We start from the raw sequence: 57,671 nt of genomic DNA on the forward strand, positions 1-57,671 counted from the left end.
CTTCTTTTTATAGCGCACCCAAACGTTTGCTTCTTTCATCAGTTGCGATGTTTTCCTACGCCCAACAGGGTAATCAAGGGAATTCAATGCCTTTTGAATGCGTCTTTGTCCGTAGGTGTTATCGCTAAACTCGGCAATATCCTTAACCCACTGCAACATCTCTTGATGCTCTGTATCAACAGGTGACTGAGACTTCCGCTTTTGATAGCTGTAGTAATTATTGTTTTTCACACCCAACACGTGACACATTAATATCACAGGCCAGATCTTCTTATTTTGGGTAATAAACGCGTATTTCACTTCGTTTCTTTGGCAAAGAAGACCGTCGCTTTTTTTAATATTTCACGCTCTATTTCTAAGCGCTTTACTTGTGCCTTTAGCTTGCGGATCTCTTCCTGCTCAGGTGTCAGCTTGCCGTTGCCTCTAAATGCATGACCATCATCATTTTCTGCTTCTTTTATCCAGCGGCCGAGCAGTTGAGGAGTCACCTCTAAATTTCTAGCGGCTTCAGCAATACTGTAATTTTGCTCTCTTACCAGTGTAATGGCATCAAGCTTGAATTCTTTTGAATAGGATTTACGTGTTTTCATTTGAATCTCCAGTTAAATCAATTATGTCTTAACTGGGTTAGTCGTATCAATTAAACCACGTCACCTGAGCTTGCAGCAGACAAAGTACCATGAAGGAATGAGCTAGTTACACTGACCAGAGTGATTACAGTTTAGTAGTTTCAAAAGCTCACCAACCCACTCACTTCACAAGCTCAAATGAAATCATAAATAAGGATTGTTGGTTAGGGTAAACCTGACTAATAATCTGTTTCAATTCATCTAGCGGTAGGCTTTCTTGCTCAGCATGAAACTCATTAATGTCATCATAGGCCAATGGTTCCACTGACAGAATAGTAATATCGCACACCTTTTTATGGGTTTCTAAGGTAAACACTTCCACCTGAGTCCCTGGCACATAGTGATTTTCAGATTTATCTCGAATAGTAATTATTTTTTTACCTGAAGCCACCAGCGGCGTCAGGTATTCAAAAAAAGTGATGCTTGTAGGTATCATCTTTATCGCCTTAATTATGTTATTGAAATTGAATTAACACCTTGCGCACTCGCCTGGGCTTTGGGAGAAATAACGCTTAAATTCACGACTAAATTGTGTACTACTTTCATAGCCGACTTGGGTAGCGACATCTTTTACTTTCAGTTTTTGCGCCTGCAATAACTCTTTGGCTCGGGTTAGGCGGATTTTCTTTAAATACTGGATAGGTGACGATGCAGTTACTTCTTTAAAACAACGATGAAATGCCGATGGGCTCATGTTAACTAAGCCTGCAAGGGTATCTACCTCAACCGATTCACCATAATGTTTGTGTATATAGCTTAATGCTTTCTCAATCCGTGACAAGCGGGTATGACTTAAGGATAAAGCATATAAAGGTGCGGCATTTGGGCTCTCAAGTAATCGATATAGCAGTTCAAGCACCAATGCTTCTCCCATCACTTTAGCTTCTAACTGTGATTGTAATGCCTGCAGTAATCTAAACACACTGCAATCCATCTCTTCTGTGGTCGGCGCGACAAAATAACCTGATTGGCGTGACTCATTAAGGTTTTTAGGAATTTTATGATGCTCATCCATCAAGCGGATAATATGATTCAACTGCACTAAATCAATATCTACCATTAACACCAAAACAGGCTCTTCTGGGCTGGCAAAGGTTTCACATTCAACCGGTAATGGTACTGTCATCACTAAAGTATTTTCGCTGTCATAGTCAAAGGTTTGATTGTCTAAATAAAGCCGTTTCTTACCTTGCCCCACAAACAACATGCCTTGCGAGTAACACATGGGGCCGCGCGCGCCATACTGTGACCCCCTAAATACATGCACTCCTGCTAAATGGGTTTTATTCACGCCTTCTTTAGGAGCAAGTTGTGCCATTAACATTGCTGTATCTGTCATATTATAATTACTCGCCACTTAACCAACCCAATCTACTTTTCGACCCAAACACCTTACCTTAAAAGTAGAAAAGTGCACTAAAAAAACTATTAAAGCATACTTTAAAGTAATAAATGATAGTAATAGGCACTAAACTGATAGTTATGGGTCTGTTTATTTTGCTTTAAAAGCCTATCATTACCCCATCAAATTTATCACGCTAATAAGCCGTTAATCATTTTTGACTAACGCGGGCAATTTATTGAGTTCACGAACCGGCAGTCTTTTAACCGGTTCTAAAAATAAGGTAACACTAGATGCTAAATTTTAATTATCGTAACCCTACCCATATTGTTTTTGGTAAAGACCGTATTGCTGAACTAGATCAACTTGTTCCTGCTAATGCAAAGGTATTAATTACCTATGGTGGTGGCAGTGTGGTGCGCTTTGGTACCTTAGACAAAGTGAAGTCTGCACTAGGCAAGCGTACTGTGGTCGAATTTGGTGGCATTGAAGCCAACCCTAAGTACGATACATTAATGCAAGCCGTTGAAGTTGCACGTAAAGAAAATATCGATTTTATTCTTGCTGTAGGTGGCGGTTCTGTGATGGACGGCAGTAAGTTTATTGCCCTCGCGACTCAGTTTGAAGGCGACACTGCTAGCTTACTTAATCATGGCTTTAGTCCTGTACCTGTGGCGGCTGATAAAGTTATACCACTGGGCGTAATAGCCACATTGCCTGCAACAGGTTCTGAAATGAATGCGTTTGCAGTGGTGAGTTATAAAGGCGGTAAATTCCTGGTTAATCATCCAAATATTTACCCAACATTTGCGATGTTAGATCCAGAGCTGACTTTTAGCTTACCTAAAATTCAAGTGGCTAATGGCGTGGTAGATGCATTTGTGCATGTACTTGAACAATATGCAACTTATCCTGTCGATGCAAGAGTGCAAGACCGCACAGCAGAAGGCATCATGCGTACCTTAATTGAAATTGGCCCAATTACTGTGGCAGAACCTACCAATTATGAAGCGCGTGCTAACTTAATGTGGAGTGCCACTTCCGCTTTGAACGGTATGATTGGTGTTGGTGTACCATTTGATTGGACCACCCACATGATAGGCCATGAACTCACAGCCATATTCAATATTGATCATGCACAAACCCTAGCCGTAGTATTGCCGTCGGTTTGGCGTGTATTGAAAACTCAAAAACAGGCTAAGTTATTACAATATGCTGAACGTGTATGGGATATTACTGAAGGTGATGAAGATAGCCGTGTTGAACAGGCCATTGTCAAAACAGAAGCTTTCTTCCAGCAGGTTGGTTTAAAAACTCGCTTACGTGATCATGGTGTTGAAAAGGCACAAATTGATACTGTTATTAATGCGCTAGAAGCACATGGTATGACCGCCTTGTCTGAATCAGGTAAAGTCGATTTAGCTATGAGCCGTCAAATTCTAGACATGGCTTGGTAATTTGCATCCATAACTATTACCTAGATTAGCCAAAACGCTCGTCACTTATCGCTAGTGACGAGCGTTTTATTAAGCGATGACAGTAAGCGGTTAAATTACACAACGAACTTAAGAGACCAGTTCATAGCTTTGCTCTACATTCCTGCTCATTATTTATCCACAACATTCCCAGTACACCTATTTACCAATAAACAACTCGTCATACTAAGGACTTATAACGTATTATGCGCGCGTTATTTCCCAATAATCATTAAGGAACAATGATGAAAAAATTGTCGTTTATTACACTACCTTTATTAAGTTTACTCTCATTACCTGTCATGGCTGAAAATGATCATACAGGTTTCTATGTTGGTGGTGCCGTTAATAAAGTTGAGTTTAAAGTTGATGACTCTGAAAAAGAGACTGGATTAGGTATTTATGGCGGTTACAACTTTAACCATTGGTTTGGTTTAGAGGCTAACTTATTCACTTCAGGTAACTTAGGTGAAGATGAATTTGATGTCGTTGCAGGTGCATTTACAGTCACCCCAAAATTTACTTTACAATTTAATGATACATTTTCAGGCTACGCAAAAATAGGTTTAGCTTCAATGGCACTTGCCATCGATACTCCTGATGCTGATACTACATTTTCAGGTGTAGGTATAACATATGGTGTTGGCTTAAATGCATCTGTAACAGAAAGTTTAAACATTCGCTTAAGTTATGATGTCACCAGTGGCGATCTAGAATCCGACGACTATGGCTGGATCAATGACTTAGACAGTGAGATTAAACAGCTAGCATTAGGTTTGCATTATCAATTTTAATTCCAATACTTAACAAATCTGGTCTGATAAAAATGTCTTGTGGCACTCAGCAAGACATTTTATAAAAATATCGGTAGCTATGGTATTAACCACACCATGCCAGGCTTTATTTGGCTGCCGTTGTACAAGATCATTTAATCCTGTTTGAACCGCAATACACTCTTTAGACATTTCAGGGTGACTCTCAGCTAAATATCAATCACACCATGTTGTAGTAAAAAACAGTAAGTGCTCACCTTGTACCCAGGGATCTCGCAGCGTAGTTACTTGAGCAGCACTTGGCGCATCGGTTGTTGGTGCCGTCAATTCTTGACCATTGGCAAGCATATCAATAAATTTATCTAAGTTTGCGTCAGCTTCGTGACTGATATACACCACATCGCCACAATATTAACCTTGTCCTGATATTTCTCTTGTAGCGCTTCAAAATGCGGCATTTGCTCCATACAGCTGGCACCATGTCGCCCAAAACTTAAGGTATATTGGCTTTTCACCCGCCACACTGGCCAAGGTAACTGGCTGCTGTGCTGAATATTCTTTAAGTACAATCTCTTAATAAGCTTTATCGCCTGCAAACGCAGTAAAACTGCGTCATCATCAAACAGGTAAAAATAATTCTATATAACAGCATCTCGTTATCTGTAAGTTTATCAATAACAGGTACACCGACAATACTAATGGTGTGAAGTACAAATACTGAATATTAAAAGATATCATAGACATAAAGTAACGACTCATACATCTGGCGCTAAAATTTTAGCAACACTTGTACTGAGCTAGCGTTCAGTATTTCTTTCTCTATGTTAATGAAAAAACACCCCGATGCTGACAACATTGAGGTGTTTATAAGACTCACAAAAAAATACAAATTAATCTTTATACTTCAATGAACCATTTGCTTTGATTTCGTCATACCACAAGTTGTGATGCTGGATTGCCCAGCTTTCATCACAATAACCTGACACCATACACTCCATACCGCCTTCGCTGAGTACAGTCGCCATCCATATATGTACTATGGTAAAAGCGATTAGAATGGTGGCACTTACGCCATGCACGAGTAGTGCTGCAATAGATGCTTCACGGGGTAAATCAAGGTTAGGTAGCACTAACATTAAGCCGGAAATGCTGATCAATAAACCAAAAACAACTAAGGTCCAAAACCACATTTTTTCTCCCGCATTGGCAAATCCACTGTCTGGATGCTTGCCTTTGAACGGACCAAAATTAATGTAACCACCCACCACTAAAAACCATTTTAAATCATATAACTTAAAGGTTTGTAATGGCATCCACTTGATAATACATATCAACCAAGACACGATAAATACCGGACTTGACCAGTCATGAACAAACTTACTTGTAGCGATAATACCGGCCCACAAGCCTTCACCCACATATGGCGCAATAAAATGACGGCCAAGCATAATAAATACGCCTGTAAGCATTAAGGTTAAACATGCTATTGCCATCGTCCAATGCAACCAAAGGTCCGACTTTGTCCATCGCGCTACCATTTTTCCCGAAAAACCATGGGAGAGTTTTGATGGGCCATTAACAAAGTAAAAAATTAAAAACGCAGCAAATACCCCAAATATTGCCACCACTATCGCGGGTTTGAGGTAGGTGTTACGTATTACTTTTCCTTCATTACCGGTTTTGTTGATCAACACATTTGCTTCTAAGCCTTTATCCGTCGAATATCCCGACTCGCCTGCTTTCACTGCTCGCCAGAGATCTGCATCGCTGCTTTTGGCCGCTTGTTGCTTAGATGATTGATCATCTGCAGCATAAGCATTTGGTGTAGCCAAACTGATGCCTATCACCAACATTAGCAAGGCAACCAACATCTGCAGTGATTTGTTTAACGATGTGTTTAACATTGTCACTCCTCATTAGGCTGCAATAAAATGCAGCCCATCCGGTGGGTTTAGATCATCTCGCCTGTTTTGGGGTTGTAACCCCAAATAACATTCGGATTACCACGCTGCGCCATACGCTGACGATAAATGTCAGATACCACACCAGCATCACCCGCAAGCAGTGCTTTTGTTGCACATAGCTCAGCACACATTGGCAACTTACCTTCAGCAATACGGTTTGCACCATACTTTTGACGTTCAGCATCGGAATGTGTTTCTTCTGGGCCACCCGCACAGAAAGTACATTTGTCCATTTTACCGCGGCTACCAAATGCGGTCTTTTTAGGGAACTGCGGTGCACCAAATGGGCAAGCATAGAAGCAATAGCCGCAACCGATACAAGTATCTTTGTCGTGTAGCACTATGCCGTCTTCTGTGCGGTAGAAACAATCTGCCGGACACACTGCCATACAAGGTGCGTCAGTACAGTGCATACAGGCCACTGAAATTGACGCTTCACTCGGTAGACCATCATTAATTGTCACCACACGGCGACGTTGAATACCCCACTCTAAAGCAGAGTCGTTCTCGTTTTTACATGCTGTGACGCAACCGTTACACTCGATGCAGCGCTTGGTGTCACACAAAAATTTCATGACTGCCATAATGGCTTATCTCCTCATCAAGTTAGGCTTTGCTTATCTGGCATAAGCTGGATTTAGTTTCTTGCATCTGAGTCACAACGTCATAGCCATAAGTTAGAATAGTGTTTGCCGATTCACCGATCACATAAGGCACAGTGCCTTCTGGATAGTTTTTCGCTAGGCTTTCACCTTCAAACACACCAGCAAAGTGATAAGGCATGAAACATTCGCCTTCAATCACCCGAGGTGTCACCATTGCTTTAACAGTGATTTTCGCGCCCTCAGGCCCATGTACAAACACATTATCACCGTCACGAATACCACGATCAGCGGCATCAGCAGGGCTGATTTCGATGAACATTTCTTGTTGTAATTCAGCAAGCCATGGATTGGAACGGGTTTCTTCACCACCACCTTCATGCTCAACCAAACGACCAGAGGTCAAGGCTAATGGATAGTCCTTGGCAAAATCTTTGTCTTGAATGGTTTTATAAAGAGTAGGCAGACGCGCAACCATACGGTCATCATACGTTGGATATTTAGCCACCAAATCACGACGTGGGGTATATAAAGGTTCACGATGTAACGGAATATCATCAGGGAAGTTCCAAACAATACAACGCGCTTTCGCATTACCGTAAGGAATACAACCGTGTTTGATTGCCACACGTTGAATACCACCAGAAATATCCGTTTTCCAGTTTTGGCCTTCAGCGTGTACCTTTTCTTCAGCGGTTAAGTCATCCCACCAGCCAAGTTGTTTAAGCATGTCAGCGGTAAACTCTGGATAACCGTCTTCAATTTCTGCACCTTTAGAGAATGAACCTTCAGCAAGAATATTATTGCCTTCATGTTCAACACCATAACGAGCACGGAAGTTACCACCACCGTCTTTGACTTCACGACCCGTACGGTACAAAATTTGCGTACCAGGGTGTTTCATTTCTGGGGTTCCCCAACAAGGCCAAGGTAAACCGTAAGTTTCACCACGGGCTGGGCCGCCTGGCGCTTCTAATGAATTAACATCGAATGTGCCCCAATTTTTTTGATGCATTTTCAAACGCTCAGGGCTTTGGCCTGTATAACCAATAGTCCACATACCTTTGTTGAACTCTCGGGTTATATCTTCAATATTAGGTTCATCTTTATTCACTTCAATGTGCTTACAAAGTTGCTCTGCTATGCCCCACTTTTTAGCCAATTTATACATGATCACGTGATCAGGTAATGACTCAAACAAGGGCTCAATAACTTGGTCACGCCATTGTAGTGAACGGTTAGAGGCTGATACTGAGCCATAGGTTTCAAACTGTGTTGAAGCCGGCAATAGATATACACCATCTTGACGCTGGTGCATTACACCCGCCATAGTTGGGAACGGATCGACAACAACGACCGTGTCCATCTTGTTCAATGCTTCACGCACTTCGCGACCACGGGTTTCGGTGTTAACAGACTGTCCCCAGAAAAATGCCAAACGAATATTGTCTTTTTGGGCAATTTTGGTTTTATCTTCTAGCACACCATCGTGCCAACGCGAACAAGGAATACCAGCTGATGTTTGTGGGTCTTGACCTAAATATTGAGCTTGATCAAAGCGGGCTTTAATCCAGCTAGGCTCTAAGTCCCATACCTTTGCCCAGTGATCCCATGCGCCTGATGTTAAGCCGTAATAACCAGGTAAGTTATCAAATAGCAAACCAAAGTCTGTCGCGCCTTGTACGTTATCATGGCCACGGAAAATGTTGGTTCCGCCACCTTCAACACCCATGTTGCCTAGGGCTAATTGAAGAATACAATATGCACGTGTATTGGCGTTACCCACGTGATGCTGAGTCCCGCCCATACACCAGACTATGGTGCCAGGTTTCGTTTCTGCCATCATTTTAGCTACGCGATACATTTGTGCTTTAGGCACACCGACAACGTGTTCAACTTCTTCTGGCGGATACTTTTTCACTTCTTCTTTAATACGTTCCATGCCGTATACACGTTGTGAGATGAAGCTTTCATCTTGCCAACCGTTTTCGAAGATGTGCCATAACAAACCATAAATAAATGGAATATCGGTACCAGGGCGAATATGAACATATTCATCTGATTTAGCCGCTGTGCGAGTAAAGCGGGGGTCGACAACAATAATTTTTGCGCCGCGCTCTTTACCCACTAGAATGTGTTGCATCGCAACTGGATGTGCTTCGCATGGGTTTGAACCAATAAACATCATGCATTTTGAATTACGCATGTCGTTAAATGAGTTAGTTTGCGCACCGTAGCCCCAAGTGTTTGCAACACCGGCTACCGTGGTAGAGTGACAAATACGCGCAGAGTGGTCGATATTGTTGGTGCCCCACATTGCCGCGAATTTGCGATACAAATAAGATTGCTCGTTTGAAAACTTCGCGCTACCCATGAAGTAAACCGAATCGGGACCAGATTCAGCACGGATATCCAATGCTTTTTGGCCAACTTCATCAATGGCTTGTTCCCACGATAAACGCTTCCATTTTCCGCCCTCCAGCTTCATTGGATATTTAAGGCGTTTCTCACCATGGCCATGCTCACGTAAAGCTGCACCTTTGGCACAGTGCCCCCCCTGATTAAATGGATGATCGAACGCGGGTTCTTGACCCGTCCATACTCCATTTTGTACTTCAGCATAAATACCGCATCCCACTGAACAGTGAGAACAGATAGTACGGACTATTTCTGTCGGCGCATTATGCGGTACATCTTTGGCCTCAGCTTTACGCATCATGCCTGCACCTAACATCGACGCTGCTGCAATTCCACCTGTCGCCAAACTGGCTGACTTGAGGAACTGACGTCGGTTAAGTCCTAGGCCTGGCTTTTCAGCTTTTGCGACCGTGTCAGATTTACGGGTTAATCGCATTTCACCCTCTCCTATTGGTTATTTACTTAACGAGGCATAGTAGCTACGAATATGCTCTGTTTCTTTATAGTTATCACTCGATGGCTCGTCCGTTGCTTTGGGTGATGCCGCTGCTAATGCTGGCGCACTCACACTGGCAACTGCACCAGCCACACTACCTAACGCCAACGTTTTTAGCATTTGACGGCGACCCATGTCGGAAGCTTGCTTCTTCATAGTTTCTCCTTGTTTAAATCACCTTAAATGACTTAAGGCATAAATGACTAACATCATGGCTAATGCCACTTAGTCATTAGTTTACTTGCACGACTTCGTCAGTTACCGGTTCAAGTTCTTTACTGCCAGGGCAGTTCAGCGGTATGTCTAAACTCAGTTGGTCAAATTCGTTTACTTCTGTTTCAAAAAACGCTTTGGCTAATTGCGCTACGGCTATGTAGAACTTTGCGCTAGGCGTGCTTGCTAATGCTTCACAAAAGCGATTAATCCATGAACCTATATGACGTTGATAAAATGCCAATTGGCGATAGCCTGGCGCGTCTAAAATCAACACGCCCATTACTTCGCATAATGCCGCAACATGATCTTCAGGCTCTTTAACATTGTCTTGGCGCTCAAACCCCATTTGCATCAGGTCAGTACGCAGCAATGCTAATGGCTTATCCATTAATGAACCGGTCATAAACCAACTGCCATAAGGGATAATCTCACCGCTGCCGACACCTAAGAAAATACTAAAATACTCATGTTCTAATGTGTCTACGTCACTACTTTTAGCTACCGTTTTTAAGGCGTTCCATGCTTGATTCATCGCATTACCTTCCTCGGCGTCTACGTCTAAATCGGCCAAAAACTGTAATAACTCTGCATTAGGGTGACGACGTAACAATGCCGCTAATAGCTGATAAATATCGGCTCTTAATTGATCGTTTTCACTGATGTCTCTTTCTATTTGGGTCATAGCAGATCTCTTATCGCAATTGCTTTTCTGGATCTTGAAGGATGTCTTCAAACATGTCTTTTACACGGCAGTCGCCACACATTTTCAAACGTTCGATATTGGCACTAAATGCGCTGTGTGCGCCGACCATCTCAACCATTTTGCGCACCATTGATTGAGTAGCAAAAGCGCTACCACAAGTAATACATTCAAAGGGAGCTTCTTCTTTTAGGGTGATGAGTCCTTGACGACTGTCTTTATCAAAGTTCACTTGTGGCGCTAAACTAATGACATTTTCAGGACAAGCACTTTCACATAAACCACACTGGACGCAATCTTGCTCCACAAAACGCAATGCCGGTGTTTCACCGCCGTCCTTTAATGCTTGTGTTGGACAAATTGACACACACGACATACATAAAGTGCATTGTTCAACATTCACTTTTACTTGACCATAAGGCACATTGGGTAACGTGAGTTGAGTTAGAATCGCACCTGCCTGACTGTTAAGATGGTCAATTGCTTGGTACAACACATCCCGCTTGGCGTTGTGGCTATCAGCGTTGGCGACTAGGGTTATCGGCACAATGACAGGCCAAGTCGTGCTTATCGCTAACGGCTGTTCAAGCAAAGTAAGATCAGTGGCTGAAATAAGACGTAAACGCTGTGGTTGGCCCATTTCATCTAATATGCGGTTGGCTAAGCTAAGTTCACCCTGCAACATTTGGGTTAATGTTGGCGCGGTCGCGTCGGTATTCAAAATCAACACTTCACGCGCGCCGAGGGCTAATGCGGCGAACCAATGGTCAATACTGGCAACGGTAATCTCTTCCATTGCGATGGGTAGCACATCTCCTGGTAAAGTGTCGGTAACAAGCTCACTACCGATAATATTGTCATGGAATAAAATCACTGGTGCGACTTGTGTTTCTGCACGATAACGGCTAATTAACTTTTCAAGATAGCTATGCAGCGATTTCGGCGTAGGTAGGTCGTAGCTGATAGCACCGGTTGGGCATAAGTTGGTACAACTGCCTGCGCCGTGGCAAAGATAGGGATCGATTTCAATTTTTTGTTCAATACTGCTAATCGCATCGGCGGGACAAAAATTTAAACAGCGGTTACACCCATTAATGCCATTGCGATTATGCGCGCAAATATCAGCATTAACCTTAACGTAGCGGGGCTTATCAAACTCACCGACTAAATCTGGAATTTGTGTAATGGCTGCTGCTAATTTATGGGCATCAGAGCCTACATAGAAATAACCTGCTGGAAGTAATTCAAGGTTAATACAAGGGGCTGAACTTAAATCGACGATAATGTCAAAATGTGCCTGACGAATAGCCACAACACTCAATTCAACAATGCCACCAGCATCGGCCTCTACACTGACTTGAAACTGACCTAAAAAGCCTTTAATCGTTTTGAGTTTATTGTAAAAGCTCTCAACACCTTCTGCGGCATGAATGACCTTTTCAAGGTAGTCTTCATCTTGGCTGGTAATAGACTCATTAGCCAAAATGACTCGACTGACCATCATGGGAAGACTGTCAGCAGCAAGGCGAGCTAAATCTTCAGGGCCGATGAACAACACATGGCCTTGGGTGGAATAACTTACCGTAGGCGGGATCAAATTCTGCAGAATTTGGGTATTGGCCATCACTTGTTGCCGAGCTTGCTTAAGCTCGAACTGGGATTGTCTCATACTCATTGCGTTCCTAATTTTTATTATTAAGTGAGCTATTTTCTCACTAGCAATATCTGGTGATATTGATTGCTAATCGCTAATTATTAGCGCTTCCAAATTAGCTAACTTTTACCGCGTCACCGGTAAAAGGATGGAGTAGCTGCTCATCAGGCTGCGCGTCCATTGAAGCCAATGTTGGATTAGCATCAAGATTATCTAAATCGGTACTGCTTATATTGTCTGTTGCTACTGTTGTTTCTGAGCGAATCAAATTCTGCTCAAGGTCAGATGAATCGCTTAGTTCATCAGGCTGAGCTGTTGCAAGCATTTCATCCTCTGACACTTGTTCTTTCTCAATAACGTATTTAAATATTTTCTTTGCCAGCTCTGCTGACATTTCAGCCGATAATTTAGGTTGATTGGTATAATCTAAGGCGTATTCAAGCAAACCGTCGATGTGACTATATTGCGGCTGCTTCCAAAGCGCTTTTAATGCCGCGGCTTTGGTCGCTGGGTCAACGTTTTTAGCCATAAAGCGAGCAAAACTCCCGCCCACTTCAATCGAATCAGGATCGGGTAATGCTGGTGCTGAAAGTGCGTTAGGGTCATCAGCATCAAGGTTGGAGTCCGCTTGAATTAAGCCTGCTTCTATTTCTAACCTTGCTGAAACATCCTGAGGAGCTGCAATGCTGATATCATTGGCATTGCTCACTTGATGACTGACTTGAGTCGGTTCATTTTCAGCAATATCTGTCTGCTCTGCCTCTTTGGCAACGTGTTCACGGCGCTGATTCCAACGGCTTAACAAACCACTCATTGCATTTTTCCTGGGCGATTTGCACTTGGGCCATCGTTGTTACGACGATTAACATGCTTGCGACGATGGGCACTAATTTCCACTTCACCATGGCGGGTAATAAACGCTTCAATCCAACATGCTATGGCTGTCGGCATCAATACATTAAACATCGGCGTATCGGACTCTAAACAGCCAGCACCGACATTTTGGTCGGCAGAAATCATTGCCGGTACCCAAGTGCCATCGGCAAGTTCATCGCACACTATGTAGATCATCGCGTTGTCCATATCAAGATTGATACGGTAACTGCCACGTTGATCACGATGTAACTCAAGTAAGATTAGCTTGGCACCTGCAGGCGCTGGCTGAGTTGCTGGCACCATTTGGTCTATTTCCCAGCATATGGTGGTCCAACGACCAACTTGCTTTATCACTTTTTTTAACGAGACATACATTGGCCAAACGCTTTCGGTATGTTGCATACGGTGCTTCACCTTTGTGTTGCTTAACACTTAATAAATGCCTGTGGCACGCGAGAAATACTCTATAGTTATCCTATGTGGAGCAATAATAATGCCAATATGTTTTATGGGGATAAATTTGAGGAGGATCTCAAAATCCAATCAACAGATAGACAAATTGTCCTAGAGGTATTTTAAATGTAGGACATAAATACACGCTTTTACAGTTCGATTGAGTAAAACATGCGCAAGATCACGCAACGCTAAACATCTGCATACTGAAATGAGAAAAATTGATATTCTTATTTTTATTGTTGCTGCTAATAATGTATTTATGGTGGTATTTGATAAATGATTGCTGCCAATAACCTACAAGGTAAACCTTGCTTATGACCCAATCTACTGAGCACTTGTCAGCCCGTAAATCAGCTATCAAATTTATCAGAACCCAAACTGAAGTGCCGCTCACGTTACCCGTTGTGGCTTATAACGAACAAGGAGAGGCATTAGATAAATTTGTGGCCTGTGAGCGACCATTAACCGTTTATTTAAACTGGCAACCGATTGTGACGCTGATGACATTAGGAGCCAAACCTGAGTCACTCACTTTAGGCTATTTAAAAAACCAGGGATTTATTAGCGACATCCACTTACTCGAGTCAGTAATTGTGGATTGGGACGTCAATTCTGCCGCCGTTATTACCACAGAAAACATCGATGATTTAACCGAAAAACTATCTGAAAAAACGGTGACATCTGGCTGTGGTCAAGGCACGATTTATGGCGGTTTTTTACAAGGGTTAGATGAAATTCACTTATCGGCACCACAGTTAAAGCAGTCGGTTATTTACAGTTTATTGAATAACATCAACGCCTATAATGAAACTTACAAAAATGCCGGTGCTGTGCATGGTTGTGGCATCTGCCAAGATGATAAAATTCTCGCGTTTGTCGAAGATGTGGGACGCCATAATGCCGTTGATACCTTAGCGGGCGATATGTGGATGGAGCAACAAAGTGGTGATGATAAAATTTTCTATACCACTGGTAGGCTGACCTCAGAAATGATTATCAAAGTGGCCAAGATGGGCATCCCTATTTTGTTATCTCGAAGTGGTGTCACCCAGATGGGGTTAGAGTTAGCACAACAACTCGGAATAACCCTTATCGCCCGTGCCAAAGGCCGTCACTTTTTGGTTTACCATGGGGTAGAGAACATCGTTTTTGATATGAAGTAAGCGCTACAAATTTTAACAACGGCTAGTCACTGATTATTACGCTTTGCCCCTGAATTAGCCTGGCCATTATTATTGATAGATTTTATAAACGAAATTTAGCCCATTGTTCTCTTAATGCTGGGCTTAAAAAACTCCATACTAAAATACGGGTTTGTTTATTGCCTTGATGCATTTCAATGATATCGATTGTCTCTGCACCACACTTTTCAAGCAGTTTATAGCAAGGTTTTAGGTTGTCTGATTTAGATACTAATGAACTAAACCACAACACTTGATGTTTAAACTGGCAGCTTTCGGTAATCATATTGCGCAAAAACTGGATCTCGCCCCCTTCACACCATAATTCGGCTTTTTGACCACCAAAATTTAATGCTGACTTATTTTTTTGCGCACTAACAACGGAATGCTTTTTGGCACGATTGGCGGCTAAATTCGACAGCTTGCGTTGATTTCCCGCTATGGCATCATCTAAAGATTGATGGAATGGTGGATTACATAAAGTGATATCAATACGATCACTTGGGCTAATCACCCCTGTAAATATCGCCTTAGCATCAGTTTGTTGTACCAATTTAAGTTTTGAGTTGACCTCTGGATTATGGGCGCAAATCTCCACGACATTTCTTAATGATTTAGCATCGATATCAGATGCGGTAAATTGCCAACCATAACATTGAATACCCAACAAAGGGTAAATGCCATTAGCGCCAGTTCCAATATCAAGCGCGTGTATTTTCGCCCCTTTGGGCACCTTGCCCTTTACCGCTAATAAATCAGCAATATAATGCAAATAATCTACCCGTCCAGGAATAGGTGGGCACAGAAACCCCGCGGGGATATCCCATTTATCGATATGATAATGCAATTTAAGCAGTGCTGCATTTAAGGTTTTTACCGCCTCGGAACTGGCAAAGTCGATTGATAAATTGCCATAGGGGTTAGGGCGAACAAACTGGGACAATTTGGGTAATACAGCAACCAACGAGGTAAAGTCATAGCCCTGATTATGCAGATTACGGGGGTGAAGTGACTTACTATCGCGGGATTTACTAGCAGAAGATTTAGCAAGGCGATCTTGGCCCTGCATAGGCGATTTAACAGGCATTAATCGTACAGATATTTAGTAAACAATAAATTAACCACCAGCGAGCGACCTGTTTCCTTCTCTAATAGACGATTGACCATCTCATAGCATTCTCGGCGAATTTCATCGCGACCAGATAATGATTTAACCTTATCTTCCGCCTGATTCCCCAATATCTCTACAATGGCTGCCCGCAATAATGGATCGTGGCGCTCAATACTGACCAGATCTGTCGGGTTTTTTACCATCAGTTCAACACTAATGCGAACAAAACCTAATTTCTTACGATTAGAAATATAATTGGTGACAATTTCAGGCTCAAAGCCATAGTAGGCATACTCTTCACTGATCTCATCAGCACCTTGAACGTTAAATGCAACTAACAGCAGTAGCATGCATGCTGAAACGAATTTTTGCATAGTGTGATGCTCTCCTTGAGTGATTAATAAGCAGGTGGCCGCTTTTATGTATTTCATCTTGTTGAGCATGATAAACTGCTCGGGTCTAGGTATATTGTAACGAGTTTTTGATGAATGTGACCAGTAATAGCTTTCCTTATGGTGAATCAATTTTATGGTATTCTCCTGAAACAGCCGCCTCACTTCCCCACACACCGCTTAAAAACTGGTTATTATCTAATGGCAGTTTAACCGAGAAACTGAAAAAGCATTGTAACAATTTCTCCGTTACGGTTTTAGGCGAACACTTATTGTCTCCTTTACTAGATGAGCTTCCCAGCCAATCAGAACCCGTTTGGGTGCGTGAAGTGTTACTCAGTCTAGACGATGTTCCTTGGGTTTTCGCCCGCACCTTAATCCCACAAGCATTATTAGATAATACGCTTTACGACTTTATTAACTTGGGTAACAGACCATTAGGTGAACTGTTATTTACCCATAACGAGATTGTGCCGGGAAAAATTGAAGTTGCCGCCTTTAAAACCTGCGGCCGTTTAGCAAAGCTTGCCACCAGCTTATCTCAATCGGTTGACGACACGCTTTGGGGCCGTCGTCGATACTTTCATATTGGCACGTCTGAGTTGATTGTTAGCGAAATATTTCTACCTGCTGCAGTAGAGAACATAAAAAAATACCGCCTAGATTAGGCGGTATTTCAGTCAGAGTTAAACTCAAATTAAATTTTGCGGCGCACGCTGCATAAAGCTAACGCCAACAAACTTAGCCACCCCAGACTACCACCGCCACCCGATTCGGCTGGAGGGGTGACCACTGCTGACGAGACTGTTATCGCCTTAGTCACCGCGTGGGTATTACCCAGTGTATCTGTTGCCACTAACGTAATAGTGTAGGTTCCTGCTTGAGCATAGGTATGCATTGGGCTGGTTGCAGTGCTACGATTACCATCCCCAAACTGCCAAGCATAGGTCAAACTGCCAAAACCATTACTAGAGTTGTTTGTTAGACTAAGCACTAGGTTTGTTGATGAAACACTAAAGTCCGCAGTAGGTAAAATCACCACTCTAACGGTTTTAGCAACCTCTAACTTATTTCCTTCACCGTCTGTAACCGTTAACTTCACAGCATAATCACCCGATGAGGCATAGGTATAGTTAGGTGCAACCACACTGCTAGAGCCAACATTATCACCAAAAGTCCAACTGTATTGATAATTACCATCACCCCCATTTATGTTGGCATTAAAGTTTACTGTGCCACCATTTTGGTTAGCAACAATATCACCGTTTAATGGACTAGGAGGTAATACAATCGTGCTTGAACGTTTAAACTCTACCGTAGCAGAAGTACTATTGGCTGCTTGAGCTGTCACTTCCATGGTTAAGCCAAGTTCAGTTAACTTAATACCCGCCTGAGGTTTAAGGGGGGCGCTGTAGTCGTTGCTGTCATCAAACATGCTAATGGCAGACAGGTGATTGTCACTTGGATAGCTTGATTGAACAAATTGACTGAACGCTGCATCACGGATTTGCACATTAGTAGAGCTACGCCCAATCAAGTTTTGGTCGGCATCTATGACACCAATTAATCCTTCACCTGCATGATCCGATACATTATTATCAGGCTGATTAAAGTTCTCTAACCACATCAACACTCCAGGAGTATAGCTCTGGCTGGCCAATCCTTTATCAATACCTTGATGGCTTCTTAGTTGCACGATATAACGACTGGCTTTACCTGGTCTAGTATCATCAACTCGGCTAAAGCCATTTAATATCATCTTAGATTCTGTTTCTGCATTATCGCTATAAATCACTGTGCTATTGTTGGTCAGCTCAAGTTCATCAACCACGAAACCATAGCCACCCTCAGCGGTATCGGTTACATAATGCATCGAAATAGTGACATTTTGTCCTGCATACCGGCCAAATTATAGCTCAGTTTCACCCATGCGTTTTCACCTGTTGCTGTGCCTATATCACTCGATTGACCGCTAATATAATGCTTAACTGAGCCATAAAATGGATTGCTCGCTTTAGTATAATTACCCGCTATAGCGACACCGTTTACTTTAAGCTGCATATAGTCATAATCATCTTCTATATCCCAATGTGCTTGGAAAGCTAACGATAACGGCGTTGCGTTAGGTAATGAAACATTAAACGACATTTGCTGTTTAATATCATTACCTTGACCTGAATAGTATTGATACTCTCCCGCATAGGGCGCGGTAAAATCAACGGGGCTAATAGGTAACGGGATCGAGATTTGGTTTATGCTGTTGGCATCAATCGCATGCGCTAAATTAACACTCAAGCCTGACTCATCAAGACTTGATAATGCAACCACCTGCTCTTTGACCCACTTACCTTTATATTTTTGTTGTAGATAAGAGCGGGCATAAGGACTAAAACCTGTTGGTTCACTGCCTGAAATTGTACCTGTCCAGCTACCACCAGACATTAATGACCAAGCCCCCACTGGTGAACCATCGCCTATATTAGTGGTGTCATACTCATCCGGAAGCCCTAAGTCATGGCCAAACTCGTGTGTACACACGCCCGCAGCGGCATCAATAGGCTGTACGGTATAACCGTAGATTTTCATATTCCGGCCAGGAATTTTGTATCCATTGGTGTCAATATTAACAAAGTAACGATGCGACCAAATGGCATCAGCACCTAGCACCCCACCACCTGCTTCTTCACCCACACTGGAGTGGAATAGCATGATGTGGTCAATGATTCCATCGGCCTCATCAGTATTACCGTCACCGTCTAAATCATAAGGATCTTCAATATCATAAGTCGCTAATTCAACATCCGACATACCTGCAATCGCTTTAACAACCGCTTCTTTTACCAATTCTGGTACCGCTTTATCGTTATCATCATTATCAGCATCATTACCGCCGTAGTAAGCTGCATTATTGTCTGCGGCAACCCAATTAAGCACATTGCCACTGAAGGTAAATGACTGGCCTGAAGCAGCTTTAAAGTATTGATATGCAGATTGTAAAGTGGCCGGATTAGCATCTGGGCCAGTAAAACCTGAAGTTGAAAAGAGTAAATTTTGATAGTGTGATACTGGATAGCGACTATAAAACATATCTGTATCGGCACTGACTAGGCGATTATCATTATGACGAAGATCTGGAAAGTCCACCAGCACGCCCAATACCTTAACAGTTTTAGTGATATCTTCATCCGCCAGCATAACGGCCGACTGTATCGCCATTTTAGTCTGCTTAGCTTGACGAGCTTTAACTGATGCGGCGCTCTTTAGCTCAAATTTGGACGGCGTAAATGAAGACGTTAATCCACGGGCAACAAATGCTTCAACCGCTAAGTTTTTAACCTCATCACTGGCATCTTCTGCGACTTCGCCGCGCTTGATTAACCAGTAAAGTACTTGTTCTTTATTAATCACCCCGCCATCTGCTGGAGAGCCTTTTATCGGTGCAGCAATCGAGACCGAAACGCCTATCGTCAACAATAAGCCTAACACTGCCGCAAACGGTAATTTTATAGTCTTTTTCATCTATATTTTTCCTTAGTTATCGCTAGGCTTATGTGTCAGCGGTTTGGGGCATTTCGCAAATTTTTTCTGGCGTTTACTAATGTATTTTGCAACCACTTGGTCAATTTCTTGTGGGTCCATAGATTCAGTAATCAGACCTTGTTTTCGCAAATTATCGGCAATTTTGGATTTATCTCGAATCGGTGGCATAGCACCACATCCAGCAGTTGTTGAATGACTGACTTCTGCTGAGGCCGTATTTTCTGTTTGTTGATTGTCTTCATTAGCCTGACAACCAAACATCAACACGACGCTGACTACTAATGCTATTTTAGTGGATTCCATTCGGTTTACTCCTAGAGTATTCACGTAAGATTAACAGTTGTTATCGCTAGCGTACAAACAAAAACACCCTCACTTTTATGAATTAATGTTCCAATAAGCTTGAGGGAATAAAGCATCATTTATTTTACTACAGCCTTTGATATATCACTTTTTAACAATCTAAATTTTGCCAGGAATAACAAAAATGGCAGTCATGTAGACTGCCATACAAAATTTAGACACTAAAAATCAAACAGAAAGCACCTAAAAACGATAGGTTACTGCGCCACAGTGCTCATGTAGCTTGAAATGCCATCTAAGAACATTTGTACCGAAATCATCACCAGCACCATACCCATTAAACGCTCTACAGCGGTTAAGCCTTTCTCACCCAATACTCGGGTAAATAGTTTATAAAACATCAAAATAATGGCACTTAATCCCCAAGCCGAAACAAGTGCGATAGTCCAATCAGTCATACGGCTACTGTCGGTATGAGCCAATAATATCAATGCGGCCAAAATAGACGGTCCGGCCATAAGCGGGATAGCCATAGGGACAATAAACGGCTCTTCGCCTGCAGCCAAACCAACTACACCACCAGGCTGCGGGAAAATCATTTTTATCGCGATAAGAAATAAAATAATCCCACCAGCAATACTGACCGACTCTGAACGAAGATTTAAGAAGTTAAGAATGGCTTCACCGGCATACAAAAACAGCAACATAATCACTAAGGCAATAAGCAATTCACGAATTAATACCTTACGACGTTTCTTGGGATCAATATGACGCAAAATCGATGCAAAAATAGGTAGGTTACCTAGTGGATCCATAATTAGAAACAACATCACCGCAGCAGAAAAAATATCCATAAGTCACAATCTATTCAGTTAACCAATACAATTGCTCATATTGTATACCTAATCCGTCGCTTATGGATGCTAGAAAGTGCGCTATTATTTTTTAGCCAATAAATTAGTTTTTCTCACCTGAAGCAACACAAACTGATTGATTCAATAACCGGCAACCTAAGCCCCTAATCTCAGGCCATTGAAATTTACACATCTTATGCCTGCACGCTAGCTACATAAGAATACAAAAATGCTATACTACTGCGTTTTTTGTCGATTTATGCTTGGAACCCATGCTCTATTTAGCCGCTAGTTGTATCGCTTTATTATTTGGCCCTTTATTTTACCGCTACTTTTCTTCTGGTAGTGGGTTACAAAAAGGTCTAGATGGTTTTATATTCGTCTCTTTAGGCGGGCTGGTGCTCATCCATATTTTGCCAGAACTGCTTGAACACGGTGGATTTATCACACTGCTTTTTGTGGTATTAGGCGTATGGGGACCCACCGCAAGTGAACGTATTTTCCATCGCTATTCAGAGATCACCCATAACATTACCCTAACCTTAGGAATTGCGGGCTTACTACTACATACCATTACTGACGGTGGCGCTATGGTGCTGTCGCAACAGCAAGGTAATTCTCCGCTACTCGCGCTGGGGGTAATATTGCATCGACTTCCGGTAGGTTTAGCCATTTGGTGGTTACTCAAACCACAGGTTGGCACCCGCTGGTCAAGCATAGTGTTAGTTGCCATGATGGTGTTAACTGCTGTCGGTTATTTTGCCGGCGAGCAACTACTGGATCAATTAAGCATTGAGAATACCGTTTATTTACAAGCATTTGTAACAGGGTCTATTTTACATGTGGTACTACATCAGCCCCATGGTGAACACTCCACTGATAAACAGGGTAAATATCAATATCAAGCGGGCATAGGTAGCTTGCTTGGTTTAGCTTTATTAGCACTTTTACTGTTAATGGATACTGGTAGCCAAGCATATTCAGACCATGACCACGCTCACGGTGTAGAACAGTTTGTTAGCTGGCTATTAACTATTTCGCCGGTATTACTATTAAGCTATTTATTTGCAGCGCTAAGATTTAAATTAGGGCTACAACCTCAGCATAAAAATCTCGCGTTACGATGGTTACAGCGACTTGCGGGCCCTGAATCCTTAATCATTACGCTGGCATTATTAGGCCCCTGGTTTGCGCTATATCAAATTATTGGTTTAGCGGTTATTGGCGGGTTACTGACATGGAGTAAAATTCCATTAACGGATCCGCATTTACAATTACCTGGCTCTGCATTGCGATTTGGCTTTGCTCATTTAGTCGACCGCAGTGCGCCTTGGATTATATTAAGCTTAATATTAGCCAATTTAATTGGCCATCCGTCAGTGCCTCTCGAAAACCCTGCACTACAGGTGTTTATTCTGCTATTAGTCTTTATTCCGATGCGTTTTTGTAATCTAGGGGCAGCAATTTTAGCCTTAGCGTTATTTTACAGCGGATGGAATCAGGTGGCGGTAGCATTTAGCTTACTCGCGGCCCCCGTCATTAATATTGCACAGCTAAAATTAATGACTTGGAAACAAGGCTTAATGGTCGGCGGAGTGTTACTAAGCGCCTTTATGGTTGCCGATCAAGTCACGCTAACCTCTAATTATGTGTTGCAGCTGCCTGAATCGATCAATATCTTAAGCTTAGTGGTAGTCAGTTTACTATTTGGCGCCAGCTTGTTGCGCTTAGGACCAAGAAAATTTCTAAGCCGCATGGTCGCAAATCTTAAATCCGATCACGGACATAACCACAAACAAAGCGGTGGACATTCTCATCACCATCACTAATGACCAAGGTCGCTAACGATTAGCAACAGCAAAAATGACAGGAGAGACTTATGTGCATTTTATTTTTCGCTATCGAAAGCCACCCTCAGTATCCTTTAATCGTTTGTGCTAATAGAGATGAGTTCCATCATCGCGCCACTCAACCGGCGCAGTTTTGGCCTCCAGATCAAAACATACTGGCAGGTAAAGATTTACAGGCCGGTGGAACTTGGCTTGGCGTTAATCAAGCGGGACAATTTGCTGGCTTGACGAATTTGCGCACTCAAAACCTTCAGGACGGGGTGCGATCAAGGGGTGAGCTGGTTATCAATGCACTAGCATCACCTCTGTCAGTAACTAACCACCTACCAATTACCTCGCAATGGTTACAAGAACATAGTCATAATTACAATCCATTCAATCTAATTTTTGAACATGAACACATACTTCACTGCTTCAATAGTCGCAGCGCCGCGACCAAAAAACTAACCCAAGGGTTCCATGCTGTTTGTAATGGTGATATGGATGATGTGTGGCCAAAAATGGCGTTAGGTCAACAAGCTTTGCAGTCGTATATTGCGCAAACCGATAACATTAGCATTAATGAATTACAGCGCTTTATGCAAGATACAACACAAGCTACTGACAACTTACTGCCTAATACGGGCCTAGATTTAGAGTGGGAGCGCCACTTATCTTCTATCTTTATTCAACACCCACAATATGGCACTCGCTCAACCACGATTATCCTCAAAGATACTCACGGGCATATCGACTTTTATGAAACACGCTTTGACAGTAAAGGGCGCAACTTAGGCCAACAACATTTTCAAATAGAATCAAATCACCCCAATAAAATGCGGTAGATAACGACAATTAGCTGCGATAAAAATAAGTTATTGCTACGCCTATCACATTCAAACACCAAATTTACAACCTAGATCAAAGTTATTGATTCGGTAAACCTGCATAATTCGTCTATTGCTAATTTACCATCGGAGTACACGTCTTGGAACAGCCCACACAAACAGGTTGGGATCAGTCAATGATCGAGAAATATAACTACAGCGGTCCACGTTATACGTCTTACCCGACAGCATTAGAATTTGATGATAGCTTTACTGAACAGAGTTTACTGTCGGCAATTAAGGGCAGTAAAAGTAATAAGCTGTCTTTATATGTCCACATTCCATTCTGCGCCAAGCTTTGTTATTACTGCGGTTGTAATAAAGTCATTACGCGTCATTCGCACAAAGCTGATCAATATATAGAATATTTAGCGACTGAAATAATTAAGCGCGCACCTTTATTTAAACATTACACTGTGACTCAAATGCATTGGGGTGGCGGCACGCCAACCTTCTTGAAACCAGAACAAATATTACAGTTAACAGCATTAATCAAACAACACTTTAACTTTGCTGAAGTGGGCGAATATTCAATCGAAGTTGACCCGCGTGAAATTGAACTCAGTATGCTTGATACACTAAAAGAAGCTGGTTTCAACCGAGTGTCAATTGGCGTACAGGATTTCAATAAAGACGTTCAAGTGGCGGTAAATCGTGAACAGGACGAGCAATTTATTTTCGACTTTATTGCCAGAGCAAAAGTGCTTGGCTTTGTGTCTACAAACGTTGATTTAATTTACGGCTTACCATTACAAACCCCAGAAACATTTGCACAAACTATCGCTCGGATTATTGAACTATCTCCAGACCGTTTATCAGTCTTTAACTATGCGCACTTACCATCACGTTTTGCCGCGCAGCGTAAAATTATAGATGCCGATATGCCCTCGCCACAGCAAAAGTTGAGTATGCTGCAGCAAACCATTGAGTCATTAACGGGCGCAGGTTATCAGTTTATCGGTATGGACCATTTTGCCAAACCCGATGATGAATTAGCTAAACTACAAAATGCCGGTAAATTACATCGCAACTTCCAGGGTTATACCACCCAAGAAGAGTGTGACTTACTCGGGTTAGGTGTCTCTTCAATTAGCCAAATTGGTGATTGTTATGCTCAAAACCAAAAAGATCTTCGTCCTTACTATGAATCTATTGATGCACAAGGCCACGCTTTGTGGAAAGGCTGTAGCTTAAATCGTGATGATGAAATTCGTCGCGCTGTGATTAAACAAATCATCTGTCACTTTGACCTAGACATGACAAAAGTTGAGCAGAAATTTGATATCGTATTTGAAGATTATTTCGCTGAAGACTTAAAGCTACTGCAAACCTTCTTAGACGATAAACTAGTCGATATCACAGATCGCCGTTTAACCGTCAGCCCTACGGGTCATTTGCTTATTCGTAATATCTGTATGTGTTTTGATGTTTATTATCGCCAGAAAGCACGTCAGCAACAATTCTCGCGCGTGATTTAATTATTTATGCAGAGGCATGTGCAGTAACAACAAAAGCCAGCATCAGCTTAATGCCGTTCACTTAAGGTGAGCGGCATTTTTTATTTTTGCGACTGGGTAGCCATTTTTACTGACTTTTAAGCACCTTGGATAACTTCTTTCTCGTTTTCCTTCCAGCTTAAACTGCTTGGCATTTCTCTCTATATCTAAAATAAACCTCGGAACATTTCCTGGTGCATATAACGGCATATTAGTGAGTTGATTGATAATATGAGATGAAGCATCTCGAAAACTCAGCTGATTTGGAAATACATTTTTAAGCGATTTCGCCATTAAAATCATTTTATAACGTATTAAATTATAAGCTAATAATAGTCCCCATAGCTCTTGATTTATTAACTCTGGAAGATTGCTTCTCAGCGTAAATCGACTTTCTAACATATATTGTTTCATTTCTCGATAACCCAGCTCTATCTCCCAGCGATGTGTATATAAATCAACTATTTCTGCACCCGGATAGGCCATAACATCAAGCATTGAACTCAGAATGTTGACCTGTTTACCTTTTATCTGACGAGTGGTTAATCTGGCTTCTATTGTTAATGGTAATTCAGGGCGTTTCTTTCTCGATTGAGGCGTTGTACTTAACCTGACAAGCTTATCGTGCTTACCTAAACTGCGGATTGTTTCATATTGAGTGCCTTTTTTTAACGGTAATAACCAATGGGTGTTGACGCCTTTAGCCTGCCAATCGTGTAATAAGCCTAGCGAGTAAAAGCCTTTATCAAACAAGGTTAAGCTGTTGTCGGGTACACTTTTGATAAGCTTAGCCGCTAAGTTCATTTCATTTTCAGCCACACTGTCAAAGACGCTATCAACCAGTAAATGACTACTCAGTTCCATCATACAAACCATGCGCACTTGAGGGTAACCAGACTCACTTGATTTGTTTGCTGTGCGCGCAAAAGCTGCACTATTCTCTTTCGTTTCAGGCGTTCTCCAGACTACGCCATCAACGCCAAAGAGGTTCAAACCGCACCAATGAGGATGTTCAGCACGTTGATGCCATGTGGCCGCTGAGCGATGAAATATATCGCGAACCACATCACTGCCAAGCTTTTTTCTGGCCTGTGTGACAGCACTTCTCGCCACATAATCAACCTCTTGAGGCAGCACAATATCAAGCTTGTTAATCAATTGACGAACGGATTCAGTGCGAAATAAAGACATCCCAATAACAGCCCAAACCATAGCGTCCATGGGTAGTTTTCGACGTCTTAATGTGGCAACACCATTGGAGTCTAGACAAGATTGAATAATATCGGGTTCAAGGACATCAGCAAGAGATGAAAATTCGGTGAGTCGGTTAATTGAAGTGCGAGCAAGTGCTTCTGAAAGTTCCATAAAAAAATCCGATAATAAAGATTATCGGATTTTGGCAGACTAAAAGGATCGGTCAATAGATCGGTATATTTTTTATCACTTCAGTTCTTAACTGATCGGCATTAAGCATCAGCTGGCTTTTTTATCAACATCAAAAGCATTAAGCTTTTGATGCGTATAACGCTTTGCGTTCGCTATCAGACAGAAACGCCATTTCAACACCATTACGTTGAACTTGCGACAACTGCTCATCCGTTAAACCCATTTCAGATTTGGCAACACGATATTCATGATTGATATCGATGTTACTTACCCCTGGGTCATCGGTATTCAAACCGATTAACACACCTGAATTAAAGAACTGCATAAAGGGATGTGAATCATAATCTGCAATGGTCGAAGTATGTAGGTTACTGGTTGGGCAAGACTCTATACCAATACGATGCTTAGCCAGATATTCCATCAACTTAGGATCACTAATGGCATTAACACCATGGCCGATACGAGTCGCACCTAATGTCTCAATTGCTTGCCACATGCTTTCAGGGCCAGCGGCTTCGCCAGCATGAGCGGTGATTTGTAAACCCGCATCACGGACTCGTTTAAAGTGCTCGGTGAATAATTCCCCCGGAAAACCTAACTCATCACCGGCTAAATCAATCGCAACAATTTTATCATTATGCGCCAGTAAACCTTCTAACTCTAAACGGCATTTTTCTTGGCCGAATGAACGCGACATAATACCGATCAAATTAATTTTAATATCGTGCTCTTTGGTGCCAGCATTAACCCCATCAATCACAGCCTCAACAACAGCCTCGATAGGTAAATTATGGTTCATCGCCATGTAATATGGGCTAAAACGCAGTTCGGCATAATCTAAACCAGATACTTTAGCATCTACTACGTTTTCGTAGGCAACGCGCTTCACCGCATCTAAATCAGCTAGCACAGCAACCATCCAGTCAAGCTTCTTTAAAAAAGCGACTAAGTTGTTTTCTTTACCTTGAATTTGCACAAATGGCGCTAAGGTTTCTAACGAGTCGGCAGGCAGTACTATGCCGTGTTTGTGGCCGAGTTCCCATATGGTTTGAACACGAACATTTCCATCCAAATGGCGATGCAAATCAACCAGCGGAATCGATTTATCTATCATTCGTAACCCCTATTAATTCTCTAGGCTAAATGTGTTTTCTATTTTTAGAACACCCAGGCCCAAAGTTTAACATGCATGAATAAAAAGTGACGCAAAAAATCACCAAAGACGCATAATCGGTAACAAATAATTGTGTTGAATCAACTGGCATGATTGAAATTGAATTGTTATGTTGTGATGCAATAATGCTATTTGTAATTTATTGTCTATTAAAGGGATTCATATGCGTAAGCTCATTCTACCTGTATTGATATTGCTTGCTATCACTGGGTGTAAAACGACCTCAGGATCAAAAGCCTATTATTATCTGGGCGACACCACTCACCAACAAACAGCTGATAATAAACAAAATATCAACGCGCCCATCCATAACGCTACCCTAGACTCAATAATTAATAGTGCATGGCAATTAAATCTAGCATACTCACCAGAGCTTGCTGCTAGCTTAGGTAACAAAAACACCGCAGGGCAACTGCCAGATTTATCACCCGAATCACTGTCAGCACAAAATAAACAAACACAGCAAATACTTGATACATTAAAGGCACTTGATATAAGCAAGTTATCAAAAGATGACGTCATTAATGCTAAAATTTTACAAGATCAGCTACAAAACCAAGTCGATATGTACACATTCAAAGATCACTACCTGCCTATCACTGCAGAAAGTGGCTTCCATGCTTACATTGCCAGTATGGCAAATTCATCATTCAATACCACAGAAGATTATCAACATTACTTAGATAAACTGGCTGCACTGCCAACCTATTTCACACAACAAACATTTTGGTTAAAACAAGGTTTAGCTACAGGCATAACACCAGCAAAGGTCACTCTTACAGGCTTTGAAGACAGCATTAGCGCCTTTATTGTACCCGTTGAGCAAAGTGGTTACTTCAAACCGTTTACGACCTTCCCTACCCATTTTACTGAAACACAGAAAAAGCTATTAGCCCAACAAGGTAAAATAGCTATTTCAGAAAATGTACTGCCCGTTTATCAACATTTTTATGACTTTATGACCCAAGAGTACATCCCCAATGCAAGGCAACAAATCGCTGCCTCAGCCTTACCAGACGGGGCTGCATTTTACCAAAACCGAGTGGAATACTACACCACACTGCCAATGACCGCCGAAGAAGTACATCAACTTGGGTTAACAGAAGTCGCTAGAATTAAAACAGAAATGGAACAGATCATCGCGGACATTGGCTTTAAAGGCACATTTGCAGAGTTTTTACATTTTCTACGTACTGACCCACAGTTTTACCCTAAAACCGCAGAAGAGTTACTTAAAGAAGCAGCATATATAGCTAAAAAAGCCGATGCTATTTTGCCTAAGTATTTTGGCAAACTCCCCAGAACCCCCTACGGTATTGCGCCTGTACCTGCTGAAATAGCGCCTAAATACACCACTGGAAGATATGCAGGTTCTGATCGAGATGATCAACCAGGATATTACTGGGTCAACACTTATGCGTTAGATAAACGCCCTCTATATGAAATGGAAGCGTTAACCTTGCATGAAGCGGTTCCAGGGCACCACCTACAAATATCATTAAATAAAGAATTAACCGATTTACCTAATTTTAGGCGTTATAGCTATATTTCGGCTTTTGGTGAAGGTTGGGGTTTATATTCAGAATACTTAGGGCTTGAAGCGGGATTTTATCAAGACCCTTACAGTAACTTTGGTCGATTAACCTATGAAATGTGGCGCGCAGCTCGACTGGTAGTTGATACTGGTATGCATGCTAAAGGTTGGAGTCGTCAACAAGCAGTTGATTTTATGGCCAACAATACCGCTTTATCTATGCATAATGTTAACACTGAGATTGATCGTTACATCTCTTGGCCAGGACAGGCACTTTCATATAAAATTGGTGAACTAACCATTAAACGATTACGAACAAAAGCTGAAGACGCTTTAGGTGAAAAATTCAATATCAGAGAGTTTCACGATGCTGTATTAGAAAATGGTTCAGTACCCATGCCTATTCTGGAGCAAATGATAGATGCTTACATAGCTAAAAAGTCTGCTTAATCATATTTCCCCCGCTGTTCTAGCGGGGGAAATACGTTATGATGAAATACTATCGACTTACCTGGAAAACAATTCTGCGACCTTATGATTTATAAAAAATTCTCGTCTGAAAAAAAACTCAATACACCTGAACAACAACGTTTTTGGCAAAGTGTTGAGCAAAGCTATTTTAGTCGTAATGACGGCGTTAATATTGCCTACTGCCAAGTACTGCAACCGGACGCTAAACAGGCCATTGTTATTAGTAATGGTAGAGTCGAATCATATATAAAATATAAAGAATTAATTTTTGATTTATTTCAACAAGGGTACAGCGTTTTTGCTCTCGATCACCGTGGTCAGGGGCTTTCTGATAGGCTAACACAGCAGCCGCATCAAGGATATGTAGGAAAATTTGAAGATTACGTCGATGACTTCTCGTATTTTATTGAACACATTGTCCAACCTACAAAGCATCATTCTTTATCAATTATAGCTCACTCAATGGGCGGCGCAATCGCGACCTATTATTTGCATAAACATCAAAATGTTTTTGATAGCGCAGTATTGTCAGCACCTATGTTTGGTATCGCTTTACCTTTCAATACTAAAATGGTGTTGTGGTTAGCCAAACGTCTTGATAAAACATCTAAAACTACAATTGAAGGGAAAGTCACAAGCAACTATATTCTCGGTGGCACAGACTATCATCCTGCCCCCTTTATCAGTAACCACTTAACACACAGTAAACATAGGTATGAACACTATCGAGAATGTTATAGAAAACATCCTCAGGTACAACTTGGCTCACCCACCAACCATTGGTTGATTGAAGCAATTAATGCAGCGGAGAGTTGTGCCGAACTCGCGAAAAACTCACCAACACCTATCCTCATTTTACAGGCAAGTGAAGATTGCATTGTCACTAATCAATCACAGGACAATGCACTTAGCGCACAATGCCACAAGGTTGTGATCCAAGGGGCTTATCACGAAGTGTTTATCGAAAGTGATAAACTAAGAAATAAAGCATTAACTTATGCTATCCACTTTATTAAACAACACTCAAAGCTAGCTGAGACTTAACTAACTGAATAATGTCGACCTCACTTAAAGGGCGGCTGAAAATATACCCTTGAAAGCCATTACATTTAGCGTGGATTAAATTACTAAGTTGCGATTTAGTTTCAACTTGCTTAGCAATAACCTGATAATCCAATCGAGAGGCTAATTCAACTAACGCACATAACAATATTTGTGAACCAGAGTTTTGTTTATCTTCCTCAATATAACAAGTCGCTAATTTAACCTGTGAAAAACTAACGCCTTGTAATTGATTCAGTGAACATAAGCCCAAACCAAAGTTATCCAACGCCACATTAATGCCGATACCTTGAAGCGCAATAATTTTTGCTTTAACCCATTCAGCGTTAACTGAAAAAACATCCTCATTTAACTCAAACTGTAATTTACTCGGATTCACCTTACTGTTTTGAATACGGTTTAATACCACACTCACAAAATGTTCTTGATGAAAATGGCGCGAGGAGATATTTATAGACATGATCGGTGTCGGCACACCTAATAAATGCAGTTGGTTTAATGTTTGGCATGTCTGTTCAAGGATCCAAAGCTCTAATTCAAATATGAAATCTGATAATTCTGCAGCTTCTATAAATTTACGCGGACTGATGAAACCATGCTGTGGATGATACCAACGTGGCAATACTTCTACACTCATTACACGACCATCATCATCAACAACAGGCTGATACACTAAATTTAGTTGTTCCTGAGCTAGTGCAATTTCTAACTCGTGACTTAATTTAAATGGCTGTATCTGGCTATGATCAAGTTGTGGGTGATAAATAGAGCAGCCATTCGATCTTGGCTCTTTAGCATGCTCAAGAGCATTATCTGCTCTACCAAGTAGAGTTTGGGGCTCAAGTGATTCAACACCATCACAGACTACCACTCCAACACGAGCAGAAATAGAAAGATTTTGTTCAGCAACAGAAAAGCTTCGCCCAATTAACTGCCGGACTTCGCTAGCCAATGCTAAAGCTCTCTTATTAGCATGATCCTCATCATTACCAAAGTTTTTAGCCAGTAAAATAAACTCATCAGCTCCCAAACGAGCGACAAAATCAGCTGATGAAAAAGCGCTTGATAACCTGGCAGCAATTTTCATTAGTAATCGGTCACCTAATTCAGCACCTAGAGCGTCATTTAAAACAGCAAAGTTATCTAAATTTATCAACAAAATAACCGAAAATTGATTAACCTTCCGACTATGAACCTGTAAATCGTACAAGGAGTCAGCTAATGCTTCACGATTAACTAAATCAATTAAACCTGTTTGGACTTGTTTGTCCTTATCAAACTCCGTTTTTTGAACTTTTACATCCCCTGACACATCTGTAATAGTACCAATGATACGAACAGGTTTACCTTGTTGATCCCATTCGACTATTTTCCCTCTATCCAACACCCAAATATATCTACCATCTTTATGCCTTAATCGATGAACGCTTTCATATTCAGTTGTTTGGTCATCAATATACTTTTGCAATGCATTTAATACATCTGCCTTTTCTTCTCGGTGTAATCGAGACTCCCAAACAGAATAATCACTATCCAACTCATAAGACTGATAGCCCAACATGTCTTTCCAGCGGTCTGAAACATAAACACTGCCAGTGGTAATATTCCAGTCCCAAATGCCATTACGCACGCCTTCAACAGAAAATAGCCACCTCTGTTCAGCATCGTTTAATCGTTTTTGACTACGTTTGAGCTTACCACTAACTTGCACTAAATAATCTCTGAGTGATGCCACTTCCAATGAAGAACAAATAATACCCCGTTGAAAATCAGAGCTATCAATGTTTTTAGCTCTAAGGCTTAAGCAGTGTAAGGGGTGGATCCAAATCCAGTAGAGTAGAACACAAAAAACAACGAGAAATAAGGAACCGACTCCCCATATTTGAACAGTCCGATTAAAAAGAGAATCTGATGTTTGAGAGATCATCTCAGAAATATCATACTCGAGATATATCAACTCAACAGCTTGAGCATAGCTGAATCTATTGTTATCGGTTATTGGGTAATAACCCTGAATCGATAAGCGGTCAAAGTTGACCTGAAAATAGGGTTTATTAGACTGAATAACGCTTTTATGAATTACGTTAGAATAACCTTCAAGTACATTACTCGCATTACTATCACGCCAAATAATGTGGTTTGCAAAATGAATAGTCTGGCTAGGATCCAAGATCACATAGACCATCATACTCATATTAGTAGAAATCAGAGCGACCTCTTGATCGATACGACTAAAGTCTTGCGCTTGTACTGATGAGTCGACAACATGCCGCATTCGAAATAAATCTTTTTTTAGCTGCTCAATTTGCTCTTCAGCAAGCTGCTGCTTGAGTTCTGAATACTCATAGTAATATCCTCCAAATACCATTGCTAGATGCATAGACAAGAGAAAAAATGGAATAATAAATGTAAGCGACAAATTCCGTATGTTAAACAAATGATATCCAAATCAATAAAGCATTCCATATGCTAGCGGCAAAGGTTATAACAAGTAAAGAAATAGTTAGCGTTTACCTTGTAATATAAACCATAAAGTTATTGTTTATTAACAGTTTTCGCTATCAATAAAACTTATAATAGCGTAAATAATAATCGAAGCGGTTAATTGGTATATTGGCCACACGATTACCATTGTCTGCGTTATTTTAGTTGTTAAAATTTGATTAAACTCCAAATGTGAAAAGCCCATTACATGAATAACGGGCATGTCGGCCACGCTACTTTTATCCTCAAATGTTATCCTCAAATCGTAGACGTAAAAAAGCCCGTTACATTAGTAACGGGCTTATCACTCTCTTTTCAGAGAAATTTAGCGCCTGGAAATGACCTACTTTCACATGGGCAAATCGGCCACACCACTTTTATGCTCAAATGCTATCCTCAAATCGCAGACGTAAAAAAGCCCGTTGCGTTAGCAACGGGCTTATCACTACTCTTTCGAGTTAATTTGGCGCCTGGAAATGACCTACTCTCACATGGGCATATCGGCCACACTACTTTTATGCTCAAATGCTATCCTTAAATCGCAGACGTAAAAAAGCCCGTTACATTGGTAACGGGCTTATCACTCTCTTTTCAGAGAAATTTGGCGCTTGGAAATGACCTATTCCCACATGGGCATGTCGGCCACACTACTTTTATGCTCAAATGTTATCCTCAAATCGTAGACGTAAAAAAGCCCGTTACATTAGTAACGGGCTTATCACTCTCTTTTCATAGAAATTTGGCGCTTGGAAATGACCTATTCCCACATGGGCATGTCGGCCACACTACTTTTATGCTCAAATGTTATCCTCAAATCGTAGACGTAAAAAAGCCCGTTACATTAGTAACGGGCTTATCACTCTCTTTTCAGAGAAATTTAGCGCCTGGAAATGACCTACTTTCACATGGGCATATCGGCCACACCACTTTCATGCTCAAATGCTATCCTTAAATCGCAGACGTAAAAAAGCCCATTGCGTTAGCAACGGGCTTATCACTACTCTTTCGAGTTAATTTGGCGCCTGGAAATGACCTACTCTCACATGGGGAGACCCCACACTACCATCGGCGATACTGTGTTTCACTTCTGAGTTCGGAATGGGATCAGGTGGTGCCACAGCTCTATGGTTTCCAGACAAATTTTGTTTATCTAACACACTCATTGTGCATTAAATAATAATTCGGAAAGCTGATTTGCTTACGCCCTTATCAGAGCTTCGCTTATTTGAGTTCTCGCACTGCTTAAGTGTCACATTCTAATACTAAGTCGTATCAGTAAAACCCATCTGGGTTGTATGGTTAAGCCTCACGGGTCATTAGTACAAGTTAGCTCAACGCCTCACAACGCTTACACACCTTGCCTATCAACGTAGTAGTCTCCTACGGCCCTTTAGAGAGCTTAAAGCTCTAGGGATGACTCATCTTGGGGCTCGCTTCCCGCTTAGATGCTTTCAGCGGTTATCGATTCCGAACGTAGCTACTGGGCAATGCCATTGGCATGACAACCCAAACACCAGCGGTTCGTCCACTCCGGTCCTCTCGTACTAGGAGCAGCTCCCCTCAATCATCCAACGCCCACGGCAGATAGGGACCGAACTGTCTCACGACGTTCTGAACCCAGCTCGCGTACCACTTTAAATGGCGAACAGCCATACCCTTGGGACCGACTTCAGCCCCAGGATGTGATGAGCCGACATCGAGGTGCCAAACACCGCCGTCGATATGAACTCTTGGGCGGTATCAGCCTGTTATCCCCGGAGTACCTTTTATCCGTTGAGCGATGGCCCTTCCATTCAGAACCACCGGATCACTATGACCTACTTTCGTACCTGCTCGACGTGTATGTCTCGCAGTTAAGCTGGCTTATGCCATTGCACTAACCGTACGATGTCCGACCGTACTTAGCCAACCTTCGTGCTCCTCCGTTACTCTTTGGGAGGAGACCGCCCCAGTCAAACTACCCACCAGGCACTGTCCTCAACCCCGATAAGGGGCCAGAGTTAGAACATCAAAACTACAAGGGTGGTATTTCAAGATTGACTCCACTCCATCTAGCGACGAAGCTTCAAAGTCTCCCACCTATCCTACACATGTAGGTTCAATGTTCAGTGCCAAGCTATAGTAAAGGTTCACGGGGTCTTTCCGTCTAGCCGCGGGTATACGGCATCTTCACCGCAATTTCAACTTCACTGAGTCTCGGCTGGAGACAGCGTGGCCATCATTACGCCATTCGTGCAGGTCGGAACTTACCCGACAAGGAATTTCGCTACCTTAGGACCGTTATAGTTACGGCCGCCGTTTACTTGGGCTTCGATCATGAGCTTCTCTTGCGATAACCCAATCAATTAACCTTCAAGCACCGGGCAGGCGTCACACCGTATACGTCATCTTGCGATTTTGCACAGTGCTGTGTTTTTGATAAACAGTTGCAGCCACCTGGTATCTGCGACTGCCGTCAGCTTAGGGAGCAAGTCCCATCACCAACAGCAGCGTACCTTCTCCCGAAGTTACGGTACCATTTTGCCTAGTTCCTTCAGCCGAGTTCTCTCAAGCGCCTTGGTATTCTCTACCCGACCACCTGTGTCGGTTTGGGGTACGATCCCTACTAACCTGAAGCTTAGAAGATTTTCCTGGAAGCATGGCATCAACTACTTCATCACCTTAGTGACTCGTCATCAGCTCTCAACGTGTACATTTAAGTACGTGTTCCCGGATTTGCCTAAGAACACCGCCTACTACCTTAAACGCGGACTACCAACGCCGCGCTAGCCTAGCCTTCTCCGTCTCTCCATCGCAGTTAGCAGAGGTACAGAAATATTAATCTGTTTTCCATCGATTACGCCTTTCGGCCTCACCTTAGGGGTCGACTCACCCTGCCCCGATTAACGTTGGACAGGAACCCTTGGTCTTTCGGCGAGGGAGTTTTTCACTCCCTTTATCGTTACTCATGTCAGCATTCGCACTTCTGATACGTCCAGTGTGGGTTACCCCTTCACCTTCAACCGCTTACAGAACGCTCCTCTACCGCTTGCAGTAAACTGCAAACCCGTAGCTTCGGTGGTATGTTTAGCCCCGTTAAATCTTCCGCGCAGGCCGACTCGACTAGTGAGCTATTACGCTTTCTTTAAATGATGGCTGCTTCTAAGCCAACATCCTAGCTGTCTAAGCCTTCCCACATCGTTTCCCACTTAACATACACTTTGGGACCTTAGCTGACGGTCTGGGTTGTTTCCCTTTTGACAACGGACGTTAGCACCCGCTGTCTGTCTCCCGAGTAGTACTCATTGGTATTCGGAGTTTGCAAAGGGTTGGTAAGTCGGGATGACCCCCTAGCCTTAACAGTGCTCTACCCCCAATGGTATTCGCTCGAGGCGCTACCTAAATAGCTTTCGAGGAGAACCAGATATCTCCGAGTTTGATTGGCCTTTCACCCCCAGCCACAAGTCATCCGCTCATTTTTCAACATAAGTCGGTTCGGTCCTCCAGTTGATGTTACTCAACCTTCAACCTGCCCATGGCTAGATCACTCGGTTTCGGGTCTACGCCTTGCAACTAAACGCGCAGTTAACACTCGGTTTCCCTACGGCTCCGCTATTCGCTTAACCTCGCTACAAAACGTAAGTCGCTGACCCATTATACAAAAGGTACGCAGTCACGGTCTCAAGAACCGCTCCCACTGCTTGTACGTATACGGTTTCAGGTTCTATTTCACTCCCCTCACAGGGGTTCTTTTCGCCTTTCCCTCACGGTACTGGTTCACTATCGGTCAGTCAGGAGTATTTAGCCTTGGAGGATGGTCCCCCCATATTCAAACAGGATGTCACGTGTCCCGCCTTACTCGTTTTCATCTATGGTTAGTTTTCATGTACGGGGCTATCACCCTGTGCCGCTGTGCTTTCCAACACATTCCACTAACACCCCATAGACTTAAGGGCTAATCCCCGTTCGCTCGCCGCTACTAGGGGAATCTCGGTTGATTTCTTTTCCTCTGGGTACTTAGATGTTTCAGTTCCCCAGGTTCGCCTCATGCAACTATGTATTCACTGCATGATGACCACTTATGTGGCCGGGTTTCCCCATTCGGATATCGTTAGCTCAAATGCTTATTACTAGCTCGCCAACGCTTTTCGCAAGTTATTACGTCCTTCATCGCCTCTGACTGCCAAGGCATCCACCGTATACGCTTAGTCACTTAACCATACAACCCAAATGAGTTTCACTTGCGTGAACTAATTAGACTGTATCGCAACTAGCTGGTTTTTACTTGTCTCACTCCCGACCAGGAAGTGTGACTCGCCTTAGTTTTTAGAATATTCAAGACACTTAAACAGTGTTTTGAGAACTCAAGTGTTAATACTTTCGTATTAACGTTTTTCGCACTAACATAATCACACAAACGACAACGAATCATCATCTATGCGCCTTTAGTTAGTACTATCAGCTTTCCAAATTGTTAAAGAACAACACTGACCGGCAAGCGGCGTGTTTCACTCTACTTCCGAAGAAGTTAACAAGTAATCTGTGTGAACACTCACATGCATTGCTGCACTTTAGGTATTGAGTTAGTCGTATAGGTAAGGAGGTGATCCAGCCCCAGGTTCCCCTAGGGCTACCTTGTTACGACTTCACCCCAGTCATGAACCACAAAGTGGTGAGCGTTCTCCCGAAGGTTAAACTACCCACTTCTTTTGCAGCCCACTCCCATGGTGTGACGGGCGGTGTGTACAAGGCCCAGGAACGTATTCACCGTGACATTCTGATTCACGATTACTAGCGATTCCGACTTCATGGAGTCGAGTTGCAGACTCCAATCCGGACTACGACGTACTTTGTGAGATTAGCTCCACCTCGCGGCTTTGCAACCCTCTGTATACGCCATTGTAGCACGTGTGTAGCCCTACTCGTAAGGGCCATGATGACTTGACGTCGTCCCCACCTTCCTCCGGTTTATCACCGGCAGTCTCCCTAAAGTTCCCGACATAACTCGCTGGCAAATAAGGATAGGGGTTGCGCTCGTTGCGGGACTTAACCCAACATTTCACAACACGAGCTGACGACAGCCATGCAGCACCTGTCTCACAGTTCCCGAAGGCACAATCGCATCTCTGCAATCTTCTGTGGATGTCAAGAGTAGGTAAGGTTCTTCGCGTTGCATCGAATTAAACCACATGCTCCACCGCTTGTGCGGGCCCCCGTCAATTCATTTGAGTTTTAACCTTGCGGCCGTACTCCCCAGGCGGTCTACTTAATGCGTTAGCTTGGGAGCCCAGTGACTAAGTCACCAAACTCCGAGTAGACATCGTTTACGGCGTGGACTACCAGGGTATCTAATCCTGTTTGCTCCCCACGCTTTCGTGCATGAGCGTCAGTCTTTGTCCAGGAGGCCGCCTTCGCCACCGGTATTCCTTCAGATATCTACGCATTTCACCGCTACACCTGAAATTCTACCTCCCTCTACAAGACTCTAGTTCCCCAGTTCCAAATGCTATTCCTAGGTTGAGCCCAGGGCTTTCACATCTGGCTTAAAAAACCGCCTGCGCACGCTTTACGCCCAGTAATTCCGATTAACGCTCGGACCCTCCGTATTACCGCGGCTGCTGGCACGGAGTTAGCCGGTCCTTCTTCTGTAGGTAACGTCACAGTAACCGTTTATTAAACGACTACCTTTCCTCCCTACTGAAAGTGCTTTACAACCCGAAGGCCTTCTTCACACACGCGGCATGGCTGCATCAGGCTTTCGCCCATTGTGCAATATTCCCCACTGCTGCCTCCCGTAGGAGTCTGGGCCGTGTCTCAGTCCCAGTGTGGCTGATCATCCTCTCAGAACAGCTAGGGATCGTCGCCTTGGTGAGCCATTACCTCACCAACTAGCTAATCCCACCTAGGTTCATCCAATCGCGAAAGGCCCGAAGGTCCCCTCCTTTCCCCCGTAGGGCGTATGCGGTATTAGCAGTCGTTTCCAACTGTTATCCCCCTCGACTGGGCAGATCCCTAGGCATTACTCACCCGTCCGCCGCTCGCCGGCAAAGATAGCAAGCTACCTTCCCGCTGCCGCTCGACTTGCATGTGTTAGGCCTGCCGCCAGCGTTCAATCTGAGCCATGATCAAACTCTTCAATTAAAGTTTTTTGAATCTTGCGATTCGGCTCAATGAATTCTGATTGCTTTATCAACCGAAGTTAACAAAGTCTTTTTGTACATATTGCTATGAACATTCATCGTTGCATTGAGTTTAAATTTTTTGATTGCCAACATTCCGAAGAACAGAAGACAATTTCGAATAACTCAATACCTGTGAATGTCCACACAGATTTCTTGTTTAAGTTGTTAAAGAGCGTTGATGTTAATTTTTCAAACATCGCCGTTAGACGCTAGGTCGTTGGCTTGGGCTGCGTATTCTACAGACCCTATTGTCAGCGTCAAGTGTTTTTTCAAACTTTCTTTTCGCTGTTGATTTGATGATGAAACCGAAGTTTTTATCCTTTCAAATCAACCTAACCCGCCGCGTTGCTTTCGCGCTGTGCCGTGTCAGTGGATGCGCATTATAGGGGGATTCTAAAACCACGCAACCCCTTTTTAAAAGTTATTTGTTGTTTTTGGCTTGTTTGCGGATAATTTAGCCTGACCAGCTAGTTTTTAAGCATTATACTGTCAGAAACCATGAATATATAAGGATTGTTATGTCTACGAACGTAAGAACTTACCAAGGGATCCACCCAGATTTAGCTGATAACGTTTATGTTGACGACTCAGCTGTGCTTGTAGGTGACATTAAATTAGACCATGACGCCAGTATTTGGCCGCTGGTTGCAGCACGTGGTGATGTAAACAAGATCCGTATTGGTAAACGCAGTAATGTACAAGATGGCAGTATATTACATGTGACTCGTAAATCTGCTGCTAACCCTGATGGACACCCATTACTTATAGGTGACGATGTGACCATTGGTCACAAGGCAATGTTACATGGCTGCAAAATTGGCCATCGTGTATTAATAGGCATGGGTGCGATTTTACTTGATGGTGCAATAGTAGAGGATGACGTGATTGTTGGTGCAGGTTCATTAGTGCCACCAAATAAGATTTTATCAAGCGGTTATTTGTATGTTGGCAGCCCATGCAAGCAAGTTCGCCCTTTAACTGAGGCGGAGCGCGCTTTTTTACCACAATCTGCTGACAATTATGTTCGTTTAAAAAATGAATACTTAGTGGACTTACAGCAATCGAGCTAAAGATTATATCTGATATGGACCAGTACAAGATTGGTCCATTTTGCGTAAACTCTTAACGTTAATAACACTTATGTTTATTTTATCAATTAACTAATGATTATGCTTAGATGGGTGTAAATCATGACTCAGGTCTATATCTAACAAAGAATCTAACAAAGATTGTCACTTTTATTACTAAACAATTGTTATACAGACGGCTTAAAGGGCGTTTGGTGATTACAATATAAGCTTAATCAATATTCTAACGTCTGAAGCCCCTAACTCGATTTCGTTATGTCAAAAGTCGAAAAAGTTGAAAGTTTGGCCAACTACGATAAATTAACCGAACGTTATCACGATAAAAAGTTTGATGCTGCGATTCAGTAATGGCGACATAACCCCCCATTAGCAACTTGCACAATTATAATAGCGCAATGTCACCGCTGTCACAGAAAGCTTCTTGCTCTATCAACGCTTCGGCTTTATCTTCTAAATCAAATCGGCATAGCTCAAACAAGTTAATCGCGTTATGTTCATTAACGTCCTGATTATCACAAAGAGCACTGATTACAGCAAAGCTAGCAAAACAATTAATGTTCACTCCTTGCTGCTGTGCAATAAATCTGACTTGATTAGTTTCTATATAGAGTTGATCGGTAAAAATCACACTTTGATTCATTAACTCGATACCTTTTGAGCCAGTAATGGCCGCAGCTTTTCCATAACAGGTTCAGTATCTGGGGTGACTCCGCGCCATAGACTAAAGCTTTTTGCTGCCTGACCAACCAACATCCCTAAGCCATCAGCCGTTTGATGCGCTTTTTGCTCTGTGGCCCATTGATTAAATACAGTGGTATGTTGACTGTAGGTCATGTCATAACAGTCTGTTGTTTCATCGACAATAACGCTAGGTAAAGATATTAACTGCCCAGATAGACCCGCTGACGTTGAGTTAATCACTAAATCAAATGGTGATAGAAGTTCCTCAATTGATTTAGCAAAAAAATTACCATAATCACAGAACAAAGTTTGCAGCTGTTGCGCTTTTTCATGGGTTCGATTACAGATAACCAATTGAGCCACATGATGCTGTAGAATGGGCAAAATACACCCTCTTGCAGCGCCACCAGCTCCTATTAATAGTACATATTTGCCTTTTAATGGGCCGAACTGTGCTTCAAGATCATTAACAAGTCCAACCCCATCAGTATTATCGCCGTATATTTTGCCTTCATCAGTAAAAGTCAACGTGTTCACCGCGCCTGCTAATTGGGCTAACTCACTGAGTTCATCACAAAGCGCATAAGCTTGTTCTTTAAACGGGGCGGTAACATTGGCGCCTTTCGCACCTTGTTTAATAAAGGTGCGCAGGGTTTCCTCAAATTGATCGACCGGTGCAAGTATTGTTTGGTAACTCATATTTTGCAGGGTTTGCTTAGCAAACTCGCTATGAATATAAGGTGATTGACTTTGCGCAATCGGGTTACCTAATACGGCATATAAATCGGTCATCAATTATCTCTCCAGTCTTATTACATGACGCTCATACATTATAGCAGTTACTTTGTATAAGCTCGTGGCAAGTCGGATGAGGTTGTGTAACGCTCACGTAACTTGTCTTGACGACTTTGCGTGCTTTGCTCTTTACCGTCAATGTACATTTTTACCACATGACTACTATATTCAAATGGGTCACCATTCCAAATAACAATATCGGCCACCTTGCCTGCAGCAATTTTACCGCTGTCGATGTTAAACACATCCGCGACGTTAGCCGTCATTGAGGCTAAAGCAGCGTTATAATCCATGCCATTTGCAACAGCATTACCTGCACTATAACGTAAACTATAGACATTATGGCTATCGCCAATGTTAGATAATATCACTTTAACACCAGCGGCATTTAATTTACCCGCATTGCTTAAGTCATTATGTAAAGAATCAAAGCTTTCAGGTAAGTTGCGCATTGCATCAATAATCACTGGCACATTGGCTTTCGCTATTTCATCGGCAATTAGTACCGCATCTGCTGCGCCAATGAAAATGACATTAAGCTTAAAGCGTTGCTTAATTTTAAGCACAGCTAACATATCACTAGCACGATCAGCGGCAACGATAAGCGGCTTTTCACCAGCAAGTAGCTGATTGATAATTTCATCTGCTGCTTCAGGTTCTATTACTTCATCGCCTTTACTCTTTTTGCCTGTACCTGCCTTAGCGAGTGACTTTTGCGCTTTCTCAAGCTGAGTGACTAATTGCTGTAAATAAGTCGCTCGAGATCCTTCATGGTTAGCACCTAACTCGACAAATACCGCTGTATTAGTTTGTTTAACGCTATCCCATCCACCGGTTAAATCGATAACAAATGTTTGACCAGCAAAGATATTGTCCCCACCACCAGAAGTAACCACGTTACGGGTAATCCCCCCCTTACGAGTAAAGGCAATACTGCTGGCTTTTGGGTTATAGGCATAGCTAGGGTCAAAAGTGATGTCCGCTTTTTTATCTTGAGCATCACCAGATTCACTGACAGCACTAATTTCAACGAGACCCAGTATGTTCATCGAGCCAATAAATCCAGGAGTAACAACGCCCCCTTTAGCATCGATAACTTTATCTACTTCATATTTTTCAGCGTTAGTTGCCGTATTAACCGCTGTAATAATGCCATCTTTCACTACAACTACAGCGTTTTCTAACACACCTTGATCTGTTGCTGTGTGTACTGTGGCATTAGTAATTGCAAATGATTCAGCTAACACCAAACCCGATGCCCCGAACATGGCACTGGCCATTGATAAAGCAAGTAACGTTTTTGTCATTTTTTTCATGTTATTAGCCTTATTCCTGTCCAAGTAAAAAGTCGCTTTGAGCTTGGTAGCGGGTATCTTTATTATCGAATACCTTTGCACCATCAATAAATACTTGCTCAGCTTTAGCGTAGACACTAAACGGGTTTACATTCCAAATAACCACATCAGCGTTCTTACCGACGGTTAATGAACCCGTTGTATCGGCAATGCCTAAAGACTTGGCAGCATTCGCTGTGATCCAGCTAATGGCTTGCTCTTCTTTATAATTAAACCCATTGGCATTCGCATTGTGCATGATTTTGGCGCTTTCTTGATTCAAGCGTTGAATCGTGACCGGAGAATCTGAATGCACTACAGCGCAGGAGTTTTTAACCGAATCCACAATGGCGACATTTTCCAGCACCATGTCGTAGGCTTCTAACTTGAACCCCCACCAATCTGGCCACATAGCAGCACAGTTTCCATTTTCAGCCAACGTATCGGCAATTTTGTAAGCTTCGATAGCGTGGTGGAATGTTCCAGAGTGGTAATTAAACTCTTTACCTAGATCAATCATCATCACCATTTCTTCGGCTTTATAACAATGATTATGAATTAGAATGTCACCTTCCAACACCCCTTGTAAGGTATCGAGGGTTAAATCTCGCTTAGGTGCAACGGCATTTTTACCCGCTGCATAATCGGCTTCATACTTATCCCATGCACGCTTATATTCAGTTGCTTCAATAAATGCCTGGCGATAACCCGCCATATTACCCATACGCGTCATAGGTGGAACATCGCGGCTACCATAGAGTGACTTAGGGTTTTCACCACAGGCCATTTTTAAACCATAAGGCGCATCAGGGAACTTCATGCCTTGCATACTTTCTGATGGGACATTTTTTAAAGTCACACCACGACCACCAATTAAATTAGCTGAACCTGGTAAGATCTGCATTGTGGTTACACCACCTTCTCTAGCCCGATTAAAGCCAGGGTCCTGTGGCCATACACTGTGTTCAGCCCATACTTCAGCCGTCACTGGGTTGGTCATTTCATTACCGTCGTTATGCGACTCGGCATTGGGGCTAGGATAAACCCCCAGATGAGAATGCACATCAATAATACCTGGAGTTACCCACTTACCTTTAGCATCGACAACTATTGCACCATCGGCAACTAGATTTTTCCCTACCGCACTAATCTTGCCATCAATCATAACTAAATCAGCATTATCAATTCTTTCACCAGTACCAGTTAGCACGATAGCATTCTTAATTATTGTTTTTGTGCTTGGTAAGGCTTGATAGGTACTTGGATAAGGGTTTTTATTAATTGTTACTTTAGGATCTTGAGTTTCTGATTGGTTGCATCCCACAAGGGCTGCAGTGACAGCAATCATCACCAAAGATGGCATCATCTTAGTCATTTTTGTTCTCCTTTGAAATTGGCGCCAATTTAGCAAGATAGTCAACCAAACAACATAGAAAGATGTAACTAAATCGTTTCAAAACATTAATCAAAAGTTGTCACTAGTTGTTGTTGGTAAGAAAAAGGCTAAATGATATATAATAATTAACAAATAAATAGACGGTATCACAATGAATTGGCTGAAAAAATTTTTCCAGAAACAGGAAGAGGGTCATCAAAGAGATGTTAAGCAATCTAATGCTTATGATTTAATTGGCGGTGATAAAGTGATTCAAGCGATCGCCCATGAATTTTATCAACAAATGCAACAACGACCAGAAACTAAAACACTATTAGCGCTTCATCGCGCGCCAATAGCAGAGTCAGAGGCTAAACTATATGAATTCTTAAGTGGTTGGCTAGGCGGGCCGCCACTTTATCAACAAAAACATGGTCATCCGGCACTGCGCGCAAGACATATGTCATTTTCAATTGATGAGTCGATGCGTGACCAGTGGCTTATTTGTATGCGGGCGGCTATTGATAAATGCATGAAAAAGCCTGCACATCGTCAGGCGATTATTCAGGCTATTTCCACTTTAGCAGATCACATGCGTAATCAATAAATAGCTAACACTTACTTGTTTAGCCCTAACCAATCTTGTGGCTTAAGGTAGTAGTCATATAATTCTGCTTCAGGCGTACCGTCTTCCGGCGTAAAACCATACTCCCAGCGCACAAGTGGCGGCATAGACATCAAAATAGACTCTGTGCGGCCACCCGTTTGCAAACCAAACAAGGTGCCACGGTCATAAACAAGATTAAACTCAACATAGCGGCCGCGACGATAAAGCTGGAATTGCCGCTCTTCATCTTGGTATTCCAATGCTTTATTACGCTCCACGATAGGCTCATAGGCTTCGATAAAACCATTACCAACCGCTTGCATAAACGCAAAACTTTGCTCAAATCCTGGTTTATTAAGATCATCAAAAAACAATCCGCCTACACCACGAGTTTCATTGCGATGGGGCAAAAAGAAATAATCATCACACCATTTTTTATATTTAGGGTAAACCTCTTCACCAAACGGCAAACATAAATCATGTGCGGTTTGATGCCAAAAAACAACATCTTGCTCAAATGGATAATAGGGCGTTAAATCAAACCCACCACCAAACCACCACACTGGTTCTGCGCCTTCTTTACTGGCAATGAAAAAACGCACATTAGCATGAGTTGTTGGAATATAAGGATTATTGGGATGAATAACTAATGACACCCCCATCGCCTCAAAACTTCTTCCCGCTAATTCGGGACGATGTGCAGTGGCTGACGCAGGCATTGCCGCGCCCATAACGTGGGAAAAATTAACTCCGGCCTGCTCGAATACATTACCTTGAGTTAATACCATACTGGTGCCACCGCCACCTTCTTCACGCTTCCAAGACTCGGCATTGAAAGTTGACTTACCATCAAGCGCAGTTAAACGCTGACAAATTCGCTGTTGAAGGGACAATAAAAATGTTTTTACTTGTTCAACATTAGGTAAAACAGCAGTATCTGAACCTGTTTGCATAAAATTAGTTTCCATTTCTAATAACGTGGCCTGTGCGTGCATCAATAATGGTAGAAGGTTGGCGCTGTTCACCTAATTCCCCTATCACTAGCGCATCAATCTTACCGTTAAAGTCGGTTAAAATTTGTGTAGCCTGCATCACAGGCGCTTCCCCCGCTAGATTAGCACTGGTTGATACTAATGGTTTGTGCAACGTGTCGCAAAGGGTACGCACAGTTGAATGTGCAGACACCCTAACCGCAATAGAGGAGAACTCACCACATAATAATGATGAAACATTAGATTTAATTGGCATAACAAAAGTAAACGGACCAGGCCATTTCGACAGTGCAAACTCAAGCTGAGCAGAGGTTAACTGAGACTCATCGACATAATCAGCTAATTGTTCAAAATGACTGGCAACCAAGATTAATCCCTTTTGCCATGGGCGCTGCTTTACATCTAATAGTTTTTGAATAGCAATGTCATTATCGGGATCACAGCCTAACCCAAATACGGCCTCTGTTGGGTAGGCAATAACCCCCCTTTAGAAATAACATCAACAACAGCATCGGGTTGTAATTGCAACATAATAGATCCTTAACACAAGCTAATTATAGCGGCCGTTTGTATTTACACGTTTTTTGAGGACATTCTAAACGATTTCCAGCAGCCCCTTTACGTTCAACTAATATACCAAAATCGCAATCAGGGCACGCTTCATTAATGGGCGGATAGTTAACGATATACTTGCATTGCGGGTAGGCACTACAGGCAAAAAACGTTTTACCGTAGCGGCTAGTGCGTGACTCTAACTGTCCTTTTTGACAATGAGGACATGCTATCGCTTCCGCTTCATTACTGTGATCATGCTTTTCAATATGATGACATTCGGGATAATGAGTGCAACCAATGAAGATACCAAAGCGTCCTGATTTCACTGCTAATTCATGGCCACATTCAGGACAGCTTGAGCCAGTAATAACTTGGGTTTCTATCGACTCATGCTGCACTAAAGGCCGAGTATAATCACATGTCGGATAATTATTACAACCAACAAAACTGCCGTGTTTACTATGCTTTAATGATAACTCGCAACCACACTTAGGGCAGAGTTCAAACTCTTTCTTTAAAGCGTGCTCATGGGCAGTAAATAATTGTTGATCAATTTTTGACATGACTCATCTAATTGTTATGTTTTATTTGAATACGGCTAAATCTAAATTAAAACAATTTTACCCTATCAGGATCGAAAAAGGAGGCATAGCCTCCTTTTATTTACTGCTTAGTCACGTTACGAATGTAAATGACCATCAGGTTGTTCGAAGATTAAATCTTCCATTTGTTCATAAGCAGATTCATTTCCAGGGACATTGAATAACACCATCAATACTACCCATTTTAAATCTTCCAATACTAATATCGGCTCATCTAAGTCCATCACTCTGTCGATAACCATTTCTCGGGTTTCAACACTTAGCACTTGGATTTGCTCTAGAAACAATAAAAAACCACGACATTGCACATCTAATTTGGCAGCTTCTTGTTTAGTATAAATACGGAAAGAATGTTGCGCATGATTGCATAAGTATGGTTTATCACTTTCTTGTAAGTCCGCTAAACGCTCAAGCCATGCCAAGGCTTTAATAATATCGACCTGATGAAAACCAGCACGCGTAAGCTCTTTGGTTAATTCATCTTCATCAACCAATAACTCTATCTCACTGTGGACATAGTTCTCAAATAAATACATGAGGATATCAAACATGGCTAACTCCTCTTTAGTCTGACGTAACCACCGGGCACTACAGCAACCCACCCTTGTAACTCAAGTTCAAGCAATTCCACTAACACCAGATCTATCGGTTTTCCACTGTGCTCGACTACAGCATCGACTGTTGTAGTCTCATACCCTACACTTGCTAACAGACTAGCTAACTGCGAAGGAAATGGCAAATTACTCATTTCACTAGCTTGTATATGGTGACGATGGTGCAATTGTACAAGGTGATACTCAGATAAACACCCTAATTCTTCTATTATATCGGCAGCATCCTCAACAAGTTTTGCGCCATTTTTAATTAAATCATGACAACCCTGATGATATCCCGCGATTGTCGACCCTGGAACGGCAAAAACTTCGCGGTTTTGCTCCATTGCTAATCGAGCTGTTATTAATGAGCCACTTTTACGCGCAGCCTCAATCACCACTGTGCCTAAGCTTAATCCACTGACTACGCGGTTACGCTTAGGAAAGTGCCCCGCGACCGGACTCACTTTCGGCCAAAACTCACTAATAATGCAGCCATCTTGCTGAATATCGTCGTATAACGATTTATGTCTTTTAGGATAGACAACATCCACACCACAACCCAATACAGCTAATGTTACACCATTATTCGCCACTACGGCTTTATGCGCAGCACCATCGATACCAGCAGCCATACCACTAGTAATACTAAACCCATAACTAGAAAGGTCACGAGCTAGATTGGCTGCCGTATCGGCGCCGTGCAATGACATATTACGGCTACCAACAATAGCGATTGAAGGGGCCAATAATCCATTGACTTGCCCTTTGACAAAAAGCATTGAGGGAGGATCATATATTTGCTGTAACAAGGGCGGGTATAAGGGATCAGATAAACAGATAAGATGGTGATTATCGGCTTGTTCAAGCCAATCGAAGGCACTATCGACTTTATCAAAATCGATTTTACACACTTTCAAAGATTGAGAAGAAAGCGGTAAGGCATCGGGTTCAAATTGTAGCCTTTGCCTTAACTCTTCAACATCCATGTGCATTAGTAATTGTTTAATCCGGGCGGGTCCTAGTCCGGATACAGCTGAAACAACTAGCCAGTCAACCAGATTATCAGAAATTATTCACCTTTAAAGGTCAGGTTGGCTGGAGTAACCAATTTATCTTTTACTCTAACTGGGCGATCACTCATCATAATTAGGCCTAAGCTCGTTTTATCAAAGACTTTAAAAACCATAAGGTTACCGTGATAAACATCTGGTACTTTAAAGACTTTATCATCTGAAAAGTGAGCGACCACTTTGTCATATGATGAACGGTCAACGGCCCGAACAGGTTGTCCATCACTACCTATAACCACTTCCTCGCCATCACGGTAAATAGCAAAAACATGCCCAGGTTTAACGCCAGCATCTAACCCTTTATCAAGGTAAATGACTTCCAACTTACCCGCTTCACGGTTAGTACTTGCTGTGGCAATAACGCTCGCTGGTACGTCTAGTTCTGCTGCGGTGGGTGTAAAGTAAGCAGACATTAACGCTTCATCTTCAACAGGAACAACTGAATACCCCACCTCTGTTTCGCGTAAATTACTGAGTATCTGAACCTTTGAAATATCACCCTCTGCAGTCACACGGCCACTGGCGGTAAGAATGATCTCACGGCCAAGCAGTTCACCTGTTTGACTATCTAAAAGTTCACGCCCGTGCTCATAAATAGCGACCTTTTGACCCATTGGCATATTCGAATTGATATAGATAACATCATTAAGAATATGGTGTTTAGAAGGGCTTTCACCGCTTAATACCATTGGTTGAGCATCTAACCAAGCTTGCTCTACCACACGGTTTTGTACTAAATAAGGTTCAATTAGCGCCAAATCAATTGTCGGTATTGCACCATCTTTTGGTAGAACATACCCTTCGACGCCCTTCTTGATATGTTGTTTTCTAACCAAACGTGGCTGCCCATCGATAAATACCAAGGTAAGACGATCACCTGGATAAATTAAATGAGGATTAGCAATTTGTGGATTAACCCCCCACAATGTCGGCCAGCGCCATGGATCTTGGAGGAAATATCCCGATATATCCCAAAGCGTATCGCCTTTTTTAACGACATATGTGTCAGGATGTCCAGCTTTTAAAGTCAGTGTATCTGCATTTAATCCAAAGATATTCAATGTTATAAAAGCAAGTAGTAATATCCGTTTCATGGTGTTGTCCATGTTATTAAGCTCTTTAATTGAGCTTTTTACTGTTATTGAAGGTCCGTAAGGATTAAAATTATCCTATTTTCTATCGTCAGTATAGCTAACTAGCTAAATTTTGTCAGACTTGTTAAGAGTTTATATATGTCATTACTTAATGTTTTACGTTTTCCAGATGAGCGCTTACGCACTGTTGCCAAGCCTGTAAGCGATTTTGGCCCAGAACTACAAATACAAATCGATAACATGCTTGAAACAATGTACCACGAAAAAGGCATTGGTTTAGCAGCAACTCAAGTTGATTTTCATCAGCAGTTAATTGTGATGGATCTACAAGATGATATCGAACGTCCAACAATCTTTATTAATCCACAAATTATGGCCTCTAATGGTGACTTTGCTAACGAAGAGGGGTGTCTCTCTGTACCTGGGGTTTACGCTAAAGTAGACCGCGCCGAGCACATCACCTTAAAAGCGCTTAATCGCCATGGTGAAGAGTTCACCGTGGAAGCTGATGAACTGTTTGCGATTTGTATCCAGCATGAAATGGATCACCTACAAGGTAAACTTTTTGTGGATTACCTATCACCACTAAAACGCCAGCGCATCAAAACTAAGCTTGAGAAAGAAGCTCGTATCGCCGCTAAAGACGCATAGGACTGAATTTGAAACCGTTAAATATTATTTTTGCTGGTACGCCAGATTTTGCTGCGCGTCATTTACAGGCTCTTATCGCATCAGAGCATAATGTTTGTGCCGTTTACACTCAACCAGATAGACCGGCAGGGCGTGGGAAAAAGCTGACTTCAAGTCCAGTAAAGCAATTAGCGGTTGAACATGATATTCCCGTTTTTCAACCACCATCACTGCGTAATGAAGAGGCTCAGGCAGAACTTGCTACGCTAAAAGCAGATATTATGGTCGTGGTTGCTTATGGCCTTATTTTACCTAAAGTTGTGTTAGACATGCCGCGTTTGGGTTGTATCAATGTTCACGGTTCCATTTTGCCACGCTGGCGAGGTGCTGCACCCATTCAACGCGCATTATGGGCAGGTGACACCGAAACAGGTGTGACCATTATGCAAATGGACATTGGTTTAGATACCGGTGACATGCTACTCAAAACATCGCTGCCTATTGAAGATACAGATACTTCGGCAAGTCTATATGAAAAATTAGCTGCTCAAGGACCCGATGCCTTAATTGATGCCTTAGCAAAACTAAGCCAAGGTATGTTAACCGCAGAGAAACAAGATGAGTCTTTAGTTAATTACGCTGAAAAACTGTCAAAGGAAGAAGCTCAACTAAATTGGCATAAATCAGCCAAGCAGCTATGGCAGGAAGTACGTGCATTTAATCCTTGGCCTGTGAGTTATTTCGAACACCAACAAAGCAGCATTAAAGTGTGGCAAGTGCGTTATGACACAGCACCAAATAATGCTGAGCCAGGCACAATTACTCAAGCTGATAAACACGGTATTGTCATAGCAACCGCAGACGGCAGTTTAATTGTTGAGACGATGCAATTACCTAATAAAAAGCCCCTATCGGTCGCTGACATTCTTAATTCGCGTGCCGACTGGTTTAGTGTTGGTACCCAATTAAATTCAGAGGCTAACTAGCATGAATGTTCGTGCATTAGCCGCTAAAGCAATTTTTGACGTACTCGAAAAAGGCATATCATTATCGGTAGCCTTACCCGATAAACAGCAATACCTAGACAATAGCAAAGATAAAGCCTTAATGGCGGAGATTTGCTATGGCGTAATGCGTCAATTGCCTCAACTGGACAAATGCGTCAGCGACTGCCTAGATAAACCTTTTAAAGGTAAACAGCGCATTGTTTATCAGTTGTTACTGGTTGGCTGTTATCAACTTTACTTTACCCGTATACCTGCTCACGCAGCTATTTCAGAAACCGCTGAAGCTTGTAGGCAACTCAAGTTTGATGGCCTTGTAAAAGTAGTTAATGGCGTGCTGCGTAATATCCAGCGAAACAACACACCACTTAATACTGATGTCGACACCTTACGCTACAACACACCAGCTTGGTTTATTAAGCGATTACAGCAAGCTTATCCTGAGCGGTGGCAAGATATTATTGAGCAAAGCCACCAGCGCCCGCCTATGTGGTTGCGTAACAACCAACAATTACACAGTCGTGATGCTTATTTAGCTAAGTTAGCCCTGCACAATATTGATGCCAGCGAAGGTCCAAGTCCTGATGCGATTTTGCTCGACAGCCCAAAAGATGTAAATGCTCTACCTGACTTTATGGAAGGTGCCGCGTCGGTACAAGATGGCGCGGCGCAATGGGCAGCAACCTTGCTAGCACCGCAAAATGGCGAGCTAATATTAGATGCTTGTGCAGCCCCTGGCGGTAAAACGTGTCACATAATCGAACAAGCACCACAAGCAAACATTGTCGCGGTCGACTTTGATGAAAAGCGTTTAGTGCGAGTACAACAAAACCTCGACAGATTGAATTTAAAAGCGCAAGTTATTCATGGTGATGCGGCTAATATTGATTCATGGTGGCAAGGTGAAAAGTTTGATCGCATCTTACTCGATGCGCCATGCTCAGCAACCAGGGTTATTCGCCGTCATCCAGACATTAAATGGTTACGTAAAAACAAAGATATTGAAGAACTAGCCAGATTACAGCAGCAAATATTTGATCATTGCTGGCAATGGTTAAAACCTGGTGGCACATTACTTTATGCAACATGTTCAATTTTGCCCGAAGAAAATAGCCAACAAGTGGCACAATTTTTAGTACGCACACCCGATGCGCAATTAGTACCAATTAAACAACAACCAAACGCACAGGATATTGGCTGGCAGATCCTTCCAGGCCAAGACAATATGGATGGTTTCTACTACGCTCGTTTAGTTAAAGCACAGTAAGGATATTTGCAAGGTTATGAAAATTATTATCTTGGGCGCAGGACAAGTTGGCGGCACATTAGCAGAAAACTTAGTCGGCGAGAATAACGACATAACCCTCGTTGACAATGACCGAGCTAGGCTAAGAATCCTGCAGGATAAGTTTGATTTACGTGTGGTGGTCGGCCATGGTGCGCATCCTAGCGTATTAAAAGAAGCCGGCGCTGAAGATGCTGACATGCTAATTGCGGTCACCAACAGCGATGAATGTAACATGGCTGCTTGTCAGATTGCCTATTCATTATTTGGTACCCCAACTAAAATTGCTCGTATCCGATCAGAACCTTATTTAGATCTACGGGATAAGCTGTTTATTAACTCAGAAGTGAAGTCTGGTGACACCAAACCCCGTGGCGGTTTTATTATTGATGAACTCATCGCGCCAGAACAGTTAGTAACTGCTTACATACATCGTTTAGTGCAATACCCTGGTGCACTTCAAGTACTTGAATTTGCAGAAGGTAAGCTTAGCTTGGTTGCTGTTCGCGCCTATTATGGCGGTCCTTTAGTGGGTAATGCCCTAGCCACCTTACGTGAACATATGCCCAATATTGATACCCGGGTTGCGGCTATTTTCAGGCAAGGCAAAGCGATTATGCCCCGCGGCACCACCATTATTGAAGCCGATGATGAAGTATTTTTTGTTGCCGACACACGCCATATTCGTGCGGTAATGAGTGAAATGCAAAAGCTGGATAACTCATATCGCAACATTATGATTGCTGGCGGCGGTAATATTGGTTTTGGTTTAGCCAAGCGTTTACAAAAAAATCACTCGGTTAAGTTGATTGAGCATCGCCAAGAGCGAGCTGAAATGTTGTCAGAAAAACTAGAGAACACCACTGTCTTCTGTGGTGACGCATCAGATCAAGAGCTACTAACCGAAGAACATATCGACCAAACCGATGTATTTATTGCCGTCACCAATGATGATGAAGCTAATATTATGTCAGCGCTGCTTGCTAAGAGATTAGGTGCTAAGAAAGTCATGGTGCTCATTCAGCGTGAAGCCTATGTCGATATTGTCCAAGAAGCTAATATCGATATTGCGATTTCTCCACAACAAGCGACTATTTCAGCATTACTGACACATATTCGCCAAGGTGATATTTGTAACGTGTATTCATTACGCCGTGGCGCAGCGGAAGCCATTGAAGCAATAGCCCACGGTGACTCCAGCACATCTAAAGTGGTTGGCAAAAAAATCAGCGAAATCAAGCTTCCACCAGGCACCACCATAGGTGCAATTGTTCGCAATGATGAAGTACTGATGGGGCACGATAAAACCGTTATTGAACAAGGGGATCATGTAATCCTTTTCTTAGTAAATAAGAAGTTTATTGGCGATGTTGAAAAGCTGTTCCAACCGAGCGCATTTTTCTTTTAATCAAAAATGACAAATTACATTTATTAACAATAGCTTGTAACAAAAATATAGCGATAGCGACTGGTTAACGTTTAATTGGCTTAACCATTGCCACCCTATTACGAATATGTTCCGCATAACGTTTAACATCATCCCAATCGGTGTAATCTATAATACAGCACCAAAACTTTAGCCATGGCTAACCCTAATTGATGAAGAAAGGATGAGTGTGGCGAAAAAGTATTAAGATACCAATGAACAGATCACAAATTAGAATTAGCTCATATTATTAGTTCTGATAATTGAGATCTAAACACAGCACGAGTATGATTCGGATATCACTCGTATCCAAGGATCCTCCCATGCAGCAAGATATCGATATTTCATCGATGCTAGAAAACGCAGAAACAGCTGCAAAATGGCTGAAAGCGATAGCAAACCCTTATCGATTAATGATTTTGTGCTTATTGTTGGATAAAGAGCTCAGCGTAACTGAACTGAATGAGACAGTGCCACTAAGCCAATCTGCATTATCACAGCACTTAGCCGTATTACGCGCAGAAGACTTAGTTAACACTCGTAAGAGTTCGCAAGTGGTGTTTTATGCCTTAAAGAACGAGCAAGTGACTGAGGTTATTTCTATATTACATCGCCGTTATTGCGCCTAATATTGACCTCAGTTATCGACACATCTTCTTCTGTTAACTACATTATTCACCGTAGCCTAATGCCACAGACATTAAGGTTATTGAATTAAGCTTGTTGCACTATCTGAGCCGCAAATTCATCTACCTTATTCCAGTCGGTAAACTCAAACGTGGCAGATGTGTCTGTAGGACCTTTGGTCATCCACATAATAAAGCGGATCATAAATTTATCGACAACACCATACTTAGGGTAGTCAATCTTACCGGCAAACACGCCAGACAGCTGCGGTTGCCATTGTGATAACAGTATAAACTTTTGCATATAAGGGTTGGTTGCGGGGGTATTTTTTTCAGGTTTTCTCGCCACTACGTTAACCGTAAAAAAGCTGTTAGCTTTACTTTCAATCGCGGTCTTATTACTGGCAATAAAATCATATAGTGCGGGGCGATGCTTACCATAACGAATACTAGCGCCGATAGTAATCTGTTCGGCACTGTCAATATCGGCCTGAGAGACATGAACGACATCCTTTAACGTAACAACATGCCCTGATTGCTCTAGTTGATGCTTAATACGTTGGCAAATGGCAAGCGTTTGTCCATCCACAGTTGAGTAAACCAGTAAACTTTGCATTAATTTTTCCAAAATGTCGGCGTAAATAACACCAAAAGAGTAAACACTTCTAAACGACCAAATAGCATGGCAATCACCAATACCCACTTGGCACCATCGGTAATGCTGGCGTAGTTATTAGCAACATCACCTAATCCAGGACCAAGGTTATTCAAACTCGCAGCCGTTGCACTGAATGCGGTAATGGCATCCATATCCATTGCCATTAACACTACCATACAAATAACAAACACTAATGCATAGGCGGAGAAGAAGCCCCATACCGCATCAATAATACGGTCTGGCAATGCTGCGCCGCCAATACGGATAGAGTACATAGCTTTAGGATGAACTAAGCGCTTAAGCTCGCGCGACCCCTGTAATACCAACAGAATGAGTCGAATAACCTTCATCCCCCCACCTGTTGAACCTGCACAACCGCCTATAAAACTTGAAAATATCAGTAGTACTGGTAAAAATAACGGCCAGGTGTGAAAGCTTTCTGTGCCAAAGCCTGCAGTAGTCGATATCGAGACCACTTGGAAAAAAGCATAATCTAACGTTTGCTCAGCAGAGTCGTACACCCCTGAGTAATATAAAGTGCTAAAACAAATGGCTGTAAGCACCACTTGTACCGCAATTAACACCTTAAACTCGGCATCCTTGAAGTAAATTCTAAAGTTAATTCCCCGACGTGTGAATGCGGCAAAATGCACGCTAAAGTTAACCGCGGCAATCAGTAAAAATACCGCACAGATTATATTAATCGCCAGGCTATCGTAATAACCAATACTGGCATCTTTAGTCGAAAAGCCACCAATAGCGATAGTAGAAAATGCATGACAAATCGCGTCGAAAGCATTCATACCAGCAAAGTAAAATGCTGTGGCACAGGCAATGGTTAACATCAAATAAATGTACCATAACGCTTTCGCTGTTTCGGCAATTCTTGGGGTCATTTTGCTGTCTTTAACTGGCCAGGATCTCGGCTTTAAATAGCTGCATGCCACCAATACCCAGTAACGGTAAAATAGCCACGGCGAGTACGATGATACCCATGCCCCCCATCCACTGTAATAAATGGCGATAGAATAATACCGCCTTTGGCAAGTCATCCAAGCCGACAATAACTGTCGCGCCCGTAGTGGTCAGCGCAGAAAAAGATTCAAAAAAACTGTCAGTCCAACTTAAATCAGGCACTTTAGAGAAAATAAACGGCAATGTCCCTATTGACCCCAATACAGTCCAAAACAACACCACAATAAGGAAGCCTTCACGGGTCCGTAAGTCACTTTTATGTTTACGGTTAGGATACCAAAGTAAAAATCCTAGGAATAAGCTGACAAAAAATGCTTGAACAAAAGCAGTACCACCACCATCTTTATAAAACACCGCCACCAAAGCTGGCGGCAGCATAGTGATAGAGAACAAGGCCATTAGCAAACCTGTGATTCTTATAATTGTTTTATATTGCATTAAAGGCTTCTGTTAGTTCAAAGTCATAAAAAATATGAAAAATTAACGTTGTAAGACATTTTGGCATAAGTTCAGCCTAGCTCATACAGTAAACTTCACTTGAAGTGTCCCTTGGGTCATTGTGGCTAAGTGAGTATTAAAATCAGCTAAGGCGTCTTTTGCTAACTCGAATCTAATATCGACTTTATCACTGAACGCTTTCGCTAAAATAACGCCATCATGTAGAGCCACTAAATATTCAACATCGACTAGCTGCGCATAGCTGCATTCTAGCGTGATCGGGTAACGAATATACTTAGTCCGTAAACTTAACTGACTAATCCCCTGCTTTATGCCTGAACTATAAGCACGCATTAAACCGCCAACACCAAGCT

Annotated in this window: 47 protein-coding genes, 3 rRNA genes and 3 pseudogenes (2 of these 53 running past the window's edge); 16 read left to right on the forward strand and 37 right to left on the reverse strand. The window is 42.4% G+C overall.

Annotated elements, in window-relative coordinates; translation table 11 throughout:
* From L0B17_RS01740 to L0B17_RS01750, 3 genes are all read right to left on the reverse strand, one after another.
* A protein-coding gene (locus tag L0B17_RS01740; RefSeq protein ID WP_235087132.1) for an IS3 family transposase occupies positions 1–590 on the reverse strand; the annotation gives its coding sequence in 2 pieces (ribosomal slippage) (positions 1–344 and positions 344–590; 1,170 coding nt in all); it reaches 579 nt to the left of the window's first position.
* Positions 591–750: 160 nt separating this feature from the next.
* A complete protein-coding gene (gene yqfB, locus L0B17_RS01745) occupies positions 751–1,065 on the reverse strand; it encodes a N(4)-acetylcytidine aminohydrolase (RefSeq protein WP_235087134.1) in 315 nt (104 codons plus the stop codon).
* A 33-nt stretch (positions 1,066–1,098) separates the two neighbouring features.
* Positions 1,099–1,968, reverse strand: a complete 870-nt coding sequence (locus L0B17_RS01750; RefSeq protein ID WP_235087136.1) for an AraC family transcriptional regulator — start codon at positions 1,966–1,968, stop codon at positions 1,099–1,101.
* 296 nt (positions 1,969–2,264) lie between these two features.
* On the opposite strand from L0B17_RS01750, the gene L0B17_RS01755 reads away from it, so the two are divergent.
* Positions 2,265–3,428: an iron-containing alcohol dehydrogenase gene (locus L0B17_RS01755; RefSeq protein WP_235087138.1), complete on the forward strand. Its 1,164-nt coding sequence runs from the start codon at positions 2,265–2,267 to the stop codon at positions 3,426–3,428.
* A gap of 263 nt (positions 3,429–3,691) precedes the next feature.
* Positions 3,692–4,240, forward strand: coding sequence for a porin family protein (locus L0B17_RS01760; protein WP_235087140.1), 549 nt, complete (start codon positions 3,692–3,694; stop codon positions 4,238–4,240).
* Between the two features lie 195 nt (positions 4,241–4,435).
* Here the strand turns inward: L0B17_RS01760 and L0B17_RS01765 are convergent, their stop codons facing one another.
* From L0B17_RS01765 to L0B17_RS01805, 9 genes are all read right to left on the reverse strand, one after another.
* Positions 4,436–4,615 (reverse strand): hypothetical protein, encoded by a 180-nt coding sequence (locus L0B17_RS01765; RefSeq protein WP_235087141.1) that lies wholly within the window; start codon positions 4,613–4,615, stop codon positions 4,436–4,438.
* A gap of 494 nt (positions 4,616–5,109) precedes the next feature.
* Positions 5,110–6,123: a formate dehydrogenase subunit gamma gene (locus tag L0B17_RS01770; RefSeq protein ID WP_235087143.1), complete on the reverse strand. Its 1,014-nt coding sequence runs from the start codon at positions 6,121–6,123 to the stop codon at positions 5,110–5,112.
* A 47-nt stretch (positions 6,124–6,170) separates the two neighbouring features.
* The gene (fdh3B, locus tag L0B17_RS01775; RefSeq protein ID WP_235087145.1) at positions 6,171–6,767 is read right to left on the reverse strand and encodes a formate dehydrogenase FDH3 subunit beta; all 597 of its coding nucleotides are present in this window, start codon (positions 6,765–6,767) and stop codon (positions 6,171–6,173) included.
* 22 nt (positions 6,768–6,789) lie between these two features.
* Positions 6,790–9,639, reverse strand: coding sequence for a formate dehydrogenase subunit alpha (locus tag L0B17_RS01780; RefSeq protein WP_235087146.1), 2,850 nt, complete (start codon positions 9,637–9,639; stop codon positions 6,790–6,792).
* 18 nt (positions 9,640–9,657) lie between these two features.
* A complete protein-coding gene (locus L0B17_RS01785; protein ID WP_235087148.1) occupies positions 9,658–9,855 on the reverse strand; it encodes a formate dehydrogenase in 198 nt (65 codons plus the stop codon).
* 76 nt (positions 9,856–9,931) lie between these two features.
* Complete coding sequence (locus L0B17_RS01790) at positions 9,932–10,597, reverse strand: TorD/DmsD family molecular chaperone (protein ID WP_235087150.1); 666 nt, start codon at positions 10,595–10,597, stop codon at positions 9,932–9,934.
* A 10-nt stretch (positions 10,598–10,607) separates the two neighbouring features.
* A complete protein-coding gene (locus tag L0B17_RS01795; protein ID WP_235087151.1) occupies positions 10,608–12,290 on the reverse strand; it encodes a 4Fe-4S binding protein in 1,683 nt (560 codons plus the stop codon).
* Between the two features lie 94 nt (positions 12,291–12,384).
* Entirely contained in the window at positions 12,385–13,083 is a 699-nt protein-coding gene (locus L0B17_RS01800) for a DUF3306 domain-containing protein (RefSeq protein WP_235087153.1), read from the reverse strand.
* On the reverse strand, positions 13,080–13,547 hold the full coding sequence (locus tag L0B17_RS01805; protein ID WP_235087155.1) for a DUF3305 domain-containing protein: 468 nt from the start codon (positions 13,545–13,547) through the stop codon (positions 13,080–13,082). The genes L0B17_RS01800 and L0B17_RS01805 overlap by 4 nt, the downstream gene beginning before the upstream one ends.
* A gap of 368 nt (positions 13,548–13,915) precedes the next feature.
* Between L0B17_RS01805 and L0B17_RS01810 the strand changes: the two genes are divergently transcribed.
* Positions 13,916–14,764, forward strand: coding sequence for a formate dehydrogenase accessory sulfurtransferase FdhD (locus L0B17_RS01810; protein ID WP_235087156.1), 849 nt, complete (start codon positions 13,916–13,918; stop codon positions 14,762–14,764).
* A gap of 82 nt (positions 14,765–14,846) precedes the next feature.
* On the opposite strand, the gene rlmF is transcribed toward L0B17_RS01810, so the two are convergent.
* The gene (rlmF, locus tag L0B17_RS01815) at positions 14,847–15,869 is read right to left on the reverse strand and encodes a 23S rRNA (adenine(1618)-N(6))-methyltransferase RlmF (protein WP_235087158.1); all 1,023 of its coding nucleotides are present in this window, start codon (positions 15,867–15,869) and stop codon (positions 14,847–14,849) included.
* On the reverse strand, positions 15,869–16,267 hold the full coding sequence (locus L0B17_RS01820) for a flagellar basal body-associated protein FliL (RefSeq protein ID WP_235087160.1): 399 nt from the start codon (positions 16,265–16,267) through the stop codon (positions 15,869–15,871). Before L0B17_RS01820 ends, rlmF begins: the two co-directional genes overlap by 1 nt.
* Positions 16,268–16,377: 110 nt before the next feature.
* Between L0B17_RS01820 and L0B17_RS01825 the strand changes: the two genes are divergently transcribed.
* Entirely contained in the window at positions 16,378–16,953 is a 576-nt protein-coding gene (locus tag L0B17_RS01825) for a chorismate--pyruvate lyase family protein (protein ID WP_235087161.1), read from the forward strand.
* 29 nt (positions 16,954–16,982) lie between these two features.
* On the opposite strand, the gene L0B17_RS18255 is transcribed toward L0B17_RS01825, so the two are convergent.
* The 4 genes and pseudogenes from L0B17_RS18255 to L0B17_RS01845 all read right to left on the reverse strand — a co-directional run bounded on the left by L0B17_RS18255 (position 16,983) and on the right by L0B17_RS01845 (position 20,982).
* Positions 16,983–17,642: a PKD domain-containing protein gene (locus L0B17_RS18255; RefSeq protein ID WP_443019932.1), complete on the reverse strand. Its 660-nt coding sequence runs from the start codon at positions 17,640–17,642 to the stop codon at positions 16,983–16,985.
* Positions 17,643–17,662: 20 nt separating this feature from the next.
* A pseudogene (locus tag L0B17_RS01835) lies at positions 17,663–19,804 on the reverse strand (hypothetical protein); the annotation flags it as partial.
* A 12-nt stretch (positions 19,805–19,816) separates the two neighbouring features.
* On the reverse strand, positions 19,817–20,128 hold the full coding sequence (locus L0B17_RS01840) for a hypothetical protein (protein WP_235087167.1): 312 nt from the start codon (positions 20,126–20,128) through the stop codon (positions 19,817–19,819).
* A gap of 257 nt (positions 20,129–20,385) precedes the next feature.
* The gene (locus L0B17_RS01845) at positions 20,386–20,982 is read right to left on the reverse strand and encodes a YhgN family NAAT transporter (RefSeq protein WP_235087168.1); all 597 of its coding nucleotides are present in this window, start codon (positions 20,980–20,982) and stop codon (positions 20,386–20,388) included.
* A 272-nt stretch (positions 20,983–21,254) separates the two neighbouring features.
* On the opposite strand from L0B17_RS01845, the gene L0B17_RS01850 reads away from it, so the two are divergent.
* From L0B17_RS01850 to hemN, 3 genes are all read left to right on the forward strand, one after another.
* Positions 21,255–22,811, forward strand: coding sequence for a metal transporter (locus L0B17_RS01850; protein ID WP_235087170.1), 1,557 nt, complete (start codon positions 21,255–21,257; stop codon positions 22,809–22,811).
* A 50-nt stretch (positions 22,812–22,861) separates the two neighbouring features.
* A complete protein-coding gene (locus L0B17_RS01855; RefSeq protein WP_235087172.1) occupies positions 22,862–23,656 on the forward strand; it encodes an NRDE family protein in 795 nt (264 codons plus the stop codon).
* 179 nt (positions 23,657–23,835) lie between these two features.
* Positions 23,836–25,176: an oxygen-independent coproporphyrinogen III oxidase gene (hemN, locus tag L0B17_RS01860; protein WP_235089482.1), complete on the forward strand. Its 1,341-nt coding sequence runs from the start codon at positions 23,836–23,838 to the stop codon at positions 25,174–25,176.
* A 57-nt stretch (positions 25,177–25,233) separates the two neighbouring features.
* Here hemN and L0B17_RS01865 read toward each other — a convergent pair whose 3' ends face one another.
* Complete coding sequence (locus tag L0B17_RS01865; protein WP_235085703.1) at positions 25,234–26,559, reverse strand: IS4 family transposase; 1,326 nt, start codon at positions 26,557–26,559, stop codon at positions 25,234–25,236.
* A 139-nt stretch (positions 26,560–26,698) separates the two neighbouring features.
* Entirely contained in the window at positions 26,699–27,694 is a 996-nt protein-coding gene (gene add / locus L0B17_RS01870) for an adenosine deaminase (protein WP_235087173.1), read from the reverse strand.
* Between the two features lie 223 nt (positions 27,695–27,917).
* Here add and L0B17_RS01875 point away from each other — a divergent pair, with 223 nt between their 5' ends.
* Positions 27,918–29,738: a DUF885 domain-containing protein gene (locus L0B17_RS01875; protein ID WP_235087174.1), complete on the forward strand. Its 1,821-nt coding sequence runs from the start codon at positions 27,918–27,920 to the stop codon at positions 29,736–29,738.
* An 84-nt stretch (positions 29,739–29,822) separates the two neighbouring features.
* Positions 29,823–30,803 carry an alpha/beta fold hydrolase gene (locus L0B17_RS01880; protein WP_235087176.1) on the forward strand — a complete coding sequence of 327 codons (981 nt, stop codon included), beginning with the start codon at positions 29,823–29,825 and terminating at the stop codon, positions 30,801–30,803.
* On the opposite strand, the gene L0B17_RS01885 is transcribed toward L0B17_RS01880, so the two are convergent.
* The 4 genes from L0B17_RS01885 to L0B17_RS01900 form a co-directional block, all read right to left on the reverse strand.
* Positions 30,772–33,189: a putative bifunctional diguanylate cyclase/phosphodiesterase gene (locus L0B17_RS01885; RefSeq protein WP_235087177.1), complete on the reverse strand. Its 2,418-nt coding sequence runs from the start codon at positions 33,187–33,189 to the stop codon at positions 30,772–30,774. The two genes, L0B17_RS01880 and L0B17_RS01885, sit on opposite strands and share 32 nt — an antisense overlap.
* A 1,136-nt stretch (positions 33,190–34,325) precedes the next feature.
* A 5S ribosomal RNA gene (gene rrf / locus L0B17_RS01890) occupies positions 34,326–34,441 on the reverse strand.
* A 159-nt stretch (positions 34,442–34,600) separates the two neighbouring features.
* Positions 34,601–37,503, reverse strand: a 23S ribosomal RNA gene (locus tag L0B17_RS01895).
* Between the two features lie 377 nt (positions 37,504–37,880).
* Positions 37,881–39,425: ribosomal RNA gene (locus tag L0B17_RS01900) — 16S ribosomal RNA — on the reverse strand.
* The 16S, 23S and 5S rRNA genes sit together here, the layout of an rRNA operon.
* A gap of 559 nt (positions 39,426–39,984) precedes the next feature.
* On the opposite strand from L0B17_RS01900, the gene L0B17_RS01905 reads away from it, so the two are divergent.
* Positions 39,985–40,536 (forward strand): gamma carbonic anhydrase family protein, encoded by a 552-nt coding sequence (locus L0B17_RS01905; protein WP_235087179.1) that lies wholly within the window; start codon positions 39,985–39,987, stop codon positions 40,534–40,536.
* Between the two features lie 400 nt (positions 40,537–40,936).
* Here the strand turns inward: L0B17_RS01905 and L0B17_RS01910 are convergent, their stop codons facing one another.
* The 4 genes from L0B17_RS01910 to L0B17_RS01925 are packed head-to-tail and all read right to left on the reverse strand — an operon-like array spanning position 40,937 to position 44,739.
* Positions 40,937–41,194, reverse strand: coding sequence for a DUF1488 domain-containing protein (locus L0B17_RS01910; protein WP_235087181.1), 258 nt, complete (start codon positions 41,192–41,194; stop codon positions 40,937–40,939).
* The gene (gene aroE / locus L0B17_RS01915; protein ID WP_235087182.1) at positions 41,194–42,027 is read right to left on the reverse strand and encodes a shikimate dehydrogenase; all 834 of its coding nucleotides are present in this window, start codon (positions 42,025–42,027) and stop codon (positions 41,194–41,196) included. Before aroE ends, L0B17_RS01910 begins: the two co-directional genes overlap by 1 nt.
* Positions 42,028–42,074: 47 nt before the next feature.
* Positions 42,075–43,346, reverse strand: coding sequence for an amidohydrolase family protein (locus L0B17_RS01920; RefSeq protein WP_235087184.1), 1,272 nt, complete (start codon positions 43,344–43,346; stop codon positions 42,075–42,077).
* 10 nt (positions 43,347–43,356) lie between these two features.
* Positions 43,357–44,739 (reverse strand): amidohydrolase, encoded by a 1,383-nt coding sequence (locus tag L0B17_RS01925; RefSeq protein WP_235087186.1) that lies wholly within the window; start codon positions 44,737–44,739, stop codon positions 43,357–43,359.
* 172 nt (positions 44,740–44,911) lie between these two features.
* Here L0B17_RS01925 and L0B17_RS01930 point away from each other — a divergent pair, with 172 nt between their 5' ends.
* Positions 44,912–45,346, forward strand: a complete 435-nt coding sequence (locus tag L0B17_RS01930; RefSeq protein ID WP_235087188.1) for a group II truncated hemoglobin — start codon at positions 44,912–44,914, stop codon at positions 45,344–45,346.
* Positions 45,347–45,357: 11 nt separating this feature from the next.
* On the opposite strand, the gene hemF is transcribed toward L0B17_RS01930, so the two are convergent.
* The 6 genes and pseudogenes from hemF to L0B17_RS01960 form a co-directional block, all read right to left on the reverse strand.
* The gene (gene hemF, locus L0B17_RS01935; protein ID WP_235087190.1) at positions 45,358–46,299 is read right to left on the reverse strand and encodes an oxygen-dependent coproporphyrinogen oxidase; all 942 of its coding nucleotides are present in this window, start codon (positions 46,297–46,299) and stop codon (positions 45,358–45,360) included.
* A gap of 4 nt (positions 46,300–46,303) precedes the next feature.
* Positions 46,304–46,869, reverse strand: a pseudogene (locus L0B17_RS01940) (L-threonylcarbamoyladenylate synthase).
* Positions 46,870–46,892: 23 nt separating this feature from the next.
* Positions 46,893–47,456, reverse strand: coding sequence for a DNA topoisomerase family protein (locus tag L0B17_RS01945; protein ID WP_235087192.1), 564 nt, complete (start codon positions 47,454–47,456; stop codon positions 46,893–46,895).
* Between the two features lie 116 nt (positions 47,457–47,572).
* Complete coding sequence (locus L0B17_RS01950) at positions 47,573–48,046, reverse strand: DUF494 family protein (RefSeq protein WP_226412314.1); 474 nt, start codon at positions 48,044–48,046, stop codon at positions 47,573–47,575.
* A 2-nt stretch (positions 48,047–48,048) separates the two neighbouring features.
* Positions 48,049–49,077, reverse strand: coding sequence for a DNA-processing protein DprA (gene dprA / locus L0B17_RS01955; RefSeq protein WP_235089490.1), 1,029 nt, complete (start codon positions 49,075–49,077; stop codon positions 48,049–48,051).
* An 83-nt stretch (positions 49,078–49,160) separates the two neighbouring features.
* A complete protein-coding gene (locus L0B17_RS01960; protein WP_235087193.1) occupies positions 49,161–50,267 on the reverse strand; it encodes a LysM peptidoglycan-binding domain-containing protein in 1,107 nt (368 codons plus the stop codon).
* Between the two features lie 126 nt (positions 50,268–50,393).
* On the opposite strand from L0B17_RS01960, the gene def reads away from it, so the two are divergent.
* From def to L0B17_RS01985, 5 genes are all read left to right on the forward strand, one after another.
* Complete coding sequence (def, locus tag L0B17_RS01965) at positions 50,394–50,906, forward strand: peptide deformylase (protein ID WP_235087195.1); 513 nt, start codon at positions 50,394–50,396, stop codon at positions 50,904–50,906.
* Positions 50,907–50,914: 8 nt separating this feature from the next.
* Positions 50,915–51,871: a methionyl-tRNA formyltransferase gene (gene fmt, locus L0B17_RS01970; RefSeq protein ID WP_235087197.1), complete on the forward strand. Its 957-nt coding sequence runs from the start codon at positions 50,915–50,917 to the stop codon at positions 51,869–51,871.
* Between the two features lies 1 nt (position 51,872).
* Positions 51,873–53,156: a 16S rRNA (cytosine(967)-C(5))-methyltransferase RsmB gene (gene rsmB / locus L0B17_RS01975; protein WP_235087198.1), complete on the forward strand. Its 1,284-nt coding sequence runs from the start codon at positions 51,873–51,875 to the stop codon at positions 53,154–53,156.
* 16 nt (positions 53,157–53,172) lie between these two features.
* On the forward strand, positions 53,173–54,582 hold the full coding sequence (gene trkA / locus L0B17_RS01980; protein ID WP_235087200.1) for a Trk system potassium transporter TrkA: 1,410 nt from the start codon (positions 53,173–53,175) through the stop codon (positions 54,580–54,582).
* A 341-nt stretch (positions 54,583–54,923) separates the two neighbouring features.
* A complete protein-coding gene (locus tag L0B17_RS01985; RefSeq protein ID WP_235087202.1) occupies positions 54,924–55,229 on the forward strand; it encodes an ArsR/SmtB family transcription factor in 306 nt (101 codons plus the stop codon).
* 85 nt (positions 55,230–55,314) lie between these two features.
* Here L0B17_RS01985 and hemG read toward each other — a convergent pair whose 3' ends face one another.
* The 3 genes and pseudogenes from hemG to L0B17_RS02000 all read right to left on the reverse strand — a co-directional run.
* Positions 55,315–55,842 (reverse strand): menaquinone-dependent protoporphyrinogen IX dehydrogenase, encoded by a 528-nt coding sequence (gene hemG / locus L0B17_RS01990; protein WP_235087203.1) that lies wholly within the window; start codon positions 55,840–55,842, stop codon positions 55,315–55,317.
* Positions 55,842–57,297: pseudogene (locus tag L0B17_RS01995) on the reverse strand (TrkH family potassium uptake protein). Before L0B17_RS01995 ends, hemG begins: the two are co-directional and overlap by 1 nt.
* 81 nt (positions 57,298–57,378) lie before the next feature.
* Positions 57,379–57,671, reverse strand: the 3' portion of a protein-coding gene (locus L0B17_RS02000; protein WP_235087205.1) for a YigZ family protein. It continues 322 nt past the right edge of the window; 293 of the gene's 615 nt are visible here — the last part of the coding sequence; its start codon lies off the right edge, out of view; its stop codon occupies positions 57,379–57,381.

The sequence above is a fragment of the Shewanella sp. OMA3-2 genome (assembly GCF_021513195.1).
Classification (GTDB): Bacteria; Pseudomonadota; Gammaproteobacteria; order Enterobacterales; family Shewanellaceae; genus Shewanella.

What these genes read in the sequence shown, in the direction of transcription:
- yqfB (WP_235087134.1), bottom strand. Translation starts at nt 1,065, where the DNA reads ATGATACCTACAAGCATCACTTTTTTTGAATACCTGACGCCGCTGGTG.
- L0B17_RS01750 (WP_235087136.1), bottom strand. Translation starts at nt 1,968, where the DNA reads ATGACAGATACAGCAATGTTAATGGCACAACTTGCTCCTAAAGAAGGC.
- L0B17_RS01755 (WP_235087138.1), top strand. Translation starts at nt 2,265, where the DNA reads ATGCTAAATTTTAATTATCGTAACCCTACCCATATTGTTTTTGGTAAA.
- L0B17_RS01760 (WP_235087140.1), top strand. Translation starts at nt 3,692, where the DNA reads ATGAAAAAATTGTCGTTTATTACACTACCTTTATTAAGTTTACTCTCA.
- L0B17_RS01770 (WP_235087143.1), bottom strand. Translation starts at nt 6,123, where the DNA reads ATGTTAAACACATCGTTAAACAAATCACTGCAGATGTTGGTTGCCTTG.
- fdh3B (WP_235087145.1), bottom strand. Translation starts at nt 6,767, where the DNA reads ATGGCAGTCATGAAATTTTTGTGTGACACCAAGCGCTGCATCGAGTGT.
- L0B17_RS01780 (WP_235087146.1), bottom strand. Translation starts at nt 9,639, where the DNA reads ATGCGATTAACCCGTAAATCTGACACGGTCGCAAAAGCTGAAAAGCCA.
- L0B17_RS01785 (WP_235087148.1), bottom strand. Translation starts at nt 9,855, where the DNA reads ATGAAGAAGCAAGCTTCCGACATGGGTCGCCGTCAAATGCTAAAAACG.
- L0B17_RS01790 (WP_235087150.1), bottom strand. Translation starts at nt 10,597, where the DNA reads ATGACCCAAATAGAAAGAGACATCAGTGAAAACGATCAATTAAGAGCC.
- L0B17_RS01795 (WP_235087151.1), bottom strand. Translation starts at nt 12,290, where the DNA reads ATGAGTATGAGACAATCCCAGTTCGAGCTTAAGCAAGCTCGGCAACAA.
- L0B17_RS01800 (WP_235087153.1), bottom strand. Translation starts at nt 13,083, where the DNA reads ATGAGTGGTTTGTTAAGCCGTTGGAATCAGCGCCGTGAACACGTTGCC.
- L0B17_RS01805 (WP_235087155.1), bottom strand. Translation starts at nt 13,547, where the DNA reads ATGCAACATACCGAAAGCGTTTGGCCAATGTATGTCTCGTTAAAAAAA.
- L0B17_RS01810 (WP_235087156.1), top strand. Translation starts at nt 13,916, where the DNA reads ATGACCCAATCTACTGAGCACTTGTCAGCCCGTAAATCAGCTATCAAA.
- rlmF (WP_235087158.1), bottom strand. Translation starts at nt 15,869, where the DNA reads ATGCCTGTTAAATCGCCTATGCAGGGCCAAGATCGCCTTGCTAAATCT.
- L0B17_RS01820 (WP_235087160.1), bottom strand. Translation starts at nt 16,267, where the DNA reads ATGCAAAAATTCGTTTCAGCATGCATGCTACTGCTGTTAGTTGCATTT.
- L0B17_RS01825 (WP_235087161.1), top strand. Translation starts at nt 16,378, where the DNA reads ATGAATGTGACCAGTAATAGCTTTCCTTATGGTGAATCAATTTTATGG.
- L0B17_RS18255 (WP_443019932.1), bottom strand. Translation starts at nt 17,642, where the DNA reads ATGGAAGTGACAGCTCAAGCAGCCAATAGTACTTCTGCTACGGTAGAG.
- L0B17_RS01840 (WP_235087167.1), bottom strand. Translation starts at nt 20,128, where the DNA reads ATGGAATCCACTAAAATAGCATTAGTAGTCAGCGTCGTGTTGATGTTT.
- L0B17_RS01845 (WP_235087168.1), bottom strand. Translation starts at nt 20,982, where the DNA reads ATGGATATTTTTTCTGCTGCGGTGATGTTGTTTCTAATTATGGATCCA.
- L0B17_RS01850 (WP_235087170.1), top strand. Translation starts at nt 21,255, where the DNA reads ATGCTCTATTTAGCCGCTAGTTGTATCGCTTTATTATTTGGCCCTTTA.
- L0B17_RS01855 (WP_235087172.1), top strand. Translation starts at nt 22,862, where the DNA reads ATGTGCATTTTATTTTTCGCTATCGAAAGCCACCCTCAGTATCCTTTA.
- hemN (WP_235089482.1), top strand. Translation starts at nt 23,836, where the DNA reads ATGATCGAGAAATATAACTACAGCGGTCCACGTTATACGTCTTACCCG.
- L0B17_RS01865 (WP_235085703.1), bottom strand. Translation starts at nt 26,559, where the DNA reads ATGGAACTTTCAGAAGCACTTGCTCGCACTTCAATTAACCGACTCACC.
- add (WP_235087173.1), bottom strand. Translation starts at nt 27,694, where the DNA reads ATGATAGATAAATCGATTCCGCTGGTTGATTTGCATCGCCATTTGGAT.
- L0B17_RS01875 (WP_235087174.1), top strand. Translation starts at nt 27,918, where the DNA reads ATGCGTAAGCTCATTCTACCTGTATTGATATTGCTTGCTATCACTGGG.
- L0B17_RS01880 (WP_235087176.1), top strand. Translation starts at nt 29,823, where the DNA reads ATGATTTATAAAAAATTCTCGTCTGAAAAAAAACTCAATACACCTGAA.
- L0B17_RS01885 (WP_235087177.1), bottom strand. Translation starts at nt 33,189, where the DNA reads ATGGTATTTGGAGGATATTACTATGAGTATTCAGAACTCAAGCAGCAG.
- L0B17_RS01905 (WP_235087179.1), top strand. Translation starts at nt 39,985, where the DNA reads ATGTCTACGAACGTAAGAACTTACCAAGGGATCCACCCAGATTTAGCT.
- L0B17_RS01910 (WP_235087181.1), bottom strand. Translation starts at nt 41,194, where the DNA reads ATGAATCAAAGTGTGATTTTTACCGATCAACTCTATATAGAAACTAAT.
- aroE (WP_235087182.1), bottom strand. Translation starts at nt 42,027, where the DNA reads ATGACCGATTTATATGCCGTATTAGGTAACCCGATTGCGCAAAGTCAA.
- L0B17_RS01920 (WP_235087184.1), bottom strand. Translation starts at nt 43,346, where the DNA reads ATGAAAAAAATGACAAAAACGTTACTTGCTTTATCAATGGCCAGTGCC.
- L0B17_RS01925 (WP_235087186.1), bottom strand. Translation starts at nt 44,739, where the DNA reads ATGACTAAGATGATGCCATCTTTGGTGATGATTGCTGTCACTGCAGCC.
- L0B17_RS01930 (WP_235087188.1), top strand. Translation starts at nt 44,912, where the DNA reads ATGAATTGGCTGAAAAAATTTTTCCAGAAACAGGAAGAGGGTCATCAA.
- hemF (WP_235087190.1), bottom strand. Translation starts at nt 46,299, where the DNA reads ATGCAAACAGGTTCAGATACTGCTGTTTTACCTAATGTTGAACAAGTA.
- L0B17_RS01945 (WP_235087192.1), bottom strand. Translation starts at nt 47,456, where the DNA reads ATGTCAAAAATTGATCAACAATTATTTACTGCCCATGAGCACGCTTTA.
- L0B17_RS01950 (WP_226412314.1), bottom strand. Translation starts at nt 48,046, where the DNA reads ATGTTTGATATCCTCATGTATTTATTTGAGAACTATGTCCACAGTGAG.
- dprA (WP_235089490.1), bottom strand. Translation starts at nt 49,077, where the DNA reads ATGGATGTTGAAGAGTTAAGGCAAAGGCTACAATTTGAACCCGATGCC.
- L0B17_RS01960 (WP_235087193.1), bottom strand. Translation starts at nt 50,267, where the DNA reads ATGGACAACACCATGAAACGGATATTACTACTTGCTTTTATAACATTG.
- def (WP_235087195.1), top strand. Translation starts at nt 50,394, where the DNA reads ATGTCATTACTTAATGTTTTACGTTTTCCAGATGAGCGCTTACGCACT.
- rsmB (WP_235087198.1), top strand. Translation starts at nt 51,873, where the DNA reads ATGAATGTTCGTGCATTAGCCGCTAAAGCAATTTTTGACGTACTCGAA.
- trkA (WP_235087200.1), top strand. Translation starts at nt 53,173, where the DNA reads ATGAAAATTATTATCTTGGGCGCAGGACAAGTTGGCGGCACATTAGCA.
- L0B17_RS01985 (WP_235087202.1), top strand. Translation starts at nt 54,924, where the DNA reads ATGCAGCAAGATATCGATATTTCATCGATGCTAGAAAACGCAGAAACA.
- hemG (WP_235087203.1), bottom strand. Translation starts at nt 55,842, where the DNA reads ATGCAAAGTTTACTGGTTTACTCAACTGTGGATGGACAAACGCTTGCC.